54 protein-coding genes and 2 pseudogenes (1 of these 56 only partly in view) are annotated in these 56838 nt (G+C 67.5%); 25 read left to right on the forward strand and 31 right to left on the reverse strand.

Translation table 11 applies throughout. The annotated features are described in order from the left end of the window. The first annotated feature begins 587 nt into the window (after positions 1-587). From EV643_RS40430 to EV643_RS47200, 3 genes and pseudogenes are all read left to right on the forward strand, one after another. Positions 588-1202: a type IV toxin-antitoxin system AbiEi family antitoxin domain-containing protein gene (locus EV643_RS40430; protein WP_133805535.1), complete on the forward strand. Its 615-nt coding sequence runs from the start codon at positions 588-590 to the stop codon at positions 1200-1202. 92 nt (positions 1203-1294) lie between these two features. Then, positions 1295-2102 (forward strand): annotated as a pseudogene (locus tag EV643_RS40435) (nucleotidyl transferase AbiEii/AbiGii toxin family protein). Positions 2103-2846: 744 nt separating this feature from the next. Next, positions 2847-3773: pseudogene (locus EV643_RS47200) on the forward strand (helix-turn-helix domain-containing protein); the annotation flags it as partial. 267 nt (positions 3774-4040) lie between these two features. On the opposite strand, the gene EV643_RS47125 reads toward EV643_RS47200, so the two are convergent. From EV643_RS47125 to EV643_RS40470, 9 genes are all read right to left on the reverse strand, one after another. Further along, positions 4041-4205 carry a hypothetical protein gene (locus EV643_RS47125; protein ID WP_370452435.1) on the reverse strand — a complete coding sequence of 55 codons (165 nt, stop codon included), beginning with the start codon at positions 4203-4205 and terminating at the stop codon, positions 4041-4043. A 143-nt stretch (positions 4206-4348) separates the two neighbouring features. Further along, positions 4349-4483, reverse strand: coding sequence for a hypothetical protein (locus tag EV643_RS46605; RefSeq protein WP_255513088.1), 135 nt, complete (start codon positions 4481-4483; stop codon positions 4349-4351). Beyond that, complete coding sequence (locus EV643_RS47130; protein ID WP_202869987.1) at positions 4435-4686, reverse strand: ABC transporter permease subunit; 252 nt, start codon at positions 4684-4686, stop codon at positions 4435-4437. The genes EV643_RS46605 and EV643_RS47130 overlap by 49 nt, the downstream gene beginning before the upstream one ends. A 266-nt stretch (positions 4687-4952) precedes the next feature. Continuing rightward, positions 4953-6191 (reverse strand): TIGR02679 family protein, encoded by a 1239-nt coding sequence (locus tag EV643_RS40450; protein WP_202869988.1) that lies wholly within the window; start codon positions 6189-6191, stop codon positions 4953-4955. Then, on the reverse strand, positions 6188-10294 hold the full coding sequence (locus EV643_RS40455; RefSeq protein WP_133805537.1) for a TIGR02680 family protein: 4107 nt from the start codon (positions 10292-10294) through the stop codon (positions 6188-6190). The genes EV643_RS40450 and EV643_RS40455 overlap by 4 nt, the downstream gene beginning before the upstream one ends. Further along, the gene (locus tag EV643_RS40460) at positions 10291-11475 is read right to left on the reverse strand and encodes a TIGR02678 family protein (RefSeq protein ID WP_133805538.1); all 1185 of its coding nucleotides are present in this window, start codon (positions 11473-11475) and stop codon (positions 10291-10293) included. The genes EV643_RS40455 and EV643_RS40460 overlap by 4 nt, the downstream gene beginning before the upstream one ends. Next, the gene (locus tag EV643_RS40465) at positions 11472-13007 is read right to left on the reverse strand and encodes a TIGR02677 family protein (RefSeq protein ID WP_202869989.1); all 1536 of its coding nucleotides are present in this window, start codon (positions 13005-13007) and stop codon (positions 11472-11474) included. The genes EV643_RS40460 and EV643_RS40465 overlap by 4 nt, the downstream gene beginning before the upstream one ends. Before the next feature lie 232 nt (positions 13008-13239). Further along, positions 13240-13377 (reverse strand): hypothetical protein, encoded by a 138-nt coding sequence (locus EV643_RS44505; protein ID WP_166665761.1) that lies wholly within the window; start codon positions 13375-13377, stop codon positions 13240-13242. Positions 13378-13675: 298 nt separating this feature from the next. Next, positions 13676-14296: a TetR/AcrR family transcriptional regulator gene (locus EV643_RS40470; protein ID WP_133805540.1), complete on the reverse strand. Its 621-nt coding sequence runs from the start codon at positions 14294-14296 to the stop codon at positions 13676-13678. Between the two features lie 213 nt (positions 14297-14509). On the opposite strand from EV643_RS40470, the gene EV643_RS40475 reads away from it, so the two are divergent. Genes EV643_RS40475 through EV643_RS40490 form a run of 4 tightly spaced genes read left to right on the forward strand, consistent with a single transcriptional unit; the run spans position 14510 to position 19437 of the window. Next, entirely contained in the window at positions 14510-16720 is a 2211-nt protein-coding gene (locus EV643_RS40475) for an MMPL family transporter (protein ID WP_133805541.1), read from the forward strand. A 31-nt stretch (positions 16721-16751) separates the two neighbouring features. Then, the gene (locus tag EV643_RS40480; protein ID WP_133805542.1) at positions 16752-17543 is read left to right on the forward strand and encodes a phosphatase PAP2 family protein; all 792 of its coding nucleotides are present in this window, start codon (positions 16752-16754) and stop codon (positions 17541-17543) included. Positions 17544-17553: 10 nt separating this feature from the next. Then, positions 17554-18357: a patatin-like phospholipase family protein gene (locus EV643_RS40485; protein WP_133805543.1), complete on the forward strand. Its 804-nt coding sequence runs from the start codon at positions 17554-17556 to the stop codon at positions 18355-18357. Between the two features lie 42 nt (positions 18358-18399). Beyond that, the gene (locus EV643_RS40490) at positions 18400-19437 is read left to right on the forward strand and encodes a zinc-dependent alcohol dehydrogenase (RefSeq protein WP_202869990.1); all 1038 of its coding nucleotides are present in this window, start codon (positions 18400-18402) and stop codon (positions 19435-19437) included. On the opposite strand, the gene EV643_RS40495 is transcribed toward EV643_RS40490, so the two are convergent. The 3 genes from EV643_RS40495 to EV643_RS40505 form a co-directional block, all read right to left on the reverse strand. Beyond that, the gene (locus EV643_RS40495) at positions 19438-19770 is read right to left on the reverse strand and encodes an LLM class flavin-dependent oxidoreductase (RefSeq protein ID WP_133805544.1); all 333 of its coding nucleotides are present in this window, start codon (positions 19768-19770) and stop codon (positions 19438-19440) included. 64 nt (positions 19771-19834) lie between these two features. Then, positions 19835-20479, reverse strand: a complete 645-nt coding sequence (locus tag EV643_RS40500) for a nitroreductase family protein (protein ID WP_133805545.1) — start codon at positions 20477-20479, stop codon at positions 19835-19837. 4 nt (positions 20480-20483) lie between these two features. Further along, positions 20484-21623 carry an LLM class flavin-dependent oxidoreductase gene (locus EV643_RS40505; protein WP_202869991.1) on the reverse strand — a complete coding sequence of 380 codons (1140 nt, stop codon included), beginning with the start codon at positions 21621-21623 and terminating at the stop codon, positions 20484-20486. A 17-nt stretch (positions 21624-21640) separates the two neighbouring features. Between EV643_RS40505 and EV643_RS46610 the strand changes: the two genes are divergently transcribed. Then, entirely contained in the window at positions 21641-21775 is a 135-nt protein-coding gene (locus tag EV643_RS46610) for a hypothetical protein (protein WP_255513089.1), read from the forward strand. A 25-nt stretch (positions 21776-21800) separates the two neighbouring features. Here the strand turns inward: EV643_RS46610 and EV643_RS40515 are convergent, their stop codons facing one another. The 7 genes from EV643_RS40515 to EV643_RS40545 all read right to left on the reverse strand — a co-directional run bounded on the left by EV643_RS40515 (position 21801) and on the right by EV643_RS40545 (position 30670). Continuing rightward, positions 21801-22994, reverse strand: coding sequence for an acyl-CoA dehydrogenase family protein (locus EV643_RS40515; RefSeq protein ID WP_133805546.1), 1194 nt, complete (start codon positions 22992-22994; stop codon positions 21801-21803). Further along, positions 22991-23980: an LLM class flavin-dependent oxidoreductase gene (locus EV643_RS40520; RefSeq protein ID WP_133805547.1), complete on the reverse strand. Its 990-nt coding sequence runs from the start codon at positions 23978-23980 to the stop codon at positions 22991-22993. Before EV643_RS40520 ends, EV643_RS40515 begins: the two co-directional genes overlap by 4 nt. Continuing rightward, entirely contained in the window at positions 23977-25221 is a 1245-nt protein-coding gene (locus tag EV643_RS40525) for an LLM class flavin-dependent oxidoreductase (protein ID WP_133805548.1), read from the reverse strand. Before EV643_RS40525 ends, EV643_RS40520 begins: the two co-directional genes overlap by 4 nt. Positions 25222-25312: 91 nt before the next feature. Beyond that, a complete protein-coding gene (locus EV643_RS40530) occupies positions 25313-27556 on the reverse strand; it encodes a dipeptide ABC transporter ATP-binding protein (RefSeq protein ID WP_133805549.1) in 2244 nt (747 codons plus the stop codon). Then, on the reverse strand, positions 27553-29262 hold the full coding sequence (locus tag EV643_RS40535) for an ABC transporter substrate-binding protein (RefSeq protein WP_133805550.1): 1710 nt from the start codon (positions 29260-29262) through the stop codon (positions 27553-27555). The genes EV643_RS40530 and EV643_RS40535 overlap by 4 nt, the downstream gene beginning before the upstream one ends. Before the next feature lie 82 nt (positions 29263-29344). Beyond that, the gene (locus EV643_RS40540) at positions 29345-30028 is read right to left on the reverse strand and encodes a nitroreductase family protein (protein ID WP_133805551.1); all 684 of its coding nucleotides are present in this window, start codon (positions 30026-30028) and stop codon (positions 29345-29347) included. A gap of 81 nt (positions 30029-30109) precedes the next feature. After that, positions 30110-30670 carry an NADPH-dependent FMN reductase gene (locus EV643_RS40545; RefSeq protein ID WP_133805552.1) on the reverse strand — a complete coding sequence of 187 codons (561 nt, stop codon included), beginning with the start codon at positions 30668-30670 and terminating at the stop codon, positions 30110-30112. A gap of 128 nt (positions 30671-30798) precedes the next feature. On the opposite strand from EV643_RS40545, the gene EV643_RS40550 reads away from it, so the two are divergent. The 13 genes from EV643_RS40550 (at position 30799) to EV643_RS40605 (ending at position 43200) form a co-directional block, all read left to right on the forward strand. Further along, positions 30799-31170, forward strand: a complete 372-nt coding sequence (locus EV643_RS40550) for a winged helix-turn-helix transcriptional regulator (RefSeq protein ID WP_133805553.1) — start codon at positions 30799-30801, stop codon at positions 31168-31170. A gap of 353 nt (positions 31171-31523) precedes the next feature. Next, complete coding sequence (locus EV643_RS47135) at positions 31524-31598, forward strand: putative leader peptide (RefSeq protein ID WP_370452436.1); 75 nt, start codon at positions 31524-31526, stop codon at positions 31596-31598. Positions 31599-31710: 112 nt separating this feature from the next. Beyond that, the gene (locus EV643_RS40555; RefSeq protein WP_133805554.1) at positions 31711-32658 is read left to right on the forward strand and encodes an amino acid ABC transporter permease; all 948 of its coding nucleotides are present in this window, start codon (positions 31711-31713) and stop codon (positions 32656-32658) included. Continuing rightward, positions 32655-33407, forward strand: coding sequence for an amino acid ABC transporter ATP-binding protein (locus EV643_RS40560; RefSeq protein WP_133805555.1), 753 nt, complete (start codon positions 32655-32657; stop codon positions 33405-33407). The genes EV643_RS40555 and EV643_RS40560 overlap by 4 nt, the downstream gene beginning before the upstream one ends. 3 nt (positions 33408-33410) lie before the next feature. After that, positions 33411-33929 (forward strand): transporter substrate-binding domain-containing protein, encoded by a 519-nt coding sequence (locus EV643_RS40565; RefSeq protein WP_133805556.1) that lies wholly within the window; start codon positions 33411-33413, stop codon positions 33927-33929. Positions 33930-33938: 9 nt separating this feature from the next. Continuing rightward, positions 33939-34892, forward strand: a complete 954-nt coding sequence (locus EV643_RS40570) for an ABC transporter substrate-binding protein (RefSeq protein ID WP_133805557.1) — start codon at positions 33939-33941, stop codon at positions 34890-34892. A gap of 8 nt (positions 34893-34900) precedes the next feature. Then, positions 34901-35959, forward strand: a complete 1059-nt coding sequence (gene ssuE / locus EV643_RS40575) for an NADPH-dependent FMN reductase (RefSeq protein ID WP_133805558.1) — start codon at positions 34901-34903, stop codon at positions 35957-35959. Further along, entirely contained in the window at positions 35956-37080 is a 1125-nt protein-coding gene (locus EV643_RS40580) for an LLM class flavin-dependent oxidoreductase (RefSeq protein WP_133805559.1), read from the forward strand. Before ssuE ends, EV643_RS40580 begins: the two co-directional genes overlap by 4 nt. Next, positions 37077-38393 carry an NtaA/DmoA family FMN-dependent monooxygenase gene (locus EV643_RS40585; protein WP_133805560.1) on the forward strand — a complete coding sequence of 439 codons (1317 nt, stop codon included), beginning with the start codon at positions 37077-37079 and terminating at the stop codon, positions 38391-38393. The genes EV643_RS40580 and EV643_RS40585 overlap by 4 nt, the downstream gene beginning before the upstream one ends. Next, entirely contained in the window at positions 38390-40282 is a 1893-nt protein-coding gene (locus tag EV643_RS40590) for an FAD/NAD(P)-binding protein (RefSeq protein WP_133805561.1), read from the forward strand. The genes EV643_RS40585 and EV643_RS40590 overlap by 4 nt, the downstream gene beginning before the upstream one ends. Next, positions 40272-41384 carry an LLM class flavin-dependent oxidoreductase gene (locus EV643_RS40595; RefSeq protein WP_133805562.1) on the forward strand — a complete coding sequence of 371 codons (1113 nt, stop codon included), beginning with the start codon at positions 40272-40274 and terminating at the stop codon, positions 41382-41384. The genes EV643_RS40590 and EV643_RS40595 overlap by 11 nt, the downstream gene beginning before the upstream one ends. Next, positions 41381-42160, forward strand: a complete 780-nt coding sequence (locus EV643_RS40600; protein WP_133805563.1) for a DUF1684 domain-containing protein — start codon at positions 41381-41383, stop codon at positions 42158-42160. Before EV643_RS40595 ends, EV643_RS40600 begins: the two co-directional genes overlap by 4 nt. Then, entirely contained in the window at positions 42157-43200 is a 1044-nt protein-coding gene (locus tag EV643_RS40605) for an LLM class flavin-dependent oxidoreductase (protein ID WP_133805564.1), read from the forward strand. The genes EV643_RS40600 and EV643_RS40605 overlap by 4 nt, the downstream gene beginning before the upstream one ends. Before the next feature lie 177 nt (positions 43201-43377). On the opposite strand, the gene EV643_RS44510 is transcribed toward EV643_RS40605, so the two are convergent. From EV643_RS44510 to EV643_RS40620, 4 genes are all read right to left on the reverse strand, one after another. Continuing rightward, complete coding sequence (locus EV643_RS44510; RefSeq protein ID WP_166665762.1) at positions 43378-43527, reverse strand: hypothetical protein; 150 nt, start codon at positions 43525-43527, stop codon at positions 43378-43380. Between the two features lie 127 nt (positions 43528-43654). Continuing rightward, a complete protein-coding gene (locus EV643_RS40610; RefSeq protein ID WP_370452433.1) occupies positions 43655-44092 on the reverse strand; it encodes a DUF6463 family protein in 438 nt (145 codons plus the stop codon). A gap of 32 nt (positions 44093-44124) precedes the next feature. Continuing rightward, entirely contained in the window at positions 44125-44580 is a 456-nt protein-coding gene (locus EV643_RS40615; RefSeq protein WP_133805566.1) for a hypothetical protein, read from the reverse strand. Further along, entirely contained in the window at positions 44577-45197 is a 621-nt protein-coding gene (locus tag EV643_RS40620; protein ID WP_133805567.1) for a DUF2867 domain-containing protein, read from the reverse strand. The genes EV643_RS40615 and EV643_RS40620 overlap by 4 nt, the downstream gene beginning before the upstream one ends. 120 nt (positions 45198-45317) lie before the next feature. On the opposite strand from EV643_RS40620, the gene EV643_RS40625 reads away from it, so the two are divergent. Beyond that, the gene (locus tag EV643_RS40625) at positions 45318-45839 is read left to right on the forward strand and encodes a TetR/AcrR family transcriptional regulator (RefSeq protein WP_255513091.1); all 522 of its coding nucleotides are present in this window, start codon (positions 45318-45320) and stop codon (positions 45837-45839) included. A gap of 112 nt (positions 45840-45951) precedes the next feature. On the opposite strand, the gene EV643_RS46245 is transcribed toward EV643_RS40625, so the two are convergent. The 4 genes from EV643_RS46245 to EV643_RS40645 all read right to left on the reverse strand — a co-directional run bounded on the left by EV643_RS46245 (position 45952) and on the right by EV643_RS40645 (position 49914). Then, entirely contained in the window at positions 45952-46689 is a 738-nt protein-coding gene (locus tag EV643_RS46245; RefSeq protein WP_133805569.1) for a VOC family protein, read from the reverse strand. 116 nt (positions 46690-46805) lie between these two features. Further along, positions 46806-48071 carry an ABC transporter substrate-binding protein gene (locus tag EV643_RS40635; protein ID WP_133805570.1) on the reverse strand — a complete coding sequence of 422 codons (1266 nt, stop codon included), beginning with the start codon at positions 48069-48071 and terminating at the stop codon, positions 46806-46808. Between the two features lie 47 nt (positions 48072-48118). Then, entirely contained in the window at positions 48119-48940 is an 822-nt protein-coding gene (locus EV643_RS40640) for a carbohydrate ABC transporter permease (RefSeq protein ID WP_133805571.1), read from the reverse strand. After that, a complete protein-coding gene (locus EV643_RS40645; RefSeq protein WP_202869993.1) occupies positions 48937-49914 on the reverse strand; it encodes a carbohydrate ABC transporter permease in 978 nt (325 codons plus the stop codon). The genes EV643_RS40640 and EV643_RS40645 overlap by 4 nt, the downstream gene beginning before the upstream one ends. Positions 49915-50030: 116 nt before the next feature. On the opposite strand from EV643_RS40645, the gene EV643_RS40650 reads away from it, so the two are divergent. After that, on the forward strand, positions 50031-51071 hold the full coding sequence (locus EV643_RS40650) for a LacI family DNA-binding transcriptional regulator (protein ID WP_133805572.1): 1041 nt from the start codon (positions 50031-50033) through the stop codon (positions 51069-51071). Between the two features lie 3 nt (positions 51072-51074). On the opposite strand, the gene EV643_RS40655 is transcribed toward EV643_RS40650, so the two are convergent. Continuing rightward, positions 51075-51755, reverse strand: coding sequence for a TetR/AcrR family transcriptional regulator (locus EV643_RS40655; protein WP_202869994.1), 681 nt, complete (start codon positions 51753-51755; stop codon positions 51075-51077). A gap of 132 nt (positions 51756-51887) precedes the next feature. Between EV643_RS40655 and EV643_RS40660 the strand changes: the two genes are divergently transcribed. Together EV643_RS40660 and EV643_RS40665 are read left to right on the forward strand one after the other, a co-directional pair. Further along, the gene (locus EV643_RS40660; RefSeq protein ID WP_133805574.1) at positions 51888-52490 is read left to right on the forward strand and encodes a hypothetical protein; all 603 of its coding nucleotides are present in this window, start codon (positions 51888-51890) and stop codon (positions 52488-52490) included. Next, positions 52487-53179, forward strand: coding sequence for a DUF4386 domain-containing protein (locus EV643_RS40665; RefSeq protein WP_133805575.1), 693 nt, complete (start codon positions 52487-52489; stop codon positions 53177-53179). Before EV643_RS40660 ends, EV643_RS40665 begins: the two co-directional genes overlap by 4 nt. Before the next feature lie 62 nt (positions 53180-53241). Here EV643_RS40665 and EV643_RS40670 read toward each other — a convergent pair whose 3' ends face one another. The 3 genes from EV643_RS40670 to EV643_RS40680 all read right to left on the reverse strand — a co-directional run. After that, entirely contained in the window at positions 53242-54189 is a 948-nt protein-coding gene (locus EV643_RS40670) for a DUF4394 domain-containing protein (protein ID WP_133805576.1), read from the reverse strand. 184 nt (positions 54190-54373) lie between these two features. Beyond that, positions 54374-56068, reverse strand: coding sequence for a hypothetical protein (locus EV643_RS40675; protein ID WP_133805577.1), 1695 nt, complete (start codon positions 56066-56068; stop codon positions 54374-54376). A gap of 113 nt (positions 56069-56181) precedes the next feature. Beyond that, positions 56182-56838, reverse strand: the 3' portion of a protein-coding gene (locus EV643_RS40680) for a GNAT family N-acetyltransferase (RefSeq protein WP_133805578.1). 309 nt of this gene lie beyond the right edge of the window; 657 of the gene's 966 nt are visible here — the last part of the coding sequence; its start codon lies off the right edge, out of view; its stop codon occupies positions 56182-56184.

Genomic DNA, 56838 nt, shown 5'->3' on the forward strand with positions numbered 1-56838 from the left:
TCATAGGACGGACGTTGACCGGCGGGCACCACACCATGATCAACATCTCGTTGCCTCGATCAACGAACCACGCCGCCGACGACCTGACCAGTTACGAGCACCCAAGCGACGCAGCGAAGCACCAGTTCAACATTTTCGCGGTTGTGATGGACAAGGCAACTGCGGAATATCTCTCCGGAACCACGAACGAGGACGATGCAACGTGGTGGTCGAGCAAGGGTTGGCCGCCAGGCGCTGATGCTGGCACCGCTCGGCACGTTGAGCGAACCGCGGCGGTCGGAAACTGCGGATAGCGGCAGTGCGATAGCTGACTTTCTCCGCTCGACTCGGCTGGGGCAGGGAACGACACCTGCTGGTGTCGACGGCTTCGAAGAGTGATCATGGGCAGATACCGAGGTAGTCAGTGGCGTAGGGGTTGAGGTGCGGCCTGCGATCAGGGCCGCGCTGAGGATCGGCCGGGCTGGCTCTCACCGGAGTCGCCCTGCAGATGTGATTGACCACGCGGGCCTCGGCCGATCTCGAGGCGAAGACAGGCATCGTGTACCAAATCGCGCCCTTCAACGTCCTCACGGGGTATGATTTGATACATGACGCCTGCGGACCCGCCTCGCTCACGCCAACGGCTCGCGATCCTGCCGCCCACTTTCACCACGGCGCAGGCGCGCCAGGCCGGCGTGCCGTCACGGGATCTGGCGACGCTGGTCAGCGAAGGGGCCGCGATTGAGCTCTCGCGCGGTGTCTACCGGCGCTCCGACGCCCCCGAGACTGCGCATCTCGATTTGCTAGCCGTACATAGACGAGCATCCCATGCAGTCGTCTGCGGCGAGTCCGCGCTCGCGCTGCACGAGCTGATCGACGACATACCAGCTGCCGTACACATCGCCGTACCGCGTGGCACCCGCCGTCCGGCGATCTCCTACCCGCCCGTCGTCGTCGCGCAGTACGCAGCCAATACCTTCGATCTCAACATCGAGCAGTACGAGGCGGCACCAGGGGAGTTCGTGCCGGTCTACGACGCAGCCCGGAGTGTGGTCGATGCTATGCGCCACCGCAACCGCGTCGGCCACACACTAGCCCTGGCGGCGCTCGGACGGTACCTGCGAACCAGTGGGCCCGACGGGGTCGGGGATCTCCAACGCATCGCGCGCGAACTGCACGCTCTGTCCGTCATCCGGCCGGCCGTCGAGGCGGTGCTCGCCTGATGGTCAATCCAGCCCGCGACACCACTGCCGGTCGCGTCTACAACGACTTGCGGAACTCAGCACGCCGCGAACGGCGCGCCACCGACGAACTCATGGTCGAGTACGTCCTCGAACGATTTCTCTACCGGCTGGCGACATCGCCAGCCGGCCGCGAACACTTCGTCCTCAAGGGCGGACTGCTCCTGGCCCAGTTCGGCGCACGCCGCACGACGCGAGACATCGACATTCTCGGGCAAGCCCTTCACCGGCGAGGACACCCAGATCATCCGACGAGTCAGGGCGATCGCCGCGACCGAAGTCGACGACGGCGTCGCGTTCGACGGCGCAAGCCTGAGAACCGCACCGATTCGAGACGACGGCCCCTACCACGGGCTCCGACTCGTCATGCCCGCCTCGATCGCCCGTGCACAACTCAAGCTTCAACTCGATGTCAGTCTGGGCGATCCCATCACCCCCGAGCCCCAACTCATCGCATACCAACAACTACTGGAAGCCGGGACTTTCACCATTCTCGGCTACCCACTCGCCACCGTCATCGCCGAGAAACTGTCCACCGCCATCGAACTCGGCGACCTCAACACCCGCGACCGCGACTACGGCGACCTCTACCGCCTGCTACGCGCCAACACTCTCCGCGCCGACGAGGTATTCAGGGCTCTCGAAGCCACCGCGGCCCACCGACAGATCACCTTGCGACCACTCAGCTCGAGCATCACCGACCTCCCCCAGCAACGACAGCCCTCCTACACCGCATGGCTACGACGCCAGGGCCCAGCCGCCATCGGCTACCCAACCAGCTTCGCGGACGCAGTCGCGGTGATCACAGCCTTCGCAGACCCACTCATCAGCGGCGAGGCTCGCGGCAAGCACTGGGATCCAGAGAACGCCCGGTGGACCTGAACAACAGGTCACCCACGGACGCCAGAACGCCCTTCTTCGACAGGTCCGCCAACGGCTCGACCAACCGGAGACGCACCTCTTTACGCACCTCAATCAGCGCGAGAGGATGGTTGCCGATGAGAACTTACGCGCAACGAGCAGCCACAGAACCCGTTATCTGTAAGGGATCCCGAGCATCATTGACAAATGATGATCAGCCTCAACTGGAATTCAGCGGGTTCGGGGTTCGAGTCCCTGGCGGCGCACAAAAGCCCAGGTCACACACGTGTCCTGGGTTTCTTCATGCCCCCATCGCACCGTTTACGCACCACTTTGCCGGATGTCCGCTTCGAGCTGATCCGCCGAGATCCGTCTCATCCTCCGCTCGTGAGCAATCGGGCGACTCTTCCGGCCTCCGTCTGATCGTGACTGTGCGTCACATCACATCGCTTCGCATCCTCACCGACTTTTCGGACTCCGCGACCCAGCCAGCGTTGAGCTGCCAACCATCACACAGGTTGGAGGCTTGACATGCCGAGGCCACCACTGCCCATCGGAACCTGGGGCGAAATCTCTACTTGGGTCGCGAAGACCGACGACAATGGCAAGCCGATCAGCTGTAAGTCGCAGGCCAGGTTCCGCGATCACGACGGACGGGTCCGCCCGGTGTCGGCCTTCGGCAAGAACAAGACAGCAGCCGAGCGCGCCCTGCTCAAGAAGCTCCAGGACAGGGCGAGGACCAGCCAGTCCGGCGAGCTGACCGCGATGCACAAGATCACCCACCTCCTCGATCTCTGGGAGAAGAAGTTCAAGGAACGGGTCGCCGACGGCAAATACTCACCCACCTCGCTCGACACCTACCGGCGCGCCATCAAGAACCATGTCCGCCCCGCCGTCGGCGACATCCGCATCGGCGAGGCCACCACCCCACGCATCGACACCGTCCTCTCCAAGATCAAGAACCGTGCGGGCGCCCCCACAGCCAAGACCTGCCGCGCCATCCTCTCCGGCGCGCTGAAACTCGCCGTCCGCTACGGCGCCATCTCCGTCAACCCGGTCCGCGAAGTAGACGCCATCGAAACCCAGCCCAAGAACCCATCCCGATCCCTCACCGGCGAAGAAGTCACGCTCCTCAGGAAGCACCTCACCACGGACGAACGCGCTGTACAGGCTGATCTCCCCGACCTGGTCACCTTCATGCTCGGCACCGGCGTCCGCATCGGCGAAGCCCTCGCCGTCCTGTGGTCCCAGGTCGACCTCGAAGCCGGCACCGTCGAGATCACCAGCACCATCGTCCGCGTCACAGGCCAAGGCCTGCTCCGCAAACGCACCAAGTCCAGAGCCGGCCAACGGCTCCTCCACCTACCCGACTGGGCCAGCGCAGTACTCCGCACCAGACACGCCGCCGGCATCCGCCTCGACGACCCGATCTTCGCCGACGTCATCGGCGGCTTCCGCGACCCCTCCAACGTCCGCCGATCCCTCCGCACCGCCCTCTCCCCCGTCGGCAGCACCGCCCGCCGCGACCTAGGCCTGACCCTCCGAGCCCTCCGCCGCGAAACCGGCCTGTCTCGAAAGCAAGTCGCCGAGGCCCTCACCTGGCCCCAAACCAGAATCGAACCCATCGAAACCGGCCGCATCAAAGTCGACCACCAACTGGTCGCCGACCTCGTCAAGACCTACGGCATCGATCTCGACGACTCCCCAGCCCTCCTCGCCCAAGTCGACGAAGCCACCCGGCCAGCCCCCGCAGACAAACTCGCCTGGATCCGCTCCCACGCCCTCCGCAAAACCACCGCCACCGCCCTCGACCAAGCCGGCCACACCGCCCGCCAAATCGCCGACCAACTTGGCCAGGCCAAAGTCTCCATAACCCAAGACGTTTTACATGGGCCGACAAGCCGCCAACCCAGCGGCCGCCCAAGCCCTCGAACACGCCTTCGACGACCCAAACCTCGTCTAACGACACGACAGCGTGAACTGGCCGTGGTTGTATTCCTCGATCCAGGCAGCGACGCGGGGCACGGGCGTGGGCCTTGGCGTGGAAGTGCGGAGCTCGAACTCGATCGTGGAGTGCCAGGATTCGATGACCGCATTGTCCAGTGCCGATCCGGGCCCGCCCATGGACTGGGTGATGCCGAGCCGGGTGCAGGCAGCCCGGACGGTGCCGGCGGTGTATTCACTGCCTGATCGGTGTGCATGATGACCTCGGCGATCGTGTCCTTACCGCCACGGACCGCGACCGCCATCACCGGCGATGGCCCCCGTCAGCCCTTCACGGCGCCAGCGCGCAGTCCCTGGATGAGGAAGCGTTGCACGTAGGCGAACAGCACGACGACGGGAACGACGGCGATCAGGCCGCCGGCGGCGAGAGCGCCGAAGTCCGTTCCGAAGTCGCCCAAGAGGTAGCTCGGTCCGACGGGAACGGTGAACGGTCTTGGGAGCTCATGAACATGACAGCGAACAGGACGTTGTTCCACGTGCTGATGAACGCGAACGATCCGACAGCGACAATCCCGGGCTTCAGCGACGGCAGCACGACGGCACAGAACGCGCGGATCCGGCCACAGCCGTCGGCTTGCGCGGCTTCCAGTTCGACCGGCACGTTGCGGCCGACGCGCTGCCGGACCTAGGCGTGGTCCTCTGTCTGCGGAGTGCATGGGTCGACGGTGGGCTGTTGTCCAGGCTGGGTCAGCTGTGCCCCAACGCGATCGCCGTCAAGTACGCCGTACCTGGTAGAGGACGACTACGTGCATTGGGAACGCCACGTGGCCACCAGACCCGACGGCTCATTGGCGTTCTCTGACATCGTCGCCGTGGGACACCTGCCGATCGAGCCGTCTCGTTCGTACATCTGCCTGCACATCTGCGTCACTGGGCAAGGTCGGAGAGCAACTGGTCCACGACGTGCTCCTCTTCGATGACACGACCGACTGTCTTCATGACCTGCGCGAGTGCCGGGTCCCAGCTCGCGGTGACGGGTGGGCCGCTCAGGGCATGGATTCGCTGCGAAACCGCCTGAGCCGTCGCCTGATAATCCTCGGCACCGAACCGCCATGGGCGGGCGGGCAGGCGGTCAAAGACGACATTGCCGATGCGGATCCCGCCCCAGTCGAAGTCGCCGTGATAGATGAGCCGAGCACCATCAGCGACCAAGCGCCGGAGCAGGTGCATGACAGCCGCGCTGGGCTGGCCATTGGTGCATACGAGCGGTGCACAGTCCGGTCCGAGGCCGTCCGCGGCGGACGAGACCACGACCGGGTTCTCACAGACGAAGACGTACGGCGTCTTCACCCGGATCTCGTCGCGCACCACCTGACGCAATGTCAGTACGGCGGGCTGACCACCGTCCCGAAGGGCGCCCAAGGCCCGTCCTGTCGCGGACTCGGGGTTTCCCGGAAGCCCCAGAGTGAGCACCGAAGCCGAAAGCTCGTCACGAAGGATGCCCACCGAGGCCCACACCTCGCGCCTCCACTCGGCGCCACTCCCAGGTCCGAGGCCAGACAACGCTCTGGCCGCGCTGAGCACCAATGTGGCGAGCGGCTCCCCGTCGTCCAGCGCGTGAGCGCGCCCAGTCAATCGCGCAGCGAACCGCCCCAACGGCTCGCCACCCGCCGGCAACTCCCGAATGACCGCGGCAAGGTCGGCGAGCAGCGGACCGGCCGTCGACGGCGTACCCGCCAGACGCCGAGCCAGGCCGCTGCTGCCGAGTCCGGCGAGCCATTCAGCGAGCTCGGGCGCCTGCCCGACCGCCTCGCGCAAAGGGTCGAAGGCGACTCGCCACGATTGCTCCAGTTCGGCCGCAGCCGACTGACGATCGACCAGTTCGCCGGTCAGGGCGATGATCGCACCCTCCAGACCGGCAGGGCTGGCTCCGGAGTCGCGTAGCACCCGGTCGACGGCGGGCAGGGAAACCGTCAGCGCTCGCCCCGGGACCGGCGGTCGGCCGAGTAGTCGCTGGACGGCGGCCCGCTGAAAGGACGTTGCGTCGGACAACGTCACGGCGGTGTCCAGGGACTGGCCGCGCTCCATCCGCTTGCGCACCCGGGCAACCAGCCAGGCGAGGTCTTCGCCGCCCAGCAGGCGTGTCAGCCTCGCGCGGTCGATCACTCCCAGAGCCCGTCCTGCGGTGACTCGCCTTGGGACGGCTCATCGTAGCCGCGGGTGTCACGGTCGACGCGTGACCTGCGATGACCGTCCCATTGCCAGTTGGTGACCAGGACCGCCGGTACGCCGTCCGCGCGCGCCAGCTGCGAGATCGCCAGGCCAGGCACCTCTGGATAGCAGCCCCACTCACGCTCGCTGGTCATCACCACATCCAGGTCGAAGGCCGCGAGCAGCCCCAGGTACTTCGCTCGTGCGTTGTCGTCCACGCCCGCGAAGGCCTCGTCGAGGGTGATCAGTCGCGGAGCATGCGGGTTGCCCGCTGAGCTGTAGTGCGCGGACGCGGCCGCGAACAGCGGGACGCTGGCCGCGAGGACTCTTTCGCCACCGGACGCCGGACCGGTCGCCGGCTTCCATTGCCCGTTCTGGTAGCGCTGGATCACAAACCGGTTCCACGCGCGGTAATCCATGGCCGCGGTCAAGTGCTCCAGCCAGGTACCAGTCATGTCCTGGGCGCGGACCTCGACGATGCGCGCCTGCAGGAACTCTCCGACAGCAGCACGATCCTCGGCCGACCAGGCGTCCGAGGTCTGGCGCATCAGTCGCTCCCTCGCCGCCGCGAGGCCGGCCGGACCGTCGGGTCGAGGCTGCCAGAGCAGCCGGAGTCGCATGCCAGTGCTGGTCGGACGACTCTCGAGCTCCCCATTCATCGCCCCGACCTGAGCCTCGGCGGCTGAAATCAGCTCCTGCAGCGTGCTCGCGACCTCGTTGACCAGATGGTTCTCCAGGACCTCACGCTCACGTTCGCTCAGCAGCCGTACGCGGTCGGTGACCTCGGTGTCGAGGGCGTCAGCCAGCTGCGCAACTGTCGCCGGTCGCCCCTGGAACTCGATCTCGACGACGACGCCGTCCTCCTGCAGGTCCGCGGAGGCACGGTTGCCATGCCTGGACAGCGTGTCCTGCAACGTTTTCAGCTCGGTGTTGAGCCGATGCTGAGCGCGATCCCAGACGGTGTCAGCATCGTCCAGCTCACTCAGCTCGTCGTTCACCCGCCGGGCCAGGCGCATCGCCGGGATCGGCGGCCAGGAAGCGCCGGTATCGGGAACCTCGAGCTCGGGCAGAGCAACGGCCAGGAGCCCAGTGGCGGCGAACCGCCGGAACGACTCGGCCGCCTCGGCTCGTCGCTGGGTAGCGTCGTCGAGTTGCTCGGCCAGGGTCTGGCGCTGGCCTGTCGCTCGGCCCCGGGCATCGATCGCCCGTTCCACGTCCCCACGGGAGGCCTCTTGCTGTGAGTGGCTGGTCCGGAGCCGTTCGGCGGTTTCGGCCAGCTGACGCTGTAGCTCAGCCACTGCGGCACCGACTGTGTCTTGCAAGGTCTGATGCCGCTCCGCAGCTGCAGCCGCATGCTGTTCCGCACCACGTGCGCGCTCCACCAGGCCCACATACGTACGTTCGGCCTCTTTCAGATCACCGACTGTCTCGGCCAGCTGCCGCTCCGCATCGGCGACGACGGACAGAGCGAGCCAGAGCTCAACGAGGGCGATCCGGTAGGTCGCCAGAGCCGTTGCTACCTCGGACAACGCTTCCGCCGTCGTCGGCAGTCCGGAGTCCCCGGTTCCCTCCATCACCGCGTCACGTGCCTGCTCGGCGGCCCGAACCGTGGCCACTTCGTTGTCTTCAGCAACCTTCCGTCGTTCGGCCAGCCGGGCCTGCTCTGAGACCAACGCGAGCACGACGCTATGCGCCTGGCGCAGCCGGGTGTCGTCCGGAACGTCGGCGACCTCCTGCGCAAGCCGAGCCCTCCGCTCGCCGACATGTGCCCTGGCGAGATCCAGGTCGGCAAGCTGCGCCTCCACGGCAAGGGCCTGCTCACGAAGCTCTGCCAGCCTCGCCCGCCGCGCGGCATCGCGGGCCATGCGACCGATGAGCATCGCCGCCGACTTGCGCCAGCTACCAGTCAGCACACCGAGCCGGAACCGGCCGTCCGGACTCACCCAAGTGTGCCCTGCCTGTTCGCCGTACCCAATTGACGACAGCAGTGCGTCGACCAGTTGCTCGGACACTGCGTTCGCCAGTGGATCCTCGGGGTCCAGCACCGGCCGGAGGACTGTTCCGAGATGGACGGGGACGGGATCGCCGGCGCGTAGCAAGGTGTCATCAGTTTCGGCCGCCCGCAGTTCACCGTCGGGGGTAACCCATGCGTCGAGGATCGCGGCGGCCTCGAGCGCTGCCTCGATGCCCGCTCGGTCCGCGTCGCCGACACCCTCCGCGAAGTCGACGAGCCGCCACAACGGAGCACCTGGCCGCCCTTCCCGCGCAGCCGGATCCCTGGTGTACGGCGTGGGCGGGATCGTGTCCTCGCCACGTTCGAGGCGGGCGATCTCGCCCGTCAGTTCGTCGAGCCGAGCTCGTCCGGATCGCCGGTGTGCGTCGAGGTCCGCGGACTCGGTCGCGAGGCCCGCCGCCAGAGTCTGACTTGCGGTGGTCACGGCGACGGCGGCTGGGTTGGGTCCTTGGAGTGTCTCCACCCAGAGCTCGAGCTCCGCCAGCACGGCTGCGATGTCCGCCACTCGCAGCTCGGCCGCGCGGTCCAGGTGACCGCGAACGTCCGAGAGCAGGTCGGATCCAGCCTGGGCAACCGTGACCGCGGCGACCTGGCGCCGCTCCGCGAGGTCGGCCGTTTCGGTCTCGAGGTCGCCCAGGGCGCGCCGCACGACGGTCACCTCATGCGCGGCCTCATCGGCCAGCCGGAGCAGGCGAGTCACGTGGTCGAGCGCCCGCTGCTGGCGGCTGGTGATCCGCTCAGCCTCGACGCGAAGCTGGGCCGGATCGCTGCCTGCGTCCAAGGCCCGGTCGACGCGTTCGGCGTGATCGGAGGCGATGCGCGCCGCCGACGCGACCTCCTCCGCCTGCCTCCGAATCACTGTCAGGGCATCGCTCGCTGCCGTCCGCCGTCCCTCGGCAGCCGAGTGCCGCTCCTGCTGCGCCTCGACCTTGGCCTCGGCGGCACCTCGCTCTTCGGCAAGCCGCTCAGCATCGCCGCGCGACCGGCGTGCATCCTCGGCCGCTCGCTCGAGTTCGCGGGCGTCCCGCATCTCCGGACTCTCTCGCAGCGTCGCATCCCTCGCCTGCAGACGGGTCTGTTCCGATACGGCGTCCTCGAGCTGCGTTCTGGCCTTGGTCAGCTGCGCCTCGGCCTCGGACAGCGCCCGCTCTGCGTCGCCGAGTTCCTTGCTGATCCGCTCGAAGGTGCTGTGTGCCTCGCGCGGAAGCCTGGCGCGCCGCCGCGAAGCGATCCGGGCGTAGCGACGATAGTGGTTGAGGAATGACATGGCCGCATCCCGCGCCTCGGTCATCGCCGCCAGCGAGGAGCGATCCTCGTCGAGACTCCGGAACGCTTCGGCAACGTCTGCGATCACCGCCTGATCCAGCGGCGGCAGGGACTCGGTCAACGCCGCGGACAACGCCTTCTCACTGGGCTTCTTCGAGAGCTGCGGTTGCCTGAGCTGAACCAGCAGGTCGACCAGCACGCCGTACCGCTGCTCCCCCAGGCCGAACAGATTCTCATCGACGGCGCGCCGGTAGTCCCGGGCACGGTCATACACCGTGCCCCGCTCATCGAGTACGTCGTTCAGCCGGTCTCGCGTCAGCGCGCTGCCGGTCGCGTCGACCAAGGTGAGATCCGCACCGATGCGCCGGCTGGTGACGAAGAACCAATGCCGCGCAACACCCCGGCCAGCCACGGCCTTCAGACCGCAACCTATCGTTCGGAAGTGAGCGGTGCCGCGCTCGTCGAGGCGCCCGAACTCCAGCCAGGTGTAGCCGAGGCGCTCAGCATGCGGGTGGTCTCCGCCGAGCAGCAGATTCCACTCCATGTGCTTCTTGGGGTCGGCGTCAGGCTCGACCCGATGTGCGGACAGATCACCGTCGAGCAAGAACGGCAGAGTGAGTGCAAGGACCTTCGACTTCCCGGTGCCGTTGTTGCCGCGCAGCAGCAGCCGCCCACCGTGAAACCAGAACTCCTCCTGGTCGTAGTAGAAGAGGTCGACGAGACCTGCGCGCAGTGGCTGCCACCGCTCGATCGCGGGAGCCGGAAGCTCCCGCGTCACAGCGCCGCCTGAATCGTCGGCTCGTCGACACCGAACCGGGCAAGCGCCGGCCTCGCGGTCACGAGCTCGCCCGAGCACGCGACCAGTCGGAGCGCCTGCAGCCGAACCAGCGCTATGGCCGCCAGCCCCCGTTCGGCACCGGGCTCGGCAGCGTCGCGACGCCAATAGCTCTTGTGCTCGACGGCCTTGCGGCGCAGCAACTCGTGGATCTCCCCCACCTGCACCTCACGCTCCGCCTGGTTCGCCAGGTATTCGGCCACCAGCAGCGTGGCGTGCCCTTCGGTCCCGCTCTCCGGCATCCGCACGTCGGTCAAGTCGTCGTACGGATCGACCATCGCGATGCCTTCAGCGCGTACCTCGGGGACCAGACCGGTCAGCTCGGTGATACGCGCCGTGATCGCGGCCCGCTGGCCCTGGAGATAAGCCCTCTCCGCCTCGTCGAGCTCGTCGTAATACAGCACCGGATCCTCGAGCAACCGTCGGGTCAGGTGATGGCGAATCCGCTGGTTCCGCAGGTCATCCGTGGTCGGCGGCAACTCGCGAGTCAATGCTTCGAGCCGCTCTTCGAATCCGCTCGCGTCGATGGTGGACGGTCCGCGCGGCGACGTGAGCAACGCACCCAGCACCCGCCGCCGCACGTCGTACAGCACGTCGCCGGTCTCCTTGACGAAGGAGTCTTCGTCGCCTGCGACGCGGCCGAGTACGCCGATGCCGATCAGCAGCCGGACCACGGCCACCATGTCCGCTCGCTCCTCCCGGCCTTCGAGCACGAACACGACACCGGCGGCGGCAAGCGCGGGATCCGCTGCTCCGAGCACAACCTGTTCCGCCAGCCGGCCGAGCGTAATCTGCGCCTCGGCCCGGCTCAGCGATGCCAGCGCGAGACAGACCAGCACGTACCGACGGCGGCCGAATGCCTGCTTCGACTTGGCGTCTCGCGCCGGATGCGTAGGATCGGCCGAATCGGCGACCGTCTTCACCAGCCGCGCCATCTCGCTGTCGACGGCCAGGTGCCATCCGGTGTTGCGCTCGAACCAGTCACGCAGAGCCGGCGCGTGCCGCCGCACAAGCACGAGGTCGTCGTCGACCTGCCGGAGCAGTGGGCGTCGCAGCACAGCGCGGGCCGCGCGCCGGGACTCATCGGCACGCGAGGCTGCCAGCGCATCCGTCAATCCACTCATGCGCTCCGCTCCACGAGATCGACAGCCGTGAGATCGACGATCTCCACCAGCTGATCAGGGCCACAGAAGGTGCCGTCCGGCGTACGGATCTCGGCACGCCGGCCATCGTCAAGCGCGGTCAACCGGACCGACATGCTGCCGTCAGATGTCGTCGTCTCGACCACACGCCGGCCGGGCACCCGAGCCCCCAGCGCATCACCGAGCAGCGCCAGGAAACAGCGGAACGCCACCGGGTCGAGCTCACCCAGGTCCGACAAGCGCGTCGGATGCGAGGTTGCCAATGCCTCGCGCGCGGCCACTGCCTCCGCGGCCTCCCGCCGCGCGAGATCGGCGAGATAGCCACGCTCGGCGGAACGATCAATTACCCGGCTGGGCTTGCCGCGGCGTTCGTAGCTTCCGGTCCGACGCAACCTGGGGCTGATCAGCAACGGCGGCGCTTCCGCCCACGGCGTCAGCGCGGACACCGCTCCGTCCAGACTCTCCTCGGTCACGGACAGGTGGCGAGCCCCGCTCAGGCCGAACGACGCCCGCCACAGCCGATGGAGATCATCCTCCGTCGGCGCCTCGGCGAACCACTTGGCCAAGGTACGGAAGTCCGCCGACCTGTCCGACCGCCCGGAACGCCGCTCGTTCAGTACCGCGACGACCTGCAGCAGCTGAGGAATCGCGGCTCGCGCCTGCGCCCGCAGCAGCTTCGCCTGGCTCGGATGGTGCGGCTCGCTGACGAACCAGGCCCGGAATCCTTGCCAGCGCTCCTGCCACAACCGCCGGCCGCGCTCGAACTCCACCTGGCGCGGATCGCCGTCCTCGGATGCGCCCGGAGCCGCGTCCTCCGCCTCGCGCCAGGCAGCAACGGACAGCAAAGCACCCACATCCCGACGTTCCAGCCCAGCAACGAGCGCCGCGATCTCGGCGCCGGTACTCACAAGATCCTTGATGAACCGCTCGAGATAATCGATCAGCCGGTCCTTGTACGCGCGGAACACGTCGGCATCGGCATCGTGCAGATCGATCGTGCGCTGCAGCGAGCCCATGAAGGCCTGAGCGTTACCGGCCAGGTCCGTGAACCGATCAACCAGCGCACGCAACAACAGATGCACCTTCGCCGCGTCGGGTTCCGAGGAACCGGCCAGCTCGGCGAGCGCCCGAAGCTGCGTCGCGATGTCCGCGAGGGCGACTGCTTGCAAGGCTCCACGCCTACCGAGCGCCTCGTCGTACGCCGTGACCGCCTGCTCCACTGCCTCACCGCGCACCGTCAGCTGATAGAGGAACCGCGATCGATGGAAATCCTCGACAGTCGTCACCCGGCTGGTATCGGGATCAGCACGGAGATTGCCCCACTCGACCAGCTGGGTGAGCGCATCACCGATCACCGCCAACTCCGCGGCGTCGTGCATCGACGCGCGGACGTCCTCCGGTCGCAGGTGCACGGTGAACCGCCGTTTGGCCTGCACGAACGCGTCCATGACGGCCCGATACAGCCGCTCGTTGGGCGCGGTCAGATAACTGAACGGCGTGAACCCTCCGTCCACCGTGCTCCCTTCCTGATCCGGTCCGCGCCAGCGTATCGGCCCGCGCCGACAGTTCCGCCGCCCGGGCACCCCGCCAACAGGTTCAGCGGCGGGGTCGCGCATCCGCCACCGGTCACCAAACGATCACCGGCACGATCCCAGACTCGGCGTGCTCCCAGGCACGCCGAGCCAGGGGCCATCGCCCGCCCCTCGGCTGCACCTACGCGCGAACGCCGATCAGCCGGTCAGCCGGTCAGCCGGTCAGCCGGTCAACGGAGAGGTACGGGACGTCCGGGTTGTAGACCGGGGCGATCCAGAACCAGTGCAGGGCGTTCAGATCCGTGTCACGCGTGTGTACGTGCCCGGGAGGGCGATCTCGTCGTACCGGCACGACCGCAACACCTCCCGCGCGGGAAAACCCAAACACCAACGCCCCTGGTGTAGAGGAATCCCTACAGACTTGCTGAACCCCGCTCGAGCGGAAGCCCTGGTGCCTGCGAGGGCCATCAAGGCAGTTGTTGTTGAGAGCACTGACCCAGAACGTGGGCTCTTACCGCACCAGCTGCCAAACCGGGAGCTGACGAGGAGACAACCCCAGGACGAACGAGCGGGACGGCGGTTCTGGCCGCCGCCCCGCCTCCATCTCATCAGGCCAACCGGGCGCTTTGGGTTAGCACGGGGCGTCGGAACTAGGGACGCGGCGTGCCGGGCGTGGGGCGGCGGGGGGTGCGGAGGCCGAGGGTGCGGCGACCGGCTTCGGTGAGGTGTTGATTCAGGGCTTTGTCGTCGAGCTCGACGAGAGCCGGCCCGACCGCGCCGGCGATCCCGGCGAACACCAGGGCCGCCTTGACCAGCCCGGCCGGCCCCGGGTCGACGTCGGCGAGCAGTTTGACCTGACGGTTGATCAGCGTCCCCAGGTCAACTTGTGCGCGAAGGATCTCGATCACGCCACGGTCGGCGGCCAGCACCGAGATCAGCGCCCGATTCCGCACGGCGAGGTCGGCGTAGCCAGTGAGCATGTGCTCCGCGCGCGCATGCACCGTGCGTTGCCCCTCGGCTGCGTCGACGATGGCCCGCAACTGCTCGAGCACCGGCTCGACAACCGCGTTGAGGAGCTCCTCGCGGGTGTGGAAGTGGTGATAGACGGCCGCCTTCGTGACCCCGAGTTCGTCCGCGATCATCTGCAGCGAGGTGCCCGCGAAGCTGTGCTGCGTGAACAGGCGGAGCGCGACATCGATGAAGCGCTGTCTGCTATCGGTCGCTCCTGCCGTCTTGGGTGCTGCCGTCTTGGGTGTTGCAGCCGTGGCCAAGTGTCCTCCTTGTTGCCCCGATGATCCCCAGGATCACTCACAGTACCTTGCCGATCGACAAGGCGACAACTTGCCGATCGGTAACTTGTCGACTTGCCGCTCGGCAAGCATCTAACTTTACGAACGGCTAGCTATTGACTAGACGATCGGCTAGTCTCCTTCGAGTCAGTGGCGTCGCATCGAGCGCCTCGTACGTCCGAAGGAGTGCATCTCATGGCAACGCTGCTGTACCGGCTCGGCCGGTTCTGTTACCGCCACCGCTGGCAAGTGACCAGCATCTGGGCCCTCGTCCTGGTCCTGGCCGGAGTGGGCGCCGGCACCCTCTCCGGCCAGATGTCGAACTCGTTCACCGTGCCGGGCACCGAGGCACAGCAAGCCATCAACCAGTTGGCCGACCGCTTCCCGCAGGCCAATGTCGGAGGCGCCACCGCCAGGGTGGTCTTCGTCGCGCCGAGCGGTACGACGCTGGCGCAGCCCACCAACCGAGCCGCTGTCGGACAGGTGGTCGCGGCGATGACTGCGGCACCGCAGGTCGGCACAGTCACCGACCCGTTCAAGACCGCCGCCATCTCGACCGACGGCCGCTACGCGATCGCTCAGGTGAGCTACAAGGTCCAGGGCACCGAACTGACCAACGCCGACCGCACCGCACTGGAGCAAAGTTTCGAGGCCGGGCGAACTGCCGGACTCACCGTCGAAGCCGGCGGTGACGCACTACGGCCCAGCGAGGCCGCCGGAGCAGCAGAAGGCATCGGAGTTCTGATCGCGGCACTCGTGCTCGTCATCACCTTCGGATCGCTGATCGCGGCCGGATTGCCGCTGCTCACGGCAATCGTCGGTGTCGGCGTCGGTATCGCCGGCATCACCACGTTGTCCGGCTTCGCCGACATCAACGCCAACAGCCTGATCCTGGCCCTCATGCTCGGCCTCGCCGTCGGCATCGACTACGCGCTGTTCATCGTCTCGCGCTTCCGGCACGAACTACTGGAAGGCAGCGACGGACAGCGGGCAGCCGGCCGCGCGGTCGGGACCGCCGGGTCCGCGGTTGTCTTCGCCGGACTCACCGTCATCATCGCCCTGGCCGGACTCACCGTGGTCGGCGTCCCGGTCCTCGCCTCGATGGGCCTGGCCGCCGCCGGCACCGTCGCGGTCGCCGTACTGATCGCGATCACCCTCATCCCCGCACTGCTCGCCTTCACCGGCCGCCGCGTGCTCGGCCGTAAACTGCGGCATCGTACGGCGATTGGCCAGGAGTCCAACCAGGGCCGCACGCCGATGGGCGAGCGCTGGGCCAGACTCGTCACGCGTCGACGGATCCCGATCCTGATCGTCGCTCTGCTCGGCCTCGGCGCGGTCACGATGCCGATGACCGACTTGCGGCTAGGCCTGCCCGACGACGGCATGGCCGCCGTCGACACGACGCAGCGCAAGGCGTACGACCTGATCAGCGAAGGCTTCGGGCCGGGCCTGAACGGCCCGCTCACAGTTGTGGTGAGCACGACCGACGCCAGCACGACCACCACGGCGGCGACGGAGACCGCCGCGACGATCAAGGCACTGCCCGACGTCGCTGCCGTCACGCCGGCTGTCCTGAGCCCGGACGGAACCACCGCACTGCTCAGCGTCATCCCGGCCAGCGCACCCACCGACCAGAAGACCACCGACCTGGTCCACGCCATCCGCGCCGAGCAAACCACGCTCTATCACCAGACCGGCGCCGAAGTCACCGTCACCGGACAGACCGCGCTGAACATCGACGTCTCCAACAAGATCGGCGACGCCCTGCCGCTGTACCTCGCGATCATCGTCGGCTTGGCCATGCTGCTGCTGATGGTGGTCTTCCGCTCCGTACTGGTACCGCTGAAGGCCACCCTCGGGTTCCTGCTCAGCACCGCCGCCACCTTCGGCGCCGTCGTCGCGGTCTTCCAGTGGGGCTGGCTCGGCAGCATCCTCGGAGTCACCGAGACCGGCCCCATCATGAGCCTGCTGCCCGTCCTGCTCGTCGGCATCCTGTTCGGCCTCGCGATGGACTACCAGGTCTTCCTGGTCACCCGGATGCGCGAGGACTACACCCACAGCGCCGACGCTCAAGCAGCCGTTGTCACCGGCGTACGCCATGGTGCCCGCGTCGTCTCAGCCGCCGCGATCATCATGATCAGCGTCTTCGGAGGGTTCATCCTCTCCCCCGACGTCCTGGTGAAATCCATCGGCTTCGCCCTGGCGTTCGGCGTGCTCGTCGACGCGTTCGTCGTCCGGATGACCATCGTGCCGGCCGTCATGTCACTGCTAGGCAACGCCGCCTGGTGGCTCCCCCGCTGGCTTGGCCGCGTCCTCCCCCGCGTCGACATCGAAGGCGAAGCACTCGACCACAGCGCTGCGACGCCGGACACCACCGACACCCCGGTCGCCGAACCGGTGCACTGACCGCAACCCACACCAAGAAAGGCGGCTCCGCATGCGAACGACGAACTCGGCCAGAACCGACACCATCGGGCTCGTCGACGCTGCGGAGCCGTCACGCAAACGGGCCCTCGCCACGCTGCCCGCCGTACGGCAGGTGCTGCGCGAAATTCTGCTGCTCGGATCGATGTACGTCGTCTACAGCATCGGCCGGATCTATGCGGCCAAGCACAGCGCGTCGGCGTTCGACAACGCGCACCGGCTGGTCCACTGGGAACGCGAGCTGGGTCTACCGAGCGAGGCAGCCCTGCAGCACTCATTCCTCCAGCTTCCCCATCTCCCCCAGGCCGCCAACGCGTACTACGCCTACGTCCACTTCCCACTCACCGCACTCGTCCTGATCTGGCTCTCGGTACGGCGTCCCGCCGCTTACAAGAAGGTGCGGTCGACCCTGATGGCGCTCACCGGCCTCGCCCTGGTCGGGCACACCATCTTCCCGCTGGCACCGCCACGGATGCTGCCCAACCTGGGCTGGGTGGACACCGGCATCAGGTTCGGCCAGTCCGTCTACGGGCCGAACAGCGACACCGGGATGGCCAATCAGTTCGCCGCGATGCCAAGCCTCCACGTCGGCTGGGCCGCCTTGATCGCCATCGCGATGATCACAGTGACCCGCAGCCGGTTGCGATGGCTGTGGCTCCTGCACCCCCTGACCACGTTGGCGGTGGTCGTACTGACCGCCAATCACTACTGGCTGGACGGCCTCGTCGCGCTCACCCTGCTCATCTGCTGCCTGCTCCTGCCCAAAGGCATGCGATCCCCAGACCCACGACTACTCCACAGATAAGAGCCTTCAGATGCCCAAGCCGAAGCTGGCCTTCGTTCTGCAGGGCGGCGGCAGCCTCGCCGCCGGCCAAGTCGGGATGCTGCGTGCACTCTTCGAGGCAGGGATCCGCCCCGACCTGGTAGTCGGATCCTCCGCAGGCGCCCTCAACGCGGTGGCCTTCGCACAGAATCCCACCACAGCAGGACTCGACGAGCTCCAGGAGCTCTGGTCCCGGCTGCGGCGCAGCGACATCTTCCCGATCCGCCCCCGCCACCTGGTCCACGGACTGACCGGCCGGCGCACCGGCCTCGTCTCGCCCGATCGTCTTCGTGCCCTGCTGGCCAGCCGGATCGGAATCGGCCACCTGGAGGACGCCGAGATCCCAGTCCACGTCGTCACCACCGACGCCGCGACCGGCCGTCCGGCCGTGCTCTCGAGCGGTCCTGCCCTTCCGGCCCTCCTCGCCAGCGCCGCGCTACCCGGCATCTTTCCACCGGTCGAACTCGGCGGACGACTCCTGATCGACGGCGGAGTGGCTGCCGACATCCCGATCTTGCAGGCCGAGGAGTCGGGTGCAACCACCAGCTACGTACTGCCGATGGCATCGACTCCCCCAGCCCACGGAGCCGTCGACAACGCGTTGCTGGCCACCCGGCAACTGCTCAGCCGGATCACCGCCGACGACGTCGCCATGGCCCGCGGCCGGGTCCACCTCCTGCCGCCACCGGCAAGCGCAAGCGTGAGTCCGATGGACTTCCGGCAGAGCAGGCAGCTGATCCGCGACGGCTACGACACCACTCGGTCGTGGCTGTCGGCACACGTGGCAGCCGCCTGAGCATTCGTCACCACAACCCCACCTCACAAGGAGAGTTACACCATGACGATGAAATCCGTTCAGACCGGCGCGGTTGGCGCCATCGACGTCGTCGACCTCGAGCGACCGGCCCCAGGTCCCAACGACGTACTGCTGCGGGTCCGCGCCTGCGGCATCTGCGGCACCGACGCCACTTTCCTGCACATGGGCGGTGGACCGTTCGGTCCAGGCGGCCAGATGACCGCGGTGCCACTGGGCCACGAAGCGGCCGGTGAGATCGTCGACGTCGGAGCAGACGTGACCGGTCTGAAGGCCGGCGACCACGTGGTCGTCAATCCGCAGGCCGCGCCCTCGGGCATCATCGGCTGCGGTGGTGCGCTTGGTGGCATGCGCGAGTACCTCCTCATCGAGAACGCGGTCGTCGGCGAGAGCCTGGCGCTGATTCCAGACTCGGTGCCCTTCGAAGTTGCCGCGCTCAACGAACCGATGGCGGTCGCCCTGCACAGCGTCAACCGCTCCGAAGCCCGCCCCACCGACAAGGTCGTCGTCTTCGGAGCCGGGCCGATCGGCCTCGGTGCCGCCATCTGGCTGAAGCTTCGCGGCGTCCAGCACGTCGTCGTCGCCGACGTCATTGCGTCGCGCCTCGAGACAGCACTCGCGGTCGGAGCCGACGCCGTCATCGACTCCTCCCACGAAGACATCACCGCGCGGCTGACCGAACTGCACGGCCAGGGCGCCAACGCACTCGGCCAACCCCGCCCCGGCACCGACATCTACATCGACGCCGCCGGCGCGCCCGCCGTATTCAACACCACACTCGCATCGGCCAAGTGGCACGCCAAGCTGGTCATGGTCGCCGTACAGAAGAAGTCCGAAACCGACCTCGCCGCCATGCTGCGCAGCGAGCTGACCCTGATCGCCTCCATGGGCTACCCGACCGAGATCTTCGAAGTGACGCCGCAACTGGCCGAACACTCCGAACGCTTCGCCCGACTGATCAGCCATCGCGTACCGTTCTCGAACGTCGCCGACGCGTACGACCTCGCGACGACACCGGGTGCGGCCGAGAAGGTGATCGTCACCTTCGACGACGATATCTGATCAAGAGCTGGCCAGGTAAGCGAGTACATCGGTCAGGGCATCAGCGCCGGTGACAAGTTCAGGGGTCGGGGCGACATAGAGAAGGATGGACGTGACGCCGGTCTGGCGGAACGCGGCGATCTGCTGCCGGCAATCGTCAGGAGTGCCGTGGAGCCACGGACCGTCGACGATCTCGTCCGGCAGCGCTTGCCCGGCACCCTCGACGTCGCCGGTGTCGAATCGCCGACGTGACTGCGCCAGAGCCTCGCCCCGGCCGAGCCAGGCGTGGAAGGCACAGTACGGCGGCTGGTTCGTGATCCACCCTAGGAATCTGCCCGTCTCCAAGGCCGCCATCGCGCTCAACAGCCTCGCCGCGGGAACCAACCGCGGCAAGCTCGTACTAGCTCTTTGAGCTGGATCACCAGGCGTCGAAGTGCAGGATGTCGTCGAGCGGTTTCCGGGCGGCGGGCTTGAAGCTTGTTCCGATCGAGTACGCCGTCGGAATCAGCACCGCCTGCCGGAGGTCCTCCGGCAGGCCGAGCAACTCGCTGATTTCCCGCTCATACCTCAGATGCAACGTGGTCCACGCCGTACCCAACGCGCGCGATCTCGCCGCCAGCATGTAGCTCCAGGCGGCCGGCAGGATCGAACCCCACAACGCCGCCTGATTTCCCTCAGGCAGCGATGCGGCCGGAATGCACGGGATCACCAGGACCGGCACCTGCCCCATCCGCTCTCCCAGGTACGCCGAACTGCTCCGCACCCTGCGTTGCACGGCCACACGCTCGGGATCGCCTTCGGTCACCTTCCCGGCAGCATCCGAATCGGCGAAGTACTTCTCCAAGGAACGCTGGTAGTACTCCCCGATCGCCGCCCGCTTCTCCACCTCCGTGATCACCATCCAGTGCCAGGTCTGACCGTTGCTTCCGGATGGCGCTTGTACGGCGATCTCGATGCACTCGCGGATCAAGTCCAGCGGAACCGGTCGCTCCAGATCCAAGCGCTTGCGAACCGTGCGTGTTGTCGTGAGCAACTGGTCAGGCGGAAGTTCGAGTGTCGACATCGTCTCAGCCTGCCACGGTTGCGTTATCGGTATGGCCTTGTCCGCGATGCGGCACACCCAAGCGGTCGCGCAAGGTGGAGCCCTGCTGGGCCTGTTCGTGCCAGCCGAGCAGGCCGGCGACTTCCGTTGCCGCCTGCAACAATCGGTGGTGTTCGTCGAGCGGCGGCACACCGGGCACGAAGCTGCCCAGCAGATCGGTCACGTGCTCGAGTGCCGGATCAGCGGCCAACAATTCGGCGATGCCCTCAGACGCCCCGAGCAGCGCGTTGTCCTGCACGAGGAACTCCTCGACGCTCAACTCAGGCAAGCCGCGGCGGGACGCGATCCACGACTGCCACCGACTGGATCCTGGCGCGACCGCGGCCACCGCCGCCGCCCGATCCGGATGCGGATAGATCGCGCGCGAGACCTGCACGCGCGGCGTGACCTCTGGATGCGCTGCGGAGTGGGCCTCCCGAAAGGCCGCGACGATCTCTGCCTGCCGCTCAGTGGTCTGTTGCCGGTTGAACGCGGTGGCCCGCGAGAGCTGCAACCCGTCGCCCGCACGACCTGCCGCCTGAGCGGACGCGATCGCGACCGCCGGATCGGACGATGTCGCCTGCCACAGCCGGCGGCGCAGATCACGGGCCGGCGGATGCAGTACTTCGCCCAGGCTGTTCACCGGATGGCCGGAGAACAAGCGGTGCAGGCTGGTCACGCCCGCGTCGTACAGCTTGTGCCGATCCGCGAGGTCCTTGCCGAAGGCCTCCCAGGCGCCGGGGAACGGGCCCGAGCCGACGCCGAACTGCAGCCGGCCGCCGCTGAGTTCGTCGAGGGTGGCAGCCGCTTCGGCGACGACCAGCGGATCCTCGAGAGGTAGGACGTACACGCCGGTGCCGAGGTGGATCCGGCTGGTGTGTTCGGCGATCGCGGCCAGGAGTACGAGCGGCGCCGAGACGTGCTCGTTGCCCTGCCGGAAGTGCCGGTGGATCACCCATCCGGAGTCGTAGCCGAGCTCCTCCGCAGCCCGGAACAGCTCGATCGCCTGCCGGTACGCGGGCGCCGGGGCGCTGTCGTTGTCGAGATGCAGCAGGAAGCCCAGCCGGAACGGCCGGCCGTCGCCCGCCCCGGCCCCGATCCGGCTGACGGTCACGGCATCACTCACAGCTTCAACCCCGTGCCGTGAATGCCGTGCTCGTCCACCAGAGCCAGTTCGTCGTCGGTCAACTGTGGGAAGCTCAGCGCCTGCAGGTTGTGGTCGAGCTGGGTCGGCTGCAGCGAGGGAGTGTCCCGACCGGTGTCGCGCTCGGCGGCTGAGGTCGAGTGCCATGGAGCCTTTCGTTCAGAAGAGACCAGACGTCGGCGGTTCGTCGCCGGTCAGGTGGAAGCCGCCGACGACCGCGGCCTTCCAGTTGCGTGGGTTGTGGTTGGCAACGGTCCGGGCATTGCGCCAGTGCCGGTCGAGCGCCGTACCGCGGTCGGTCGCCGAACCACCGCCGACGTCGAAGGCGAGCTCGGCCGCGCGGAGCGCCGATTCCACGGCGATGTACTGCGCCTGGGCCACGGTGAGCGCGGCTCGGGCACCGGCAGCACGGACCTCGTCGTCGGAGGCGGCCGGGACCGCGCCCAGCTCCTCGGCCGCGAGCAGGACGACAGCACGTGCGGCATTGGCCCGAGCGGCGATCTCGCCGACGACGTGCCGCACGTACGGATCGTCGACCGCGCCGTCCGCCGTACTGTGCTTGATCGGCCGCGCCTTCTCCCGCGCGAACCTGACCGCATCGTCGAACGCGGCTCCGGCGATACCGGCCTCGATCGACGCGAGGTACAGCTGCGCGAACGACCCCTGCCATGGGTTGCGCGGCGGCGCCTCGTCCGCCCGGATCACCTCGTCGGGATAGACCCGTACGTCGTTGAGCCGCGTCGTCCCGCTCGCGGTCAGCCGTTGCCCGATCGCGTCGAAGTCGTCCAGCCGCTCGACACCTTCACGATCGGTCGGAACCGTGAACCGGACGATCTTGCCGTCCTCGTCCGTCGCCGTACCACTGAACCACTGGGCGAAGAGGCCACCGGTCGAGTAGTACTTGGCGCCGCTCAGCACCTCGCCGTCGTCCTTGCGGAGCAATCTGGTCGCGACCGCACCGGCCGCGCCGCCGCGCTCGTTGCTGGTGCCGGCGAACAGGTCGCCGTTGCGTAGCCGCGCCAAGGTGCGTTCCCGATGTGGGAGGTCCTGGCGAGCGATCACGCTCGCGGCCGTGCGGAAACTCGAACGCAGCGCCTGGGCGACGTTGGAGTCAGCGCGCGCGATCGCGATGACGAGATCCACCACATCGCGCAACGTGCCGCCGGCGCCACCGTCGTCGACCGCGATCCCCGTCAGTGTGATGCGATGCTCGGCCAGCGCCCGCACCTCCTCGTACGGGTAGTCGCGCGTGGCCTCACGATCTCCCGCGGTCGCCGCAAGGCGCTCGAGAATCGGCGCGATCCCCGCCCTGATCCCCGTTACAGTGACGTGCAGCTCCGGAGCGGCCGTCATGCGACGCTCTCCCGCTGGTCCGCGGTACGAACCGCGACCGGTGACAGGCCGAGCGCCTCTCGCAGAGTGCCGGTCGGCCTGGGTGCGACAAGCCGCGACACGGTGTTCTCGATCAGGGCGAGTAGTTCGTGCGTCGAGCCGTTCACCGTCAGTACCAGTCCGTCGAGCGACTGGGTAGCGACCCGGCCGTAGAGCCAGTCCGCGTCGACTGCGGGCGGCACCTGGATTCGGCCGAGCAATGCGACTTCGGCTCGCGTCCGCTCCACTCGCTCGAGCTCGGCGGTGAGTGCGGCATCGGCGAGCGGTGCCGCGGCAACGTCGACGACGACAGCGTCGGCATGGCCTACCACGCAGGCGATCTCCGCGGCGTCGGTGACCGCTGCGACCTGTACCGGCCGGCCCTGCACCGACGACGGGCCGTCGAGTGGACCGGAGACTCGATAGAACCGGCCGTCGAATCCGGCGGGGCGGATCAACTCGTCGCGGACGAAGATCGCCGAGTGCTGATCCCCGACGAGCGCCTCGGCCGGGAACGAGTCCCACAGCCGGCGGAGGATCTCGGCGTACTCGCACCAGCGCTGTCTCGGATCACGCGCCGAGGGGTCAGGTACGACGGCGATCGTCACCTCGTCGCCCTCCCCCGGCCGCAGCACCAGCCCGGCCCGGCCGCCGGTGGCACGGTCGATCGAGAGGATCCGGCGAGCCAGGTTGTACGGAGCGTGATGAGTAGTCGGCACGTCCGCCAGATAGCCCAGGGCCGACGTCCCCCCGGCGAGGAACGACACGACTACGGTGGGATCGAGTACGGCGAAGCCTGGTGCCGCGTCGAGCAGCCGCAGACCAGCGACTCCGGCGGCCTCGGCGACCTGCGCGATCCGGACGGCATCGGTCAGGCTGGTCACCAGCGGCGCGTCCGGCCCGCGACCGACATCGTCGACCAACCGGCCGACCGCAAGTTCCAGCAGGATCGGAGTCGTGGTACTCATCGGGCCGCCTCCAACGGAGCTCGATCCCACACACCCTGGGGTACATCCGGTCCTCCGAGACCGAGGTGGTCGCGCAGCGTCGTACCGGCGTACTCATGGCGGAACAGACCACGCCGTCGCAGCTCCGGGACGACCTGCTCGACGAAGTGGTCGAATCCCGACGGCAGTACGTCGGGCATCACGTTGAAGCCGTCCGCGGCGCCGGCCAGAAACCAGCGCTCGATGTCGTCGGCGATCTGCTCCGGAGTTCCGACCACGATCCGATGACCGCCACCGCCACTCAACTTCTTCAGCAGCTGCCGCAGGGTCGGGTTCTCGCGGTCGATGATGCCCTTGACCATGCGATAGAACGTCTGGGAGCCACCCGCCTCGTCCGGCTCGACCAGCAGCTCAGCCGGGATCGGCGCATCGTCGTCCAGCCCGTCGAGGGAGAACCCGAGCTGACCGGCGAGCCGGCCGCGGGCATAGGCATCGGGCAGCACCTCATCCAGCAGCTCACGCCGTTGCCTCGCCTCGGCCTCGGTGCTGCCGACCACGGTCGACAGACCTGGGAGTACGACGACGTCCTCGGGCCGGCGTCCGAAGTCGGCGGCACCGGCGCGGATCTCGTCGCGGAAGGCGCGCGCGTGTTCGAGGTCCTGGTCGGCGGAGAAGATCACCTCCCCCACGCGAGAGGCGAGCCGGCGGCCGTCACTGGAACCGCCCGCCTGCACGACGACCGGGCGACCTTGTGGTGAGGCATGCTCGGTTCGCTCCGCCCACGTCGCGACCACCTGCTCCACGAAGTCGGCCGCGCGGCGGTACCGCAGCGCGTGGTCCGGCTCCCCGTCACGCCCGAAGTTGCGGGCGGCAACAGGTCCAGCGGTGGTGACAACGTTCCAGCCCACGCGTCCGCCGGAGACGTAGTCGAGGTCGGCGACCCGGCGAGCGAGTTCGACCGGGTCGTTGTACGACGACGACAGCGTGCCGATGAGTCCGATCCGCTCGGTCTGCGCGGCGATCCGCGCGAGTACCGTCGTGGGCTCGAGGTTGTTGCCCGGGCGGTGGCGGACCTGCGGGTCGAGCACCGGTCCGTCGGCGAGGAAGATCGCGTCCAGTTGCGCCGCCTCGGCCTTCTTCGCGATCTCGGTGTAGTGGTCGATGGTGTAGCTGGCGGTGGCGTCGGTTCCCGGGAAGCGCCAGGAGCCGCCGAACACGCCGGCGTTGAGGATGTTGACGTTCAGGTGCAGTTCACGGCTCATGTCTGAGCTCCTTCAGGCGTTGCGGTGCCGTTGACGAGATAGGCCCCGATCCCCCGGGGCTTGTAGATCCACCCGTTGCCGTCGACAACCATCACGCGGATTGCTCGGCCGGGACGTCGTACCGGCGTTCTCCGGGGATCGCGTCCAGGAGCACGCGGGTGTACGCGTGCGCCGGCGATCGCAGTACCTGGTCGGCCGGACCGGACTCGACCACCACGCCGTCCTTCATCACCGTCACGTCATCCGCGATCTGCTGGACGACTCCGAGGTCGTGGGTCACGAAGACATAGCTGAGGCCAAACTCCGCTTGCAGGTCGACCAGGAGCTGTAGGATCTGCGCCTGTACGGACACGTCCAGCGCGCTGACCGCCTCGTCGAGGACGAGGATCTCCGGGTTCAACGCGAGCGCCCGGGCGATCGCGACACGTTGCCGCTGTCCGCCGGACAGTTGCTCCGGCAACCGATCCAGGTACTCGTCGTCCAGGGAGACCGCCTGGAGCAGTTCACGCACCCGGGCACGGAAAGCCGACTTCCCGCCGGGGTACCGGAAGGCACGGAGAGGCTCGGCAACGATCCGGCTGACGGTGAACCGCGGATCCAGCGAAGTGAACGGATTCTGGAACACGAACTGCAGCCGTCGGCGAAGCTCGCGCAGGCGGCCGTGGCTGAGCCCGGTCAGCTCGTCGTCACCGACGTTCACCACACCCGTGTCCGGGGAGACGAAGCCCGCCAGGATGCTCGCCAGCGTGGACTTTCCCGCGCCGGATTCCCCCACGACCGCGTGCGTCTTCCCGGTCCGGACGGCGATGCTGACGCCATCCAGCGCGCGTACGACGTGCACCCCGCCGCCGGCCCGGACGGTGTAGTGCTTGCGCAGGTCGTGAGCCTCGATCGCCACACGCGGAACGACCGTTGCCGCGGCCCACTTGTGTGGCGTCAGGCGGCCCGGGCCATGCGCGGCCGCCAGCAGCCGGCGTGCGTACTCGCTCCGCAACGGCCGGTCGACCAGCTCTTGAGCCGCGCCCTCCTCGACGATCTCGCCCTCGCGCATCACCAGGATGCGATCGGACCGATCGAGGGCCACGCCGAGATCGTGCGTGACCAGCAGGACGCCGAGTCCGAGGCTGCGGCCGAGCTCGCTCAGGTGGTCGAGAATCACCCGCTGCACGGTGACATCGAGGCCGCTGGTGGGCTCGTCGGCCAGGATCAGCTTGGGCTTGCCGGCCAGCGCGATAGCGATCAACGCACGCTGTTTCATGCCACCGCTGAGCTCGTGCGGGTACTGCTCGAACAGCCTCTCCACGTCCTTCAGCCCCGCGGTGCGCAGGTAGTCCAGCGCTTCGTCGCGGTGGCGGTCGGCGTCGCCGCGGCCCGGGTTGTTGAACCGGACGGCCTCGACCACCTGCCGGCCGATCTTCTTCGTCGGGTTCAGCGCGGTCCCGGGATCCTGGGGAACGAACCCGACGTAGTTGCCGCGGACCCGCGTCATCCGCTTGTCGGACCAGTTCGTGACGTCGACGCCGGAGTACGCGATCGTGCCACCGCGGATCCGCGCGGACTCCGGCAACAGGCCGAGTGCGGCCTGAATCAGCGTCGACTTGCCGCAGCCCGACTCGCCCACCAGCGAGACGAATTCACCGGGCGCGACCGTCACGCTGACTCCGTCGACGATCGCACCACGCGGGGCGCCCTTCGCCCGGCTGGTGGTCACGTAGCCGGCGCGGAACTCGCTCGCGAAACTCCGCACCAGCAGCTGCGTGATCGGTCCGGAGACCGGGATCGCCAAGGTGACGATCGGCAGAACGAGACTCTTCACGCCGGAGTTCCCGAATGACGGGAACCACCCCAACCGGAACGAGAACACCTGCAGGAAGATCACCCCGAGCAGGAACACCGGAACCGACACCGATGCCGAAGGCAACGACTCGACGGCCTCCCGGAGCCAGCGCCGGCGGGTCGTGGTCGCGACGACCGCGATCACGAAGGCGAACAGCAGAGCCAGCAGCAGTGCACCCGTCGCGAGGATCAGCGTGCTCGGCAACGAGTCGAAGATCGCCGCGTCCACGGCACGCCCGGACTGCACCGACGTACCGAAGTCCCCACGCACCGCGTGCCCCAACCGGTCGAGGTACTGCACCACGACCGGCCGGTCGAAGCCGTAGCTATGAGCGACCTGCTCACGGACCTCCGGCGGAATGCTGTTGATCTCCGCCGGATCGAAGAGCAGGTCGACCGGGTTGGCGGGGAACACGAACAGCAGCACGAAAGTCACCGTGAACGCGGCCCACACCACGAACAACGCCCGCCCGACCTTGACCGCCACGTAGCGGATCATTTGATCTTCCAGGCGTCCACGAAATGGTTCCGCGACTGCGCGTCGAAGACGATGCCATGGACGTACGGCGCGTGCGCGATCACCTGCGACGGGTTGTACACCGGGTTCGCGAGCGCGTACTTGTCGACGATCAGGTCTTGCGCCTGCTTCGCGTAGGTCTTGCGTTCCGCGGGGTCGAGGGTCGAGTCGAGCTTGTCGAGGGTCGACACGATCTCCGCGTACCCGGGGAAGTTCTGCGGCAGGTACGAGCCGTCGTCCGCCTGCGGGCTGTACGCAAGCCGCAGTACGCCGGGGTCGTTGCGAGACCGGTTCGCGGCCTTGACGTTCCACTTGGTCTTCGCCTTCGCCTGCTCGGCGGCCCAGTCCGCAAGCGGAAGCACAGTCAACTGAACGTCGATGCCGATCTTGCGCAGGTCCTGCTGGATCGACTCGTACGCCGGCTTGTTGGCGACCAGGTTGTTGATACCGACAAGCTTCACGACCAGGCGCTGCCCGTTCTTCACCCGCACGCCGTCCGGACCCGGCACCCAGCCGTCCGCGTCCAGGAGCCGCTTCGCCTCGTCCGGGTCGTACTTGAGCGCCGTACCGCTGTAGTCCACGAACCCGGGGACCGAGTCGGCGAGGATCGACCCGGCGATCGAGTAGGACTTCGTCAGCACGGTCTTCTCGATGGACTCACGGTTCCAGCCGCGCTGGATCGCCTTGCGGACCGTGGGATCGTTGGTCGGGAACAGCGAGGTGTTGAAGTCCCAACGGATCGCCGTACCGGACACCTGGCGGGAGATGATCGTGAAGCCGGCGGCCTTCAACGGCTCCTCGTCGGTCGTGCCGACATCGAGCGTCGCATCGATGGTGCCCGACTTGAGCGACCCGGTCCGCACGCTGGCCTCGGGGATCGTGTTGAAGACGACCTTGTCGAGGTACGCCGGGCCCTGGTGATGGAGCGCCGGCGGCGACCAGTTGTAGTCCTTGCGCTTCACCAGCACCGTCTTGACCTGCTCCTGCCACGACTCGTACACGAACGGGCCGGTGCCGATCACGTTCTTCGGGTTCGTCCGCTCGTCCGCGCTCTTCTTCAAGGTGGACAACGCCAGGAATCCCGGCTGGGCGTTCGCGGTGAACGACGACGCCTGCAGGAAACTGGCGTTCGGCTTGGCGAAGCGCACGACGGCAGTGAACTCGTCCGGCGTCGCGGTGCCGACGTACCCGTTGAACAGCGACGCACCGCTGGCGACGATGCCGAGCTTGGGATCGCCGTGCACGTACTGGTCGAAGTTGGCCTTCACCGCCGCCGCGTTGAACGGCGTGCCGTCGCTGAAGGTCACGTCGTGACGCAGGTGGAAGGTGAACTCGGTCAGCTCCTTGTTGTACGACCAGGACTCCGCCAGCCACGGCGTGATCTCGCCGGTCTTCGGGTCCTGCCAGGTGAGTTTGTCGGTGATGTTGTTGCCGATGATCGACTCGGCATAGTTGGTGCCCCACTGCGGATCCGGACTGCGCTGATAGGCGAGCAACGCGAACTCCAGCGTGCCGCCCGCGACAGGCTTTCCATCCCCCTGCGCGGACGCCACGTCACCACCGCCGGACGCCACCGCCCACACCACGCCGAGCGTGGCGATCAACACCACGGCAACGCCTCCAGCCACCCACGGCCACCTCCGCCGGGGCCCACCTGCCTGCTCGATCGAGGTCAACGAGTCGGTCATCATGATTCCTCAATGTCTAGTTCTTCAGTAGACATAGTAGGAAAGATGGCAGCTGTGCAGACCGCCGTCCACGCCTCGGACGTCAGCGCAACTCGAAGCCACGTGACCGGAGAGCCGCGCGGAGATGTTCGCGACCCTTCAGGCCGGCCGTCGTGCCGAAGCGGGTGAGGCGTGGCTTGACAGCCGTCGCGTCGAAGCGGTCAGGGTGGCCAACGGTCAGGCCGAAGACCGGGAACACGTTCGGCGGGAGGCCGAACTCGTCGACGACATCGAGTGGGCGGTTGCGAATCGCACCGACGAAGACCGTGCCGAGACCGAGCGATTCGGCAGCCAGCGCGGCATTTTGCGCCGCCAGCGACACGTCCACGAACGCCAGCAGCGCCGCCTCGACGAAGTCGGCGGCCTCGGCGGTTGCGGCTCCGAGCTCGGTGGTGATGTGCCGTGCCCTGGCCAGGTCGGCCAGCCAGATCAGGAACAGCGGCGCCTGTGCGATGAACTCCTGTTCGCCGGCCAGCTTCGCCAACCGCGTACGGCGCGCCTCATAGCGCACTGCCACCACGCTCCACAACTGCAGATTGCCCGACGTAGGAGCCGACTGCGCCGCCGCGATCAACGCGGTCAAGGTGTCGTCCGGCACCGGATCCGGCCGATACGCCCGCACCGACCGGTGACCGAGTTGCTGCGCCAGTACGTCGTTCCACGCTGCCGGCGGCGCGAACGACGTACTGGTTCCATAGCGCAAGCGGTAGGCGACATCGGGGTCCATGGCATCTCTCGCTCTCATTGAGGTCCGAAGAACCATTGAGCCTTATGTCGACCACCCGAGTAGACAATGCTCACATAGTGATCAGCCCTGCCGGACGACCGCGAGAGCGTTGGACCAGGCAACGACCTGGTCGAGAAGCTCCCCGAGTGCATCGACCTGCCGCGGCTCCGGGCGGAGGGTGGTGAAGTTCTCGAAGTCGGTGTAGAACGACAACGCCACCTGCCCGCGGACGGTCGCCAACTGCAGCTCCGCCGCGATCAGCCGCAGGTGCTCGACCGCCCGCGCCGCGCCGACGACGCCATACCCGACGAAGCCGGCCGCCTTGTTGTTCCACTCGCGGTAGAGATAGTCGATCGCGTTCTTCAGCGCACCCGGCGTGGAGTGGTTGTACTCCGGCGTCACGAACACGTACCCGTCGAACCGGTCGATCGTCTCCGACCAGCGCCTGGTGTGCTCACCGGCGTACTGACCGGCCGACGCCGGCAGCGGCTCGTCCAGGTGCGGCAGCGGGTGGTCGAGCAGATCCACCAGCTCGAACTTGGCGTCGCTCCGCGTCGACGCATGCTCCAGAACCCACCTCGCCACTGCCTCCCCGTGCCGCCCCGGACGGGTGCTCCCGACGATGATCGCGATGTTCGTCATGGCCTTTCCACCTTCTGTCATGATCGATCCCGAGCGGACCGTCGACAGATGCCAACCAGCGCGGAACGCCTTCCATACCGGCTTCGGCACACGCACTATTCAGTGCGTCAGGCACGCGGAGGGAAGAAATGGAACGAGACGACGCGACCGGCCTGTGCACCACCGATGCGTCCCGGCAGTACACGAAAGAGGTGCTCCGCCGGGTCGGTGACACCTGGTCGCTGGCGACGATCGCTCGACTCACCGACGGTCCACACCGATTCACCGAGCTGATGAAGGACCTGCCCGGCATCTCCCACCGGATGCTCACCCAGACACTGCGATCGCTGCAGCGCGACGGCCTCGTCAGCCGGACCGCGTACGCCGAGGTCCCGCCCCGGGTCGAGTACGCCCTCACGCCCCTCGGCCACTCGATGCTGGAACCACTCACCGAACTCACGAAATGGGCCGAGGACACGCTCGACCAGGTCGCCGACCACCGCCGCACGTTCGACACCTGAATCTCGACATCCCGGCCAGCTGACGCCCTGCACAAGGCAGGACCGCGCCCCGGCGCCCGCGGTCCCGCCTGGTGAACGGGGCCGATGGCAACAAAGGCCGGAGCGCGATCCTGCTCGTGGTGTGACCCCGCCGGGTACGGACGGGGTCGCTACCCAAAGTCTACTGAACCAATAGACATTCCCACCGACATCTCAGCGGGCGAGACCAGCCTTGGGCGTGCAGGCTTCCCGCCTCGCGGGACCTGTATAGGCCGTCCATATATTGAGAGGTTTGTCGACCAAGTTACTGAACTTTCAAAGTCGACCCATACTGGATTCACCGATCGATTCAGGAGCGACCGAGGAGGACGCGGATGACACGCGAGTTGCCGTACTACCGCCTCCACATCGACCTCCTGCGCGTCTCCAGCGCTCTCTGTCTGCGCTGACCCGACAGCACCTTCCGTACGACGGCGTCCGGCCACCGGACGTCTGCCGCGCCGTGCCCGCATCCGCGTCGTACGAGCGCCCGCGAAGCCTGCCCACCGCCAGGGAGAACCCGTGTCGACCACCTCGCTCACCTCCGCACCGCATGCCGCCGACCCGCCGCAAACCGCCGTACCGGACGATGCCGATCTGCCGGTGGTCGGGCGGCGGCATCCGTGGCGGTGGGCCGGCGTCGCCGTCGTACTCGTGCTGCTCGCGATGTTCGTGCACGGCCTGGCCACCAACCCCGGCTGGGACTGGCCGACGTTCTTACAGTTCGTCACCACCCGGACGATCTTCTCCGCGCTCTGGGTGACCATCCAGCTGACCGTGTACGGGACGGTGCTCGGATTCACGCTCGGTGCGGTGATCGCGACGATGCGGTTGTCGACCAGCCCGTTCCTGCAGGTAGTCGCCTGGGGCTACATCTGGGCGTTTCGCTCGATCCCGCTGATCGTGCAGTTGCTGTTCTGGTTCAACATCGCCTACCTGTACCAGGAGCTGAGCCTGGGCATCCCGTTCGGCCCGGAGTTCGTGCAGTTCAGCACCAACAACCTGTTCGGCGCGCTCGGTGCGGCGGTGCTCGGGCTGGCGCTGCACCAGGCCGCGTACGCCGCCGAGATCATCCGCGGCGGCATCATCTCGGTCGACCAGGGCCAACTGGAGGCCGCCGCCGCACTGGGGATCCCGAGGCTGCGGCAGTTCTTCCGGATCGTGCTCCCGCAGGCGATGCGCTCGATCCTGCCGAACGGCGCGAACGAGGTGATCAGCCTGTTCAAGGGCACTTCGATCGTCTCGGTGATGGCGATCCCGGAGCTCTTCTACCAGGTCCAGGTGATCTACGGCCGCAACAGCCGGGTCGTCCCGCTGCTGATGGTCGCGACGGTCTGGTACATCGTCCTGACCACACTGCTGTCCGTTGCTCAGTTCTACGTCGAGCGCCATTTCGCCCGCGGTACGGCGCGTGAGCTGCCGCCCACTCCATGGCAGCGGGTACGCCGTACCTGGAGAGCGGCCCGATGATCGACGTCAGGGGTGTGCACAAGAGCTTCGGGGAGCTCGACGTACTCAAGGGTGTGGATCTTGAGGTGCGGGCCGGGACGGTCACGGTGATCCTCGGACCGTCCGGCTCGGGGAAGTCCACCTTGCTGCGGTCGATCAACCATCTCGAGAAGGTGGATCGCGGGCTGATCCGGATCGACGGTGAGCTGATGGGCTACCGGCGGCGCGGGAACAAGCTGCACGAGCTGCGCGAACGGGAGATCCTGCGGCAGCGCTCACAGGTCGGGTTCGTGTTCCAGAACTTCAACCTGTTCGGTCACCTCACCGTCCTGCAGAACGTGGTCGAGGCACCGGTCTCCGCCCAACGCCGCAAGCGCGGTGAGGTCGAGCCGCTGGCCCGCGAGCTCCTCGACCGGGTCGGGGTCGGCGACAAGGCCGACGCGTACCCACGCCAGCTGTCCGGTGGGCAGCAGCAACGCGTCGCGATCGCTCGCGCGCTGGCGCTGCGGCCCAAGGTCCTGCTGTTCGACGAACCCACCAGCGCACTCGATCCCGAGCTGGTCGGCGAGGTCCTCGACGTGATCAAGGAGCTCGCCCGCGACGGCGCCACCATGGTCGTCGTCACCCACGAGATCGGCTTCGCCCGGGAGATCGCCGACACGGTGGTGTTCATCGACGGCGGCCGGATCGTCGAGTCCGGTCCTCCTCGCGAGGTACTCGACAACCCCGTCCACGAGCGCACCCGCGCCTTCATCTCCAAGGTTCTCTGACTGATGAAACGACTCCTGATCGCTGCCGCTGCTCTCCTGCTCCTCAGCGGTTGCGGCGCCGAGCCCACGCAAGTCGCCGCCGACACCGGTATCAACACCTCGGCCGAGCAGAACCGCGTCACGACGACGAAGAACGAGGCCGCCGCGGCGCTGCTGCCGGCCAAGGTCCGCGAGCGCGGCACGCTGATCGTCGGCGCCGGCTTCGGCAGTGGCAACGTCCCGCTCGGATTCCTTGCCGATGACAACAAGACGCCGATCGGCCTGGAGGTCGACATCGCCTACCTGGTCGCCGGGGCGCTCGGGCTGAAGGCCGACATCCAGGTGACCAGCTGGGAGAACCTGTTCATCGGCCTGGACTCGGCCAAGTACGACGCCGGGTTCTCGAACATCACGGTGACCGAGAAGCGCAAGCAGAAGTACGACTTCGCCACCTACGCCAAGGTGCTGGAGCGCTGGAACGTGTCGAGCGAGGCGGTCGACAAGTCCGAGGTCAACCCACCCGGCCTTCCCCTGACGAGCTGAGGAACCACGATGAAAAGACTTTGGATGATCGGTGCGGCCCTGCTGTTCTCTGTGGCTTCCTGCACGGATCCACAGACCAGTGCGGGCCCGGATACCTCGGCGGTCGCATTCGATACGTCGGCCAATCAGCAGCACATCACGTCGGCCAAGGTTGACCGCATCGCGGCCGAGTTACCGGCCGCCGTACGGGAGAGCGGAACGCTTGTCGTCGGCAACGGTTCGGCCGGTGGCGGGTTGCCGCCACTCGGGTTCACCGCGGACGACAACAAGACACCGATCGGGGTCGAGATCGACATCGCCCACCTGGTCGCGAGTGTGCTCGGCCTCAAGGCGGAGATCCAGACCACCAGCTGGGAGAACCTGTTCCTCGGCCTCGACTCCGGCAAGTACCAGGTCGGCATCTCCAACATCGGGGTGTCCGAACTGCGCAAGGAGAAGTACGACTTCGCCACCTACCGGCTCGGCCTGCACGCGTTCGAGGGGAAGTTGGGCTCCGGCCTGAAGCTCAACGGTCCGGCGGACATCTCCGGCAAGACGATCGCGGTCGGTTCCGGCACGTTGCAGGAGGCGATCCTGCTCGACTGGAACAAGCAGAACGCTGCCGCCGGCCGCAAGCCCGCGAGCCTGAAGTACTACCAGCAGGCCTCGGACACGTACCTCGCGCTGGAGTCCGGCCGGATCGATCTCTACCTCGGCCCGAACCCGAACGTCTCGTACCACGTGGCGACCCAGGGCAAGACCGAGATCGTCGGCACGGTCTCGTCCAGCTACCCGGTCCAGGGCCTGGTCGGGATCACCACCAAGAAGGACAACGGCCTGGTCAAGCCGCTCGCGGACGCACTGAACGCGGCGATCGCGGACGGCAGCTACGCGAAGGTCCTGAAGAAGTGGGGCCTGGACGCGGAGGCAGTGCCGAAGTCCCTGATCAACCCGCCCGGCCTTCCGAAGGACAAGCAGAAGTAGGAGAACGCATGGCGACCATCGCAACCATCTCCAGCAGCCCGTCCGAGATATCCCGCACTGACGCAGTCCTCGAGTATGTGACCAAGCGACTGCTCAGCCACGGTCACACCGTCACCCCGATCGTCCTGCGTGACCTTCCTGCCGAGCCATTGCTGCGTGGGCGCACTGACGATCGCGATATCGCTTTGGCTGTCAAGGTTCTGGAGGCCGCCGACGCCGTCGTGGTGACCACGCCTGTCTACAAGGCGGCGTACTCAGGGCTTCTCAAGGTGTTCCTCGACCTGTTGCCGCAGTACGCGCTGAAAGGCAAGGCGGTGTTGCCGTTGGCAACGGGTGGTACGCCGGCGCACGTGCTGGTGATCGACTATGCGCTCCGGCCGGTGCTCACCAGTCTCGGTGCCGGGGCGATCGGGCAGGGCTGGTTCGTCCTGTCGTCCCACGTTCGTCTGTACGACGGGGGTGGGCTATTGCTTGACCCGGCTGCGTCCGTGCCGCTCTACCAGGTGACCGAGGCGTTCCTCGCCACCGTCGAGGGCAGCAGCCAGCCGGTCGAGAGTGTGCCGGTCCAGCTCGCCGGGATCGAGGCGGTACGAGTTCGCCCGGACGATCCCGAGGCGGCGCCGCTGCTTGCCGATCTGGTCGTCGAGTACAGCACTCGGTACGGCCGGACCAATGAGAACACCCAGCTCACCGAGGTCCCGCCGTCCGACTTCCACCCCGAGCGCGGTGGTGCCTTCGTCCTGCTCCGGCACGGCGGCCAAACCGTTGCCGGCGGCGCCATTCGCCGGTACGACGACCAGACCGCCGAGGTGAAGCGGATGTGGACCTCGCAGCTGCACCGTCGACAGGGACTGGGTCGTCGGGTCCTCGCGGAGTTGGAGGCGGCCGCGATCGAGCTCGGCTACCGCAAGCTCTATCTGACCACCGGGCCGCGGCAACCGGAGGCGGCCGGGCTGTATCTGGCGGTCGGGTTCGAGCCGCAGTTCGACAGATCGGCCGACCCGGAGACGATCGGCCCACTGCCGTTCACGAAAGACCTGTCTGTTGCTTTGAAGGTGGCATCATGAGCCGGCGGCTGATCACGGCGATCGAGATCGACGGGGCCGGCGGGCATCCGGCCGCATGGCGTGGGTCGGAGGTGGACCCGGCCGCGATCCTCACCGGTGAACTCGCCCTGCGTGCGGCCCAACGCGCCGAGGCGGCCGGAGTCGACCTCGCGACCTTCGCCGACGCGCTGGAAGCGCCGGCAGACGTCGCCGATCGAGTGAGCGTGCGCCTGGACGCGCTCGGTCTGGCGGCCCGGATCGCACCGGCGACCGACCGGATCGGACTGCTGCCGACGATCACCGTCACGCACACCGAACCGTTCCACGTGCAGGCCTCAGTTGCCACCCTCGACTACGTCTCATCCGGCCGCGGCGGCTGGGTCGCGGACGTATCGTCATCCGCCGAGGCGGCCGCGGTGATCGGCCGCCGCGAACCGGCCCCTGCCGCCGACACCTGGCGAGAGGCCCGGTACGTCGTCGACGTCAGCAGACACCTGTGGGACTCCTGGGAAGACGACGCGATCATCCGAGACTCCTCCACCGGCCGCTTCATCGACCGCGACCGCATCCACTACGTCGACTTCGAAAGCCCCACCTTCATCATCAAGGGCCCATCGATCGTCCCGCGTCCACCCCAGGGCCATCCGATCACCGCCGTACGCCTGAATGTGCCGGAGGCGCTGGAAGCGGCCGCCGAAGCCGACCTGGTGCTGCTGCCGGGGGTCGCGGAGCTGGGTGAGCGGGTAGCCGCGATCCGAGCCGCGGCTGAGGAGCAGGAAGGCGGGAGACCGCGAGGCGGTCAAGCGGGCCCAGCATCTCCACGCATCTTGGTGTCCGTGGGGGTGTTGCTTGACGAGGATCCGGCGGCTGCGGCTCTGCGGGCTGACGGCGCGATCCGCCTTGACCACATCGGTGGGGTTGAGCGGCTGGCTGACCTGATCGGGGAGTGGGCCGAGGCGGGGGTGGATGGGGTGCACTTGCGGCCGGCTTCGCTGGAGGTCGACGTACCGGTGATTGCCGACCGGCTGGTTCCGTTGCTGCGGGCAAGGAAATTGATCGGGCCGGTGGGGCGGCCGGGGACGTTGCGGAACCGGCTCGGGCTACGGCGGCCGGCGAACAGGTATGCGGAGAGCGAGCAATGACCAAGCAGATTCATCTCGCGGCGCACTTTCCGGGAGTGAACAACACCACCGTGTGGTCCGACCCGGAGTCCGGCTCGCAGATCGACTTCGCGTCGTTCAAGCATCTGGCCGAGACGGCTGAGCGCGGGACGTTCGACTTCTTCTTTCTGGCCGAAGGGCTGCGGCTGCGGGAGGTGAAGGGGAAGATCCACGACCTCGACGTGGTCGGTCGGCCAGAGTCCCTGACGGTGCTGAGTGCGCTGGCCGCGGTCACCCGGCAGCTCGGCCTGGCGGCGACGGTGAACTCGACGTTCAACGAGCCGTACGAGTTGGCCAAGCGGCTCGCCACCCTCGACCACCTGTCCGGCGGACGCGCGGCCTGGAACGTGGTGACGTCGTGGGACGCGTTCACCGGCGAGAACTTCCGCCGCGGCGGCTATCTGGACAAGGCGGATCGGTATGTCCGCGCGCAGGAGTCGCTCCGGATCGTGCGGAAGTTGTGGGATTCCTGGACCGAGGACGATCTGGTCCTGGCCCAGGCGACCGGTGTCTTCGCCCGCGAGGGCGCTGGGGCTTTCGCGGACGAGGGCGCCCACTTCGACATCCGCGGCCGGTTCGGGTTGCCGCCTTCGCCGCAGGGTCGTCCGGTCGTCATCCAGGCCGGCGACAGCGATCAGGGCCGTGAGTTCGCAGCCTCGAGTGCAGACGTGATCTTCAGCCGGCACGGTACGTTCGAAGCCGGGCAGACCTTCTACAAGGACGTGAAGTCGCGGCTGGCCCGGTACGGGCGGAGCGAGGAGTCGCTGAAGATCATGCCCGCGGTCACGGTCGTCGTCGCCGACACCGACGCGGAGGCGGTCGAGAAGGCGCAACACATCCGCGAGCAGCAGGTGTCCGGCCCGACGGCACTCGTGCTGGCTGAACTCCTCTGGGGTCGAGACCTCTCGGCGTACGACCCGGATGGTCCGCTGCCGTCCGGAGATCCGGTCGTCGGGTCATCCGTGACCCAGGGGCGGGTCGGTTACAACGACCCGGCGCCGGTCGTGGCGGAGTGGCGAGCGCAGGCGGCGGCTCATGGCTGGTCGTTGCGCGAGACCGTGATCAACCAGCAGAACCGCCAGACCTTCATCGGCTCCCCGTCGACGATCGCCGAAGCGCTCAACCGGCATGTGCAGGAGGACGCAGCGGACGGCTTCGTACTCGTCCCGCACCTGACTCCTGGTGGCTTGGACGATTTCGTCGACCGCGTCGTACCGCTCCTGCGTGAGCGTGGCGTGTTCCGCTCCGAGTACGCCGGTACGACGTTGCGCTCGCATCTCGGGCTGTCGGCATGACTGTGGCTGATCTGCGGCGCTCCTGGGCTGAACCTCCAGCGACCATCGTGTTCGTCGGTGGTGGACCGCGCACGGTCGGGCTGCTCGAACGGTTTGCGGCGAGTGCCGACGAGTTGCTCGGCGGTCGTGCGGTGCACATCCACGTGGTGGATCCGTATCCGGCGGGCGGTGGCCGGATCTGGCGACGGGACCAGTCGCGGCTGCTCTGGATGAACTCGATGACGTCCGACGTCACGATCTTCACCGACGAGTCGGTCAAGTGCGAAGGGCCGATCGTCCCCGGCCCGGACCTCGCCACCTGGGTGGCCGGCGAGGGGGCGGTGATCCTGGAACGCGCCGGTCTGGAACCGGCAGGTCCGATGGACTTCCCGCCGCGACTGCTGCAGGCCGAGTACCTCGCCTGGGTCTGGGATCGGGTCGTCCGCGACCTCCCCGCGACCGTCACCACCCACCTAGAGCGTGCGGTCGAGCTGACGCCCGACCATCGCGTGATTCTTGCGTCGGGCAAGGAGATCGCAGCCGACATCGTGGTCCTTGCCCTCGGCTACCTCGACCGGTTGCCGACGGCCTCCGAAGCCGCCTGGGCCACCCGCGCGTCCGAAGCCGGATTGACGTACATCCCACCGGGCTACACCGCCGACGTCGACCTGAGCGACCTACGACCTGGCGAGAACGTCATCATCCGCGGGTTCGGCCAGGCGTTCATCGACCTGATGGTGCTGCTCACCGAGGGCCGCGGCGGCTGGTACGACGAGTGCGACGGCCTGCTCAGCTACCGCCCATCCGGCAACGAGCCGATCCTGTACGTCGGTTCGCGGCGCGGCGTTCCGTATCACGCCAAACTCGGCTACACCGTGGCCGGGACGAAGCCGGTGCCGACCCGCTATCTGACCAAGGCGGCATTGGATGCGCTCGGCGACGGAGTGCTCGACTTCCAGTCCCAGTTGAGTCCGTTGATCGACAAGGAACTGACGTTCGCCCACTATCAGCAGCTCTTCACTGCGCATCCGGAACGAACCAGGTGGTCGTGGCCGCGATTCGCCGCCGTCCTCGACAGGTGGTCGCCGAGGGAGTTCGAGGCCGCGGTGGAGGACGCCGTACCGGATCCTGCGGATCGATTCGTGCGGGCCGAGGTGGATCGGCCGCTGAGCGGGCGGTTCTTCGCGGATCGGGAGCGATTCGAGCAGGTCCTGGCCGGGGTGATCGAGACGGATCTGCTGCGGCGCGTGGATGCGTCGTACTCGGCCGATCTTGCCGTTTTCAACGCCCTGCTGAGCATTTACAGCGTGTTGTCGGTGGCGATCACCGAGGGGCGGTTGTCGGACGAGGATCGGGTCCGGCATGTGGAGACCGAGTGGCACGGGTTCTTCTCGTTCGTGGCGAGTGGACCACCGCCGCGCCGGCTGGAGGAGCTGCTCGCGTTGCATCGGGCCGGGATCGTCCGGTTCGCCGGGCCTGACCTTGACGTTGCTATTGACAACGATCAGTTCGTTGCCCGGAGCTCCGGTGTGGCCGCGGAGATCCGGGCTCGTGCGTTCGTCGAGGCCCGGTTGCCGCGTCCCGACGTACTGGCCGCGACCGACCCGTTGCTGCGCGGATTGCTGGCGTCCGGCGTACTGGCGGCCGACGAGTTGTTCGCTGCGGACGGCACGAGTCTCGGCGGCGGTCAGCTCAAGGCCGACTCGCAGTGCCGCGCGATCCGGGCCGACGGCACCGTCCACCCTTCACTGTTCCTGCTCGGGCCGTCGGTGTCCGGCTCGGCCGGGTCGTCGGGGTTCTCCCGGCCGCATTTCAACGGCGCCGGGTTCCAGCAGAACGACGCCGTCGCCAGGCACCTGCTGAAGCTTCTCGCACCCACCGTACGGAAGGAAGAACGTCATGCCAGTTGAGTTCCTGGGGATCGCCGGGACCAACCCGGCCAGCGAGGTCACACCGCGAAGCGGTGGCCCGCTGGACCTGGAGTACACGGCCAAGCTCGCCCGCGCCCACGAGGACAACGGGTGGGACCGGATCCTGTTCGCCTACCACTCGGGGTCGCCGGATCCGGCCCAGGTTGCGGCGTACGTCGCGGGCCGGACCGAACGGATCAACCTGGTGGTCGCGCACCGGCCGAACGTCGCCTACCCGACGCTGACCGCGAAGACTTTCGCGACGCTCGACCACATCAGCGGCGGGCGGTTCGAGGTGCACGTGATCACCGGCGGCTCGACCACGGACCAGGCCGCCGAGGGCGACTATCTGACCAAGGACAACCGGTACGGGCGGACGCGCGAGTTCATCCAGATCCTCAAACAGGCCTGGACTTCGAACGAGCGCTTCGACTTTCAGGGCGCCCACTACCGGTTCGAGCAGTTCGTCGCCGACATCAAGCCGCTGCAGCAGCCACGGCCGCAGATCTCGTTCGGTGGTTCGTCGGCCGCGGCGTACGCGGTGGGCGCGGCCGAAGCGGACATCTTCGCGCTCTGGGGTGAGCCGCTTGCCGGCACCCGGGACCAGTTGTCGACAATCGACACCGAGTCCACCAAGGCAGGCCGCGCGGACCGTCCGACGATCCAGATCGCCTTCCGGCCGATCATCGCGCCGACCGAGGAACTGGCCTGGGAAAAGGCCGAGAGCATCCTGGGCCGGATCAAGACCGTGCAGGCCGGCGGCGTCCCGCTGAACACGCGCCTGCGGTCGAAGACGCCGGAGAACGCCGGCTCACAGCGGTTGCTGAAGGCGGTCGAGGCCGGTGAGCGGCACGACCGGGCGCTCTGGACCGCGCCGACCGGGCTCACCGGTGGCGGCGGCAACTCCACCGCGCTGGTCGGTACGCCGGACACGGTGGCGGCCGCGCTCCTCGACTACTACGACCTCGGGATCCGGATCTTCTCCGCCCGCGGCTACGACATCTACGACGACGCGATCGACTTCGGCCGCTACGTCATCCCATTGGTCCGCTCCGAAGTGGCACACCGCGAGCAGACCACCCGAAAGGACCTGGCGTCATGACCGTTGTCAGCGATCTCGAGCAGGACTGGCAGACCTGGCACGCCGCCCGCGAACAGGACCTCGACACCGCCTACGGCTGGCTCAGCATCGTCGGGTTCGACTGGTTGCCCTCGGCACCTGGTCCGATCCGCGGTCTGCCGGGCAAGTGGTGGGCCGACGACGAGCGGGCGTACGTGAAGGCGGACGGCGAGCTGACCCTCGGCGGTGAACCGGTGCAGGGCGAGACGTCGGCGAGTGTGGCCGAGGCGGGCTCACTGAGTTGGCTGCTCTACGGCGACCGTCTCGCGGAGCTCGTGCTGCGAGGAGGACGGTACGCCGTTCGCCAGCGAGACCCACGTGCGTCGACCCGGCGTGGGTTCAGCGGTATACCGACGTACCCACTGAACCCGGACTGGGTGGTGAAGGCGTACTACACGCCGTACCCGGAGCCGGAGCGGGTGGAGGTCGCCACAGCACGCGATGACCTACGTCAGCACGTCACTGCGGTCGGCACTGTCCACGTGGCGCTGGGCGGGTCGGCGTACGAGCTGGTGGCGACGGCTGCCGGCGGTGGGCGGCTCACACTGTCGTTCCACGACGAGACCAACGGGGAGGAGACCGCTCCCTGGCGCACCGTGACTACAGGGGTCGTCGAGAAGGACCACTCGGTGGTGATCGACTTCAACCGCACCATCAACCTGCCGTTCGCCTTCACGCCGTACGGCACCTGCCCGGCCCCAGTCCCCGGCAACCGCCTCGCCCTCCCCCTCACAGCCGGCGAGAAGAAGGTCCGGTGAAGTTCTGCACGTACACGCTGATCGACAACTCCCCGGACCCGATCAGCGGAGTACAACTGACGCCGTACCAGCGGTTCCAGCATGTCGTGCAGCAGGCGCAATGGGCGGAGGAGCTCGGGTTCGACGCGTACGGCGTCGGGGAGCGGCACGCACAGCGGTTCATTTCGTCGTCCCCGCCGGTGGTGCTGTCCTACATCGCGGCGGTCACGTCGACGATCCGGCTGCTGACGACGGTGACCGTGCTGTCGCTGCTGGACCCGGTGCGGGTGGCAGAGGACTATGCGACGCTGGACCAACTGTCGGGTGGGCGGCTCGACATCATCATCGGGAAGGGGAACGACCCGGACCAGAACGCGCTGTTCGGGTACTCCCTGGAAGGGCAGTGGGACCGAAACCGGGAGAAGTACGAGCTCCTGCGGCGGTTGCTGCGAGAGACGGCTGTCACCTGGTCGGGCTCCTACCGTCCTGCGTTGGTGGAGGCGACGACTCGGCCCCGGCCTTATCGGGCCGATGGCATCCCGCTGTGGCACGGCTCGGCGTCGTCGACCGAGTCCACCGAGCTTGCGGCCCGCTGGGGTGACCCATTGTTCTCGGCGAACGGGTTCCATCCGTTGGAGAAGTACGCCCGGCTGATCCGGCACTACCGGGAGCAGTGGGAGGCGTACGGGCGTGATCCGGCCGACGCTGTGGTCGGGGCGGGGTTCAACGGGCTCTACGTGAAGGAGACCTCGCAGGAGGCGGTGGAGGGGTACCGGCCGATCTTCAACGCGTTCATGGACTCACCGGGCGCTCGGCACAACCAGTTGCCGTTCACCACGCTGGAGGAGTTCCTGGAGGGTGGGTCGGTGCTGGTCGGGTCGCCGGAGCAGGTCATCGACAAGTTCGGCCGCTACCAGGACGCCTTTGGCCACGAGCTGTCCGGCATCTCACTCGAGGTGGCCGGCCTCCCCGACGACGAGAACCGCGGATCGGTGGAGACGTTCGTCACAGAGGTGATGCCGGTACTGCGGTCGTCGTACCCAAGCAGGGTCTGGCGATAACCGTGCCTTGCTTCCCGGATGGAAAGCACCTCACCGACCCACCCGATCCCTCACCACCACGCTCCAACGCACCATCCGAGACGCCGACACGCTGGCACCTCCATGCCCCAACTGAGCGGCGCCAGAGTCTGGTCAGCGTCCCCGCTCGCGTCGCTGCCGAGCGCTCGCCTGATCACGTCATCGGCCGACGAGAGGCTCCCACAACTGGACCGGTTCGGTGCGGCGCAGGTCGGCAGTGGCGGCAAGGCGCATCAGCGCCACCCTGTCCTGGACGCGAGCCGCGCCATCGCGCACCCCTTCGACGGCCAGACACCGCTGTCCGGTCATGGTGAACCTTCGAAAGCTGTGCGCGTGCTGCACCCGGATCGAGAAGACCGACGACAAGGGCAGAGCGGTCAGCCACTGAGCCAAGGCGAAGTACCGCGCCCACGACGGCGTGCGACAGCCGGCTGGCTCAGACGTTGGCCGGCTGAGGAACGGCACGGATGGCACGCCTCGCAGCGACCACCGTCAGCGCGCCGAGGAGCATCACCAGCCAGCCGCCCGAGACGGGCTCGGTGATCACAATCAGCGCACCGATGACGACCAGCCACCAGCCCAACGCGGCGGGCATCCGCCCCACGGTGCGCGCCGCCCAGCGGGCCATCCAAGCGACCGCCAGCAGGGCGACGCCGCTGACCATGAACCACACGACATAGCCGCGCTCTGCGTTGTCGGCAGTGCTGACCAGACCGTCTGCCAGCATGTCCCGGATCACTCCGGGCGACTCCACGACGCCGTACACGAGGTGCACCGCTCCGAGGATCGTCATCGACCTCGGCAACCATCGATCGAGTCCGGACACAATGCCTCCCAGTTGGAACTCCGTATGACTCCAGGTCATATGCAACATCGATTGCCCCCACCGCCGCCGGTGTGCGCGAATCACGCCAGGTCTATCTCGCGGTCTCGGGCTGCTTCCGACCGATCTTCGCTCCGCGCAGCCCAGATGATGAGCGCCCCGGAGACTGTCCCGGCGAAGAACGGGGACGGCACAAGAAGGACGCCGCCTAACACACACCAAGTCGCGAGGCCCCAGCCGATCCCGGCGGGCACCGCCACCCCTCGTCCAGCAAGGTGCCATGTCAGGCAACCCAAGAGAATCAGGGGCACGCCGAAGCTGCCCGGACCGGCCCAGAAGGTGACGTCATTCTGCAGGGACTCCACCGTCTGATCGGCGCCCCCGCCCGTAAGCACGAGCGGGACGGCTGCCCACATCCCCCGATCCACCCAGCCGGCGACGTCCCCCCGGGCGACGAGCGCCAGCAAGGACAAGTGCCCTGTTCCCAGCACGATCATGATCCCGCTCGCCCAGCGGAGCAGTCGCTTTCCGGAGTTCATCGTGACCTCCCATCTTCGTAGTCCGCCTCCGCAGGGTTGCGGTCGCGCCAGGCTCGTTCCCATTGCCGGGTCAGGGCGGGGTAGACGAAGACGTATCTGAAAGGCTTGATGGCGACCATGTACAGCCGACCGAACCGTCCGTTGGGCTTGACGAGAACGGCCATCCGCAGCTCATGGTCACCGTTCGCTCCTTGAACCCAGCCAAGATGCATCACGGTGTGCACGGTCTTGTTCGCCAGCTCGCGAGCGGCCTCCCGGTCGAGCTCGTAGATCGCTTTCAGGGGCATGCTCTCGTTGTCCGGGCCGCAGGGAGCGTCGCGGAGGTCGCCGGGCAGGCGGTCGCGGAGCGAGGCAACCCGCCCACCGACGCCCGCTGATGGTTTGTCCCAGCCGAGGAGTGCGCCGAGCTTCCACCGAACGGCGAACAAGAACCTCACCAGCCGCGACAGCTGCCCAGGTCCGCCGGCGGCTCGCATCGCCGCGAGCATCGTCGGGAAGTCGTCAGGCCCGGCTCCCGGAGTGCGGAACGACCACACATCCTCGACCGAGAAGTCACTCGTGAGTTCGTGGATGCGCCACGGCTGCTCGGTGTACGTGGTCTCTGCGAGTCGTAGCACGGTCCGACCTCTCGTTTATACGGCGCCGTACAGTTCGTTTGTACGGTAGCGTACAAAATCAACGCGATCAATGGAGGTGGCCAGATTCCCGCTGTCGCCCGCACACCACGAACTCGCTGGATCGAGGCGGGCCTCGAAGCCCTCGCCCAGGGAGGACCCGACGCGGTCCGCGTCGAGACGCTCGCCGCCGAACTCGGCGTGACGAAGGGCGGGTTCTATGGGTACTTCGACGGCCGTCCCGCGTTGCTCACCGAGATGCTCGACGAGTGGGAACGCCGCTGTACCAAAGAGGTCATCGCCCAGGTCGACGCCGAAGGTGGCGACGGCGCCGAGCGGATCCGGCGGGCCGGTCAACTGACCTTCTCAGAAGACCTTCACAGGATCGATCTCGCGGTCCGGGCCTGGGCCCACCACGACCAATCCGTCGCGACGCGCCTGCGACGTATCGACAACGAGCGCATGGAGTTCCTGCGGAAGATGTTCAGCACCTTCATCACCGACCCCGACGAGATCGAGGCACGCAGCACCCTGGCCTTCGCGCTCGCGATCGGCCGCCACTTCATCGTCGCGGACCACCCCGGGCACACCAAACGCGAAGCCATCCAACTTGCCGGAGAACTCCTCTTGCGCCCGCATCTGTGAACGTCCGATTCGCGGTGCGGACGTAGAGCCGACATATCGGGTCTCAGGCTTTCGCGGACCCGGCTGTCATGCTTTTCGCCGTTGTACGACCCGCAGATGAAGAGGTTCCGCGTCAGCGGGGGGTAAGGACGCAGAACTCGTTGCCCTCCGGGTCGGCGAGGACCGTCCACGGCACGTCGCCCTGGCCGACGTCGATGTCGGTGGCGCCGAGAGCCCGCAACCGAGCCACCTCCGCCGCTTGATCGTCACCGGGGTATGGCAGCAGGTCGAGATGGACACGGTTCCACACGGTCGGCGTGCCGGGCCTGCGAAGGAACTCCAGATACGGCCCGACACCCTTGGCCGAACGCAGGACTGCATGATCGTCGGTCACCTCGTGCAAACTCCAGTCCATCGCCTCGCCCCAGAACCGCGCCATGGCCCGCGGATCCGCGCAGTCGACCACCACCGCGGCGATCGGCCCGGTGTCCCGGTAGTTCTCCCGGGGCTCCAGCACGCAGAACACGTTGCCCTCCGGGTCGGCCAGGACCGTCCACGGGACGTCGCCCTGGCCCACATCGGCGGGCGTCGCACCGAGCTCCATCAGACGCGCGACCAACTCCGCCTGATGAGCCGCAGAGGTGGTGGCGAGATCGAGGTGCACGCGGTACTTCACCGTTTCGGGGTCCGGGACAGCGACGACATCGACGCAGACGGCGACGGGGTCCGGCCACACGAAGCCGACGGGTTCAACGTTGGTCACACCGGGTCCCTCGCTGGAAACACCCCAGCCGAGCGCCTCCGCCCAGAACCGGCCGAGCGCTGAGTCGTCCCGAGCCTTGAAATTCACCTGAACAAGTCGCAGCGCCATGCCGCCGATCCTATGCCCGCGTGCCGCGCCGGTGGAGCAATAGCCATCCTGAGCGTCTCTACCGACGGGGTGAAACAGACGAAGGGCGCCAACCTCATGGTTCGCGCCCTTCGGCGTCAGGAGCCGGCTTTGTAGTCGGTGTCCATGGCTTTGAGGACCTTGTCGGGGGTGGATTGGTTGCTGAAGATCTCCTGGAGGCCGCTGAGCATCGTTTGCTGCACCTTGGGGTTGGGCCAGAGCTGGTCCATGAAGGGCACGGTCTTGTTGTCGGTGATGTACGTCGACAGTTCGGCCAGCGACGGGTCGGCGGTGTAGCCGGTGTCGGGGAGGGACGGCAGGCCGCCCTGTTTCTTGACGAACAGGTTCATCCCCTCCGGTGACATCACGAAGTTGACGAACTTCAGCGCGAGGTCCTTGTTCTTCGCCTTGGCGTTGACCCCGTATCCGGCGCCGGCCGCAGCGGGCATCAGGAACTCGCTCGGGTTGTCGGTGGCGGGCAGCGCCTTCAGGGTGAACTTGCCGGCCGGGTTCTTCCCCTTGAGCAGCGCAACGACCCAGTTGCCCTGGATGATGCCGAGCGTCTTACCGGTCGCGGCGAGCGTCTGGCTGGCCTCGTAACTGGTGCCGAGCGGATTCTTCTGGAAGCAGCCGGTCTTCTCCATCTGGAGGTACTTGTCCATCGCCGTGGTCCAGGGTGAATCGGCGAACGTGGCTTGGCCCGCCTCCATCTTCGACGCGAACTCCCGGTCCGGGCCGAAGACGGTGGTGGCCACCAGGGCGTACAGGACGATCTGCGTCACCCAGTTGTCTTGGTTGCCCAGGGCAAAGGCTGGAGTCCCCTTCGCGGCAGCGGCCTTGCAGAAGGACAGCAGCTCGGTCCAGGTACCGGGTGGCGTGAGCCCGGACTTGTCCAGGGCGTCCTGGTTGTAGACCGCACCGATGCCGTTCTGGCCGAAGATCGCGGTGTAGGTCTTGTCTTCGTACTGCGCGACGCTCTTGATCGCGGGTGGCAACTTCGCGGCCCAGGCCTGGTCGGACAGGTCGAGAAGGTAACCGGGCTGGGCGAGGACGTAGGTGGCGCCGGGGTTGCCGTTGCCGGGCCATACCGACATCACGTCGGGAGCGGTGCCGGACGACAGCTGGGTGCGGATCTGTTGCTGGTACTGGTCGGCGCCGCTGGTGGTGAAGCGCACGTCGACACCGGGGTTGGCTTTCTTGAAGGCCTCGATGACGTCCTCGATGGACCCCTGGTCGACGGAGGCGAGGGTCAGCACCTGCGTGTCGGTGGTGCCGCTGCCGGCGTTGGTACCACCGCTGCAGGCGGCCAGCAGGCTGCCCGCCGTCAGGATGGCCGCCGCGGCCGCCAGTCTGGATGTTCTCATGATGTCTCCAACGTGGATGGGTTGAGATCGGGTAGGTCCGGAACGTGTCATCCCTTGAGGCCTCCGGCGAAGCCGTTGATGATGCTGCGCTGCAATGCGAAGTAGACGGCGAGGATCGGCACGATGCTGATCACCAGAGCGGCGAAGACGAGGTTCCAATCGGTGACGTACTGGCCGACGAAGCCGGCGATCGCGACGGGCATGGTCTGCTGTGCGCTGCCACTGAGGTACAGCAGCGGCGTGAAGAAGTCGTTCCACACCGAGACGGCGTTGAGCACCAGCGCGGTCACCGTGATCGGTTTCAGCATCGGGAACACGACATACCGGAAGCCCTGCGTCGGCGTACAGCCGTCGATGAGGGCCGCGTCCTCGAAGTCCCGCGGCAACGCCCGCAGGAAGCCGACGTACAGGAACGTGGTGAAGGGCACTTGAAGTCCGGAGTAGAAGAGGATCAGTGCCCACGGGGTGCCGAGCAGGCCGAGGTCGCGCATCGTCTGATAGAGCGGCAATGCGGCGAGCTGGAACGGCAGCACCAGGCCGAGCATGATCAGCAGGAACAACCCGCGTGACCAGCGAGCCGTGGCCCGGGCCAGTGGATACGCCGCGAACGACGAGACGGCCAGCACGATGACGACGCTGACGGCCGTGACCACGACGCTGTTGAGTAGTGCACCGCCGAGCGCGCCCTGCTGCCATGCCTGGGTGAAGTTGTCGAGCGTGGGCGAAGTGGTCGGCCGGATCGGCGAGGACGTGTCGGACGGCGCGCGGACGGCCAGGTTCACCAGGACGTACAGAGGGAAGCCGACCACCAGGGCGACGCCGATCATCAGCAGTTCCAGCCCGAACGTGCGTCCGCGGTAGCGCCTCATGACGCGGCCCTCTCGTTGCGGGACAGTACGACGTACTGACCGGTCGAGGCGATCGCCACGATGATCGTGAGTACGACGGCGAGCGCGATGCTGTACCCGAACTCCCCCAAGGTGAAGGCGTCCTTGTAGATCAGCGTCGACAACGTGTCGGTCGCGTGCCCGGGACCGCCGCCGGTCAACGCGTACACCTGGTCGAAGAGCTTGATCCCGCCGATGATCGACAGCATCAGGTTGATCGTGAACGCCGGCGCGAGCAGCGGCCGGATGACCGACCAGAACCGCCGTACCGGCCCCGCCCCGTCGATGTCCGCGGCCTCGTAGATCTCCTTCGGCACCGACTGCAGCCCGGCCAGGAAGATGACCATCGAGTACCCGGCGAACTGCCACACGATGACACCGACGATCGACCAGAGGGCCAGTCCCGGGTCGCCCAGCCAGTCCTGTTGCCAGGAGGCCAGCCCGACCGCACCGAGCAGGCTGTTCACCGCACCGTCGGGGCCGAGCAGGTTTCGCCACAGGTACGCGGTCACGATCGGCGTGACCACCGCTGGAGCGAACAGGAACACCCGAAGTACGTTGCGGGACTTGATGGTGCTGTTCACCCCGAGCGCCAGCACCAGGCCGAGCCCGTTCTGGATGATCGTGATCGCCACCGCTATCAGCAGCGTGTGCCAGATCGCCTGTACCGCGTCGGGGTCGCGGACCATGGCGGTGAAGTTGTCCAGGCCGACCAGGGAGTAGACCGGGTTGAGGCCGTCCCAGTCGGTGAAGGCGTAGTACACACCGCGAGCGCTCGGCAGCAGTACGACGAAGGCGAACAGAACCATCGCCGGCGCCGCGAACCACCACGGCGGTGTCGTGTGAAGCCGGCCGCCCGGCGGCGTCACGCGGCGACGAGCGGGAGCGACCCCGGCCCGGTCCGGACGTTGGTCGATCATCGTCACTGACGCACCCGCCTTTATGAAACGTTTCATCGAATGTGGGCAACGTTCCCCAAAAAGTTGTCCAGACTCTAGGAGCAGGTTCGAAGTAACGTCAATATGTCAGGCACTTATAGTCTGAGTAACGTTCCCCAAACCGGAGGTACTCGATGGAGCCGCCAGCGCTGCCCAGACGCGTCACCATCGTCGATGTCGCACAGCACGCCCAGGTGTCGACGACCACCGTGTCGAAGGTGCTACGCAACGCGTATGGGGCCAGCCCGGCGATGCGGGCCAAGGTGCAGCAGGCGATCAGCGAGTTGGGGTACCGGCCGAACGCCGCGGCCCGGGCAATGCGCGGTCAGACGTACACCCTCGGTGTGATGCTCCCCGACCTCCGTAACCCCTTCTTTCCGGAGATCCTCGACGGACTCACCGAGGCGCTCCGCGGCACCGAGTACCAGGTTCTGGTGGGACCAGGTGGCTGCAACGACGAGCAGGCCGAGTCCCACGTCACCGACGCGATGATCGACCGCGGTATGGACGGCATGATCCTGATCGCGCCGATCTCGTCACGCTCCCGCCTCGAGCACCTCGCCAACCGGGTCCCGACCGTGATCGTCGGCAGGCACGGGCACTCGGCCGCCTATGACACGGTGTCCGACGACGACCTCACCGGCGCCGCCCTCGTAGTCGGCCATCTGGCCGGCCTCGGACACCGCCGGATCGCGCACATCGAGCACGCCGAGACCGACCCCGACCGGCTGGTGGAGATGCCCAACGCGATCCGCGCCGACGGCTACCAGCGCGCGATGCACGCCCACGGGCTGGCCAGCGAGATCGACATAGTCTCCACCACCTACACCCAGGAAGGCGGGTACGTCGGCGCTCGGCAACTCCTCGCCCGTTCCCGCCGTCCGACCGCCATCTTCGCCGGCGCCGACATCGTCGCGATGGGCGTCCTCGACGCGATCTCCGAGGCCGGCCTCTTGGTTCCCGCCGACATCTCCGTCGCCGGGTACGACAACACGACGTTCGCGCAGCTCGGTCAGATCTCGCTCACCAGCGTCGACCAGGCCGGCCGCCACATCGGAGCCGAAACCGCCCGCCTCCTCCTGGACCGGATAGCCGACCGGCACCGCCCATCCGCCCAGATCAAACTCTCCCCCACCCTCGTCCCCCGCCGCACCACCGCTCCCCCACCTGAGTGACTGTCAGCTCGTGGTGATGCCGTCGAGTAGTCGGTGGAGGCCCCATAGGTACTGCTCGGTCGAGATGTAGGCAGCGAGCTCGGCGGCTGCCGCGGCTGTACGGGGGTAGGGCTCAGGTGGTGTCGCGGAGAAGGCGAGGAGTCGCGTACCGATACGTTCCGACTCTGGTGGCAGCGGCCCGGGCTGCGGCAGATCGGCGACCTCGAGGGCGATCGAGCCGAACACGTAGACGATCAGCAGGTAGGCGGCGCGCGCACCGTCCGCGGGATGGAGGCCGGCGTCGGCGAGGAGCTCGAGGAGCCGCTCGTTCAGAGCGAGTGCGTTGGGGCCGTCCATGGGGCCGCCGATCATCAGCGGTACTACGCCGGGGTGCGCCGAGAGCCGTGTCCGCAACTCCAGCGCAAGGGACTCCACGCGCTGCCGCCAGGGTTGGTCGCGGTCGACGAAGAGCCCGTGGTCGACCTCGCCGAGTAGGCGCTCGACGAGCCCTTTGATCACAGCGGCCTTGTCCGGGAAGTAGGTGTACACGGCATTCGGGGCCACGCCCACCTTCGCCGCGATCCCCCGCACCGAGGCCGCGTCCGTCCCGCCCTCGTCCAGCAGGGTCAGGGCGGCGTCGAGGATCTGGTTCTCCGTCAGGGCTCGCCGCGGGCCGGGTCGACCTCGTTTGGCTGGTTCTGGCATCGGCATGGGCCTCTCTCTTGACTTGACTCTGTACAGCGTACATTATTTGTACGACGTACAGAATTAACCCAAATCCCCTGAGTTCTTCCATCACAACCCGGTCGGTACGCCGGCCGTCAGGAGTTGAGCACCATGACCCGATCGCGAGCATCACAGCCGGTCTTCCTACGGACCTGGTTGGTCTGGACCGCAGGGTTCCTCTTCTTTCCCCTCGCCGGTCTGGCCGGCACCGCGGTGGGCGGCCGGGTCGACGGACCGATTGCCGCGTTACTCGGCGGTTTGGTCGCAGGGCTGGTCCTCGGTGCCGGCCAGACGCTGGTGAGCCGCCGGCGTCTCGATCCGCGCAGGTGGATCCCGGCCACCGGCGCCGGCATGGGTATCGGTCTTCTCATCGGCGCCGCCGCGGTCGGTTACGGCACTTCATTGGGCGAACTCGCTCTGATGGGCGCGATCACCGGCGTCGTCCTCGGTGTGGCGCAGGCACTGGCGCTGCCCAGGCGGATCCACCTGCGTTGGGCCTGGGCCGCCGCGATGCCAGTCCTGTGGTCGCTGGGCTGGACCGTCACCACCGTCGGCGGGATCAGTGTCGACAACCAGTTCACGATTTTCGGCGCCTATGGAGCGCTGACCTTCTCGGTGCTGTCTGGGTTCCTGCTCCACCACCTGCTGCCCTACCGCGCTTCCACCGACTTGACGCCGACGGTCGCACCTGACGTGGCAATCGCGCAGCGATGAACCCTGTCACCGTTGCAGGCATCCTGCTGCTCGCGCTTCCGGTGGCGTTCAACGTCGCCTTCGGCGCACTGGCTGCCACCTTCGACTATCCCGACGTCCTGCGCCGTCCTACCCACGAGGTGCTCGACCGGTTTCGCGAAGGTGGCAAGAAGCTGCTGCTGTGGTGGTGGGTCTTCGCTCTGACCGCAGCCGCCCTGGCTCCCCTTGCAGTCATCGTCGCGCTCGTCCTCGACAACGCCGGCGACGCCCTGCGCGTTGTCGGCGCCACCCTCGGCGTACTCGCTGCACTCGTGCAACTCCTCGGCCTCATCCGATGGCCGTTCCTCGTTCCCTACCTCGCCCGCGTCGACGCCGATCCCGAGTCCAGTCCCGCCCGACGCGAAGCGGTCGACGTCGTCTTCCAGAGCTTCAACCGGTACCTGGGCGTCGCCGTCGGCGAGCACCTCGGCTACCTGCTCACCGGCGCCTGGACGATCCTGGTCGGCATCGCCTTCACCCAAACGACTCTCGCCCCAAGTTGGCTTGGCATCCCCGCGATCATCATCGGCGCGGTGCTCGTCCTGTGCTCCCTGGAGTTCGTCGGACCCGCCGAGCGCAACGGCTGGAGGCTCGCGGCCACACTCACGCCGATCACCTACATCGCCTGGTCCCTCTGGCTCATCGCCGCCGGCATCGCCTTACTCGTCTGACCCAGATCGGAGGAGCTGCCGCCAGGCTCCGGTACGGGACCACCGGAGCCTGGCTGCGCGGACTATCGGGTCAGCGGAACAGCGAGGTCGACGACCTGCATGTTGATCGGGAGCGACCCGAGTCGGGTGGCCTTGCCGGTGGTCAGGCCGATGTCGTACAGGCGGGTGCGGCCGCTGGTGTTCAGTACTGCGAGACCGCGGTTACCCGTGCCCTGCATGTAGATGTCGAACCCGGCCCGCTGGCTGGCGTCGACGGTGAGCTTGCCGGTGGGCGCGAGCAGTCCTGCGTTCGCGGGCGACTGGATCACGACCTGGTCGAGCATGGTGTCGATGTCGTAAAGCGTGGTCGCGGTGTTCGGGTCGAGGTCGTTGTTCGTGTACGCCGCCGCCGTCACCTGGGCGGCCGTGTTCGGCGGAGCAGGCGGCACACCCGGGTAGGCCAGTGTGCCGTCGGTCGCGGTCGCCCCGGCCGCCGGCGTACCGACTGGGTCGTCGAGGTTGTGGCGCAGGTTCTGGCCGGTGTCGCTGATCACCCGCAGCCGGTTCGCGGCCGGGTTGAAGTCGACGCCGAAGTTCTGGCCGGCCGGCGGGACGGTGAGCTGCGAGACCTTGCTGGCCCGGCCGAAGTTGGACCCGGTGCTGATCGTGTAGATGCCGCCGCGGTCGCCGACGCCGTACAGCTTCTTGTTCTGGACCCGGTAGTCGATGCCGACCAGCCACTTGTCGTCCTTCAGTCCCTGGACCCGGGCCGAACTCCGGATCTTGTCGGTCGAGGCGGTGCGGAACTTCACCAGCCGGCCCTGATCAGTCAGGCCAACCACCTCGATCCCCTTGGGCCGGGCCGTGGCGGGGGCGAGGGCGGCTGCGGGCGCGGCTGCGGATGCGGATGCGGACGGCCTGTCGCCGGCCGTCGCCTGCGTCCCGCCGCTGAGGGCCAGGGCCGTAGCGGGTAACGCGATCGCGGCCGCCGTCGCAGCGACGACCATGATCCGTCGTCGTGGTTGATACATGGGCATACACCTCTCGGTCGCGGCGCCGATCCGCTCCTCACGGCGGCCGGTCGCCAGACGAGAGCCGCCGGTGGGCCCAACTCCGGCGACGTCTCAAGCCCCTCTTCGGCGCCACCGCCCGATCGGATGTGCGCGAACGCCGACTGACCTCGCATCGCAGGCAGTCCGGCGACCGTTTCCCTGGTCAACGGATGGCGTAGGCGTTCAGCAGGGTTTGGTCAATGGTGTTGCCGGCCGAGTCTGCCGCCGAGGCGCGTAACGAGATCGTCTTCGCTCCAGGCAGGGCGAAGACCCCGACGTACCGGCCCTGGCCCTTCGGTACGACGGTCGCCGGCCGCCAGCTCTTCCCGCCGTCACCGGACACTCGTACGACCGGAAGGCGCACGCGGCCGAGCTTCGCACCCGGATTCGGCTTCGCCGTGAAGGGGAGGACAGAGCTACCCGACGGAGCGTCGTTGTACGGTCCGACCCTCGGCTGGAACCGCAGCAGCCACAGGGGCAGCGGTTCACCGTCCTTGCCCGCGGTGTCCGACGAGAAGTTCCAGACCGCGTCCACGGTGGTCGAGCGCTGGGTCAGGTGCGGGCGATCGACGTGACTCTCGAGCCGGAAGCGCGCCGGGCCGGGTCCGACGTCCGCGCGTCCGACGTCGCCGGGTTGATCGGTCTCGGCGATCAGCACTCCGTCTCGGTACATCCGTGTCGACGCGGCGTCGGCGGCTCCCCAGCTCCAGTTGCCCGCCTGGTCGGAGTACATCGGGATCTGGGTAGCCATCGTGTCGCCGTACCGGCCGGCCCAACCGGATTCGAGGTTGGGGCCGAGTACCGCCTTGTTCCAGGTCAGCTCGTAGCGTCGGCCGGCCTGGAACGTCCGGCTGCCGAGCGAGCTGAGGTCTGTGACGAGGGTGTCCTCCGTGCGCTCCTGAATCCCGGCCAACGTGTCCGCTCCTGCCTCGATGTACTCCGTCACCGTCTGCGGCTGACGGTAGAGCAGGCCTCTACTCCATCCCCCGTTGACACCGGGCGGGATCACCGTGGCCGATCTGGTCAGGTTCAGATCGGGAGATGTTGAGTGGAGGTGTGAGACCACTGTCGCCATTTCGGCCGGCCGGACCACCCTGTGCAGGCCGGTGAAGAACCTGCCGCGGACGGTATCCAGCGTGCTGTAGGTGACAGGGCTGTCTGCGAAGTCGCCTGCCGGCCCAGCGATGCCCCAGTAGGTGACCACGCTCGACGTCAGATCAGCTGCTGGTACGTCGGGGCCCAGCTGCGCTGTAGTCAGGCGGTCGAGCCGGTCTGAGCGGAGATCGGTTTGAATCATTGTGCCGTCGTCCATCCGGCGAGCAACGTAGAGGGCGCTGAGAAAGGAGCTGGCGGCGGAATCCTCGGTGCTGACGCGCAGTGGTTTCGCGCCTCGGGCGTCGAGCTGAACGGTGCTGTCCGTCTGCAGTTCGACCAAGGGCTGGATCAGGAAGCTGCTGGTCTGCTCGTCGGCAGGTCCGGTGTGAACCACACTGGCAAGCATGTAGCGGCCGCGTGGCAGGTGAAGCGTGACCTCGCCGGCCCCGATGTCGATCCGCTCGTTCAAGGTGCCGTCCAGGTTGGCGATCGCGGTAGCGGCGTCCGCGGTCAGCGCTCCACCCTGGTCCAGGTGCCGTATCGTCAGCGAGACGGTGTCCGCGGCAGCACGGAACTGCTCGGCCAGCGCATCGGCAGAGACGGGAGCACCGCTCAGATCGAGCGTGCGAGCGTCGCCTCCCTGGGCCTTCCAGACCGGCGCGGTATCAGCCGATGGAGTGGAGCCAGCATCACTCGCCGCCGCGGATTCCCTCGGGGCCAACGGGGCGAACAGCAGCGCTGCCACGATTGCGAGCCCGGTCAATCGACGTGATCGTTGTCTGTGCATGACCGGTGAAACGCGCCGGAAGCCACAAAAGGTTACGGATGTCGCTGGACCGCCGGCAGCATCAGCGGCTGCTGGCGGTGGACGCTGCCCTAGTAGGTGGGCAGGACGTGGCGGCGCCAGCCGTCGAGGACGAGGGTGGGCGTCATACCCGCCGACAGGTACAGGCCGAGCGCCGGAGTCGGGTTGTTCGTGTCGACGTACAGCGTCGTACCGGTGCGTCCGGCGGCCGCGTCGAGAGCGAAGGCGTCGCGCAGCAGGAACCTCGCCAGACCACGCCCCCGGAACTCCTTGAGCACGCCGAGCATGCCGACGTGGCCGAGGTTCCCTTGCTCGATATGTGCGTCGCTGCACATGCGGATCGCGACCGCTTTCCCGTCGATCTCGAGCAAGGTGAGCTGGGACCAGTCGAAATTCGCTCGGGCATCGAGCGCCGTGACCCACTCGTCGTGCGGGCGGGGCACGAAGCCGAACTGGCCGCGGAAACTGTCGATCAGGACCTCGTGGGCAATCCAGCGGCTGGCCGCATCGAACGTGCCGCGCCGGACCACGACGCCTGCGGGTACTTCGGGGGTGGCGACCGGTCCGGTGTGGTCGATCCGCATCTGGTGGTACGTCGTACCGACCACGAAGTCGTGACCGGACAACAGCGCGCGCAGCGGTTCGTCTGCGCGGTAGATGGTCGAATCGACCGTGATCTCGGCGTGGCCGCGCTCGCGTCCCATCTCCCGGGCGCGCCGCATCGTCTG

The organism is Kribbella caucasensis, from assembly GCF_004361855.1.
GTDB lineage: Bacteria > Actinomycetota > Actinomycetes > Propionibacteriales > Kribbellaceae > Kribbella > Kribbella caucasensis.

What these genes read in the sequence shown, in the direction of transcription:
- EV643_RS40670 (WP_133805576.1), bottom strand. Translation starts at nt 54,189, where the DNA reads ATGTATCAACCACGACGACGGATCATGGTCGTCGCTGCGACGGCGGCC.
- EV643_RS40650 (WP_133805572.1), top strand. Translation starts at nt 50,031, where the DNA reads ATGGAGCCGCCAGCGCTGCCCAGACGCGTCACCATCGTCGATGTCGCA.
- EV643_RS40610 (WP_370452433.1), bottom strand. Translation starts at nt 44,092, where the DNA reads ATGTTGCATATGACCTGGAGTCATACGGAGTTCCAACTGGGAGGCATT.
- EV643_RS44510 (WP_166665762.1), bottom strand. Translation starts at nt 43,527, where the DNA reads ATGACCGGACAGCGGTGTCTGGCCGTCGAAGGGGTGCGCGATGGCGCG.
- EV643_RS40490 (WP_202869990.1), top strand. Translation starts at nt 18,400, where the DNA reads ATGACGATGAAATCCGTTCAGACCGGCGCGGTTGGCGCCATCGACGTC.
- EV643_RS40660 (WP_133805574.1), top strand. Translation starts at nt 51,888, where the DNA reads ATGACCCGATCGCGAGCATCACAGCCGGTCTTCCTACGGACCTGGTTG.
- EV643_RS40600 (WP_133805563.1), top strand. Translation starts at nt 41,381, where the DNA reads ATGACCGTTGTCAGCGATCTCGAGCAGGACTGGCAGACCTGGCACGCC.
- EV643_RS40545 (WP_133805552.1), bottom strand. Translation starts at nt 30,670, where the DNA reads ATGACGAACATCGCGATCATCGTCGGGAGCACCCGTCCGGGGCGGCAC.
- EV643_RS40655 (WP_202869994.1), bottom strand. Translation starts at nt 51,755, where the DNA reads ATGCCAGAACCAGCCAAACGAGGTCGACCCGGCCCGCGGCGAGCCCTG.
- EV643_RS40570 (WP_133805557.1), top strand. Translation starts at nt 33,939, where the DNA reads ATGAAAAGACTTTGGATGATCGGTGCGGCCCTGCTGTTCTCTGTGGCT.
- EV643_RS40475 (WP_133805541.1), top strand. Translation starts at nt 14,510, where the DNA reads ATGGCAACGCTGCTGTACCGGCTCGGCCGGTTCTGTTACCGCCACCGC.
- EV643_RS40560 (WP_133805555.1), top strand. Translation starts at nt 32,655, where the DNA reads ATGATCGACGTCAGGGGTGTGCACAAGAGCTTCGGGGAGCTCGACGTA.
- EV643_RS40430 (WP_133805535.1), top strand. Translation starts at nt 588, where the DNA reads ATGACGCCTGCGGACCCGCCTCGCTCACGCCAACGGCTCGCGATCCTG.
- EV643_RS40540 (WP_133805551.1), bottom strand. Translation starts at nt 30,028, where the DNA reads ATGGACCCCGATGTCGCCTACCGCTTGCGCTATGGAACCAGTACGTCG.
- EV643_RS40520 (WP_133805547.1), bottom strand. Translation starts at nt 23,980, where the DNA reads ATGAGTACCACGACTCCGATCCTGCTGGAACTTGCGGTCGGCCGGTTG.
- ssuE (WP_133805558.1), top strand. Translation starts at nt 34,901, where the DNA reads ATGGCGACCATCGCAACCATCTCCAGCAGCCCGTCCGAGATATCCCGC.
- EV643_RS40615 (WP_133805566.1), bottom strand. Translation starts at nt 44,580, where the DNA reads ATGAACTCCGGAAAGCGACTGCTCCGCTGGGCGAGCGGGATCATGATC.
- EV643_RS40590 (WP_133805561.1), top strand. Translation starts at nt 38,390, where the DNA reads ATGACTGTGGCTGATCTGCGGCGCTCCTGGGCTGAACCTCCAGCGACC.
- EV643_RS40530 (WP_133805549.1), bottom strand. Translation starts at nt 27,556, where the DNA reads ATGATCCGCTACGTGGCGGTCAAGGTCGGGCGGGCGTTGTTCGTGGTG.
- EV643_RS40535 (WP_133805550.1), bottom strand. Translation starts at nt 29,262, where the DNA reads ATGACCGACTCGTTGACCTCGATCGAGCAGGCAGGTGGGCCCCGGCGG.
- EV643_RS40460 (WP_133805538.1), bottom strand. Translation starts at nt 11,475, where the DNA reads ATGAGTGGATTGACGGATGCGCTGGCAGCCTCGCGTGCCGATGAGTCC.
- EV643_RS40640 (WP_133805571.1), bottom strand. Translation starts at nt 48,940, where the DNA reads ATGAGGCGCTACCGCGGACGCACGTTCGGGCTGGAACTGCTGATGATC.
- EV643_RS40580 (WP_133805559.1), top strand. Translation starts at nt 35,956, where the DNA reads ATGAGCCGGCGGCTGATCACGGCGATCGAGATCGACGGGGCCGGCGGG.
- EV643_RS40665 (WP_133805575.1), top strand. Translation starts at nt 52,487, where the DNA reads ATGAACCCTGTCACCGTTGCAGGCATCCTGCTGCTCGCGCTTCCGGTG.
- EV643_RS40645 (WP_202869993.1), bottom strand. Translation starts at nt 49,914, where the DNA reads ATGAAACGTTTCATAAAGGCGGGTGCGTCAGTGACGATGATCGACCAA.
- EV643_RS40480 (WP_133805542.1), top strand. Translation starts at nt 16,752, where the DNA reads ATGCGAACGACGAACTCGGCCAGAACCGACACCATCGGGCTCGTCGAC.
- EV643_RS40495 (WP_133805544.1), bottom strand. Translation starts at nt 19,770, where the DNA reads ATGGCGGCCTTGGAGACGGGCAGATTCCTAGGGTGGATCACGAACCAG.
- EV643_RS40525 (WP_133805548.1), bottom strand. Translation starts at nt 25,221, where the DNA reads ATGAGCCGTGAACTGCACCTGAACGTCAACATCCTCAACGCCGGCGTG.
- EV643_RS40565 (WP_133805556.1), top strand. Translation starts at nt 33,411, where the DNA reads ATGAAACGACTCCTGATCGCTGCCGCTGCTCTCCTGCTCCTCAGCGGT.
- EV643_RS46245 (WP_133805569.1), bottom strand. Translation starts at nt 46,689, where the DNA reads ATGGCGCTGCGACTTGTTCAGGTGAATTTCAAGGCTCGGGACGACTCA.
- EV643_RS40500 (WP_133805545.1), bottom strand. Translation starts at nt 20,479, where the DNA reads ATGTCGACACTCGAACTTCCGCCTGACCAGTTGCTCACGACAACACGC.
- EV643_RS40515 (WP_133805546.1), bottom strand. Translation starts at nt 22,994, where the DNA reads ATGACGGCCGCTCCGGAGCTGCACGTCACTGTAACGGGGATCAGGGCG.
- EV643_RS40485 (WP_133805543.1), top strand. Translation starts at nt 17,554, where the DNA reads ATGCCCAAGCCGAAGCTGGCCTTCGTTCTGCAGGGCGGCGGCAGCCTC.
- EV643_RS47125 (WP_370452435.1), bottom strand. Translation starts at nt 4,205, where the DNA reads ATGGGCGGGCCCGGATCGGCACTGGACAATGCGGTCATCGAATCCTGG.
- EV643_RS40635 (WP_133805570.1), bottom strand. Translation starts at nt 48,071, where the DNA reads ATGAGAACATCCAGACTGGCGGCCGCGGCGGCCATCCTGACGGCGGGC.
- EV643_RS40550 (WP_133805553.1), top strand. Translation starts at nt 30,799, where the DNA reads ATGGAACGAGACGACGCGACCGGCCTGTGCACCACCGATGCGTCCCGG.
- EV643_RS40595 (WP_133805562.1), top strand. Translation starts at nt 40,272, where the DNA reads ATGCCAGTTGAGTTCCTGGGGATCGCCGGGACCAACCCGGCCAGCGAG.
- EV643_RS40585 (WP_133805560.1), top strand. Translation starts at nt 37,077, where the DNA reads ATGACCAAGCAGATTCATCTCGCGGCGCACTTTCCGGGAGTGAACAAC.